At 62.1% G+C, this 55,434-nt stretch carries 55 protein-coding genes; 23 read left to right on the top strand and 32 right to left on the bottom strand.

Features of this window, described 5'->3' with window-relative positions; translation table 11 throughout:
• Window positions 1-312: 312 nt before the first annotated feature.
• The gene (locus tag AC0IYH_RS24790; RefSeq protein ID WP_471836687.1) at window positions 313-1,725 is read left to right on the top strand and encodes a diaminobutyrate--2-oxoglutarate transaminase; all 1,413 of its coding nucleotides are present in this window, start codon (window positions 313-315) and stop codon (window positions 1,723-1,725) included.
• 82 nt (window positions 1,726-1,807) lie between these two features.
• Window positions 1,808-2,029: an MbtH family protein gene (locus AC0IYH_RS24795; RefSeq protein ID WP_017527671.1), complete on the top strand. Its 222-nt coding sequence runs from the start codon at window positions 1,808-1,810 to the stop codon at window positions 2,027-2,029.
• Window positions 2,030-2,087: 58 nt separating this feature from the next.
• Here AC0IYH_RS24795 and AC0IYH_RS24800 read toward each other — a convergent pair whose 3' ends face one another.
• The 7 genes from AC0IYH_RS24800 to minC form a co-directional block, all read right to left on the bottom strand.
• Window positions 2,088-4,256 carry a mechanosensitive ion channel family protein gene (locus tag AC0IYH_RS24800; RefSeq protein WP_471836689.1) on the bottom strand — a complete coding sequence of 723 codons (2,169 nt, stop codon included), beginning with the start codon at window positions 4,254-4,256 and terminating at the stop codon, window positions 2,088-2,090.
• A gap of 52 nt (window positions 4,257-4,308) precedes the next feature.
• Window positions 4,309-4,476 carry a hypothetical protein gene (locus AC0IYH_RS24805; RefSeq protein WP_163821401.1) on the bottom strand — a complete coding sequence of 56 codons (168 nt, stop codon included), beginning with the start codon at window positions 4,474-4,476 and terminating at the stop codon, window positions 4,309-4,311.
• A 155-nt stretch (window positions 4,477-4,631) separates the two neighbouring features.
• Window positions 4,632-5,921 carry a M18 family aminopeptidase gene (locus AC0IYH_RS24810; protein WP_145158799.1) on the bottom strand — a complete coding sequence of 430 codons (1,290 nt, stop codon included), beginning with the start codon at window positions 5,919-5,921 and terminating at the stop codon, window positions 4,632-4,634.
• A 75-nt stretch (window positions 5,922-5,996) separates the two neighbouring features.
• The gene (locus AC0IYH_RS24815; protein ID WP_471836691.1) at window positions 5,997-6,632 is read right to left on the bottom strand and encodes an RluA family pseudouridine synthase; all 636 of its coding nucleotides are present in this window, start codon (window positions 6,630-6,632) and stop codon (window positions 5,997-5,999) included.
• Between the two features lie 96 nt (window positions 6,633-6,728).
• Window positions 6,729-6,983, bottom strand: coding sequence for a cell division topological specificity factor MinE (minE, locus tag AC0IYH_RS24820; protein ID WP_003175252.1), 255 nt, complete (start codon window positions 6,981-6,983; stop codon window positions 6,729-6,731).
• Between the two features lie 3 nt (window positions 6,984-6,986).
• Window positions 6,987-7,799 carry a septum site-determining protein MinD gene (gene minD, locus AC0IYH_RS24825; protein WP_116626247.1) on the bottom strand — a complete coding sequence of 271 codons (813 nt, stop codon included), beginning with the start codon at window positions 7,797-7,799 and terminating at the stop codon, window positions 6,987-6,989.
• 200 nt (window positions 7,800-7,999) lie between these two features.
• Window positions 8,000-8,737: a septum site-determining protein MinC gene (gene minC, locus AC0IYH_RS24830; protein WP_116626248.1), complete on the bottom strand. Its 738-nt coding sequence runs from the start codon at window positions 8,735-8,737 to the stop codon at window positions 8,000-8,002.
• Between the two features lie 118 nt (window positions 8,738-8,855).
• Between minC and AC0IYH_RS24835 the strand changes: the two genes are divergently transcribed.
• On the top strand, window positions 8,856-9,788 hold the full coding sequence (locus AC0IYH_RS24835; protein ID WP_116626249.1) for a lipid A biosynthesis lauroyl acyltransferase: 933 nt from the start codon (window positions 8,856-8,858) through the stop codon (window positions 9,786-9,788).
• A gap of 33 nt (window positions 9,789-9,821) precedes the next feature.
• The gene (locus AC0IYH_RS24840; protein WP_122773469.1) at window positions 9,822-10,952 is read left to right on the top strand and encodes a patatin-like phospholipase family protein; all 1,131 of its coding nucleotides are present in this window, start codon (window positions 9,822-9,824) and stop codon (window positions 10,950-10,952) included.
• 48 nt (window positions 10,953-11,000) lie between these two features.
• Here the strand turns inward: AC0IYH_RS24840 and AC0IYH_RS24845 are convergent, their stop codons facing one another.
• The 8 genes from AC0IYH_RS24845 to puuE form a co-directional block, all read right to left on the bottom strand.
• On the bottom strand, window positions 11,001-11,786 hold the full coding sequence (locus tag AC0IYH_RS24845; protein WP_116626251.1) for an outer membrane protein OmpK: 786 nt from the start codon (window positions 11,784-11,786) through the stop codon (window positions 11,001-11,003).
• The gene (locus tag AC0IYH_RS24850; RefSeq protein ID WP_133250577.1) at window positions 11,783-12,178 is read right to left on the bottom strand and encodes a hypothetical protein; all 396 of its coding nucleotides are present in this window, start codon (window positions 12,176-12,178) and stop codon (window positions 11,783-11,785) included. The genes AC0IYH_RS24845 and AC0IYH_RS24850 overlap by 4 nt, the downstream gene beginning before the upstream one ends.
• Before the next feature lie 44 nt (window positions 12,179-12,222).
• Complete coding sequence (locus tag AC0IYH_RS24855; protein WP_116626252.1) at window positions 12,223-13,569, bottom strand: nucleobase:cation symporter-2 family protein; 1,347 nt, start codon at window positions 13,567-13,569, stop codon at window positions 12,223-12,225.
• A gap of 134 nt (window positions 13,570-13,703) precedes the next feature.
• Entirely contained in the window at window positions 13,704-14,990 is a 1,287-nt protein-coding gene (locus AC0IYH_RS24860) for a urate hydroxylase PuuD (protein WP_122773468.1), read from the bottom strand.
• 51 nt (window positions 14,991-15,041) lie between these two features.
• A complete protein-coding gene (locus AC0IYH_RS24865; RefSeq protein ID WP_065873378.1) occupies window positions 15,042-15,545 on the bottom strand; it encodes an ureidoglycolate lyase in 504 nt (167 codons plus the stop codon).
• A gap of 124 nt (window positions 15,546-15,669) precedes the next feature.
• On the bottom strand, window positions 15,670-16,665 hold the full coding sequence (gene alc / locus AC0IYH_RS24870; protein WP_116626254.1) for an allantoicase: 996 nt from the start codon (window positions 16,663-16,665) through the stop codon (window positions 15,670-15,672).
• Window positions 16,666-16,744: 79 nt separating this feature from the next.
• Window positions 16,745-17,260 carry a 2-oxo-4-hydroxy-4-carboxy-5-ureidoimidazoline decarboxylase gene (uraD, locus tag AC0IYH_RS24875; protein ID WP_471836697.1) on the bottom strand — a complete coding sequence of 172 codons (516 nt, stop codon included), beginning with the start codon at window positions 17,258-17,260 and terminating at the stop codon, window positions 16,745-16,747.
• Complete coding sequence (puuE, locus tag AC0IYH_RS24880; RefSeq protein ID WP_471836699.1) at window positions 17,257-18,183, bottom strand: allantoinase PuuE; 927 nt, start codon at window positions 18,181-18,183, stop codon at window positions 17,257-17,259. Before puuE ends, uraD begins: the two co-directional genes overlap by 4 nt.
• Window positions 18,184-18,563: 380 nt before the next feature.
• Between puuE and uraH the strand changes: the two genes are divergently transcribed.
• Both uraH and AC0IYH_RS24890 read left to right on the top strand, forming a co-directional pair.
• The gene (gene uraH, locus AC0IYH_RS24885; protein ID WP_116626257.1) at window positions 18,564-18,917 is read left to right on the top strand and encodes a hydroxyisourate hydrolase; all 354 of its coding nucleotides are present in this window, start codon (window positions 18,564-18,566) and stop codon (window positions 18,915-18,917) included.
• Between the two features lie 156 nt (window positions 18,918-19,073).
• Window positions 19,074-24,269, top strand: coding sequence for a dermonecrotic toxin domain-containing protein (locus AC0IYH_RS24890; protein ID WP_471836701.1), 5,196 nt, complete (start codon window positions 19,074-19,076; stop codon window positions 24,267-24,269).
• Here the strand turns inward: AC0IYH_RS24890 and AC0IYH_RS24895 are convergent.
• From AC0IYH_RS24895 to AC0IYH_RS24905, 3 genes are all read right to left on the bottom strand, one after another.
• Complete coding sequence (locus AC0IYH_RS24895; protein WP_471836703.1) at window positions 24,250-24,885, bottom strand: LysE family translocator; 636 nt, start codon at window positions 24,883-24,885, stop codon at window positions 24,250-24,252. The two genes, AC0IYH_RS24890 and AC0IYH_RS24895, sit on opposite strands and share 20 nt — an antisense overlap.
• Window positions 24,886-24,900: 15 nt before the next feature.
• A complete protein-coding gene (locus AC0IYH_RS24900; RefSeq protein ID WP_471836705.1) occupies window positions 24,901-26,247 on the bottom strand; it encodes an NCS2 family permease in 1,347 nt (448 codons plus the stop codon).
• Window positions 26,248-26,434: 187 nt separating this feature from the next.
• A complete protein-coding gene (locus AC0IYH_RS24905) occupies window positions 26,435-26,869 on the bottom strand; it encodes a MarR family winged helix-turn-helix transcriptional regulator (protein WP_471836707.1) in 435 nt (144 codons plus the stop codon).
• 82 nt (window positions 26,870-26,951) lie between these two features.
• On the opposite strand from AC0IYH_RS24905, the gene AC0IYH_RS24910 reads away from it, so the two are divergent.
• Together AC0IYH_RS24910 and AC0IYH_RS24915 are read left to right on the top strand one after the other, a co-directional pair.
• Complete coding sequence (locus AC0IYH_RS24910; RefSeq protein WP_471836709.1) at window positions 26,952-28,118, top strand: aminotransferase-like domain-containing protein; 1,167 nt, start codon at window positions 26,952-26,954, stop codon at window positions 28,116-28,118.
• A 10-nt stretch (window positions 28,119-28,128) separates the two neighbouring features.
• Window positions 28,129-28,731, top strand: coding sequence for a glutathione S-transferase family protein (locus AC0IYH_RS24915; RefSeq protein WP_116626262.1), 603 nt, complete (start codon window positions 28,129-28,131; stop codon window positions 28,729-28,731).
• Between the two features lie 40 nt (window positions 28,732-28,771).
• On the opposite strand, the gene AC0IYH_RS24920 is transcribed toward AC0IYH_RS24915, so the two are convergent.
• Complete coding sequence (locus tag AC0IYH_RS24920) at window positions 28,772-29,662, bottom strand: LysR family transcriptional regulator (protein WP_471836712.1); 891 nt, start codon at window positions 29,660-29,662, stop codon at window positions 28,772-28,774.
• A gap of 111 nt (window positions 29,663-29,773) precedes the next feature.
• Between AC0IYH_RS24920 and AC0IYH_RS24925 the strand changes: the two genes are divergently transcribed.
• From AC0IYH_RS24925 to AC0IYH_RS24935, 3 genes are read left to right on the top strand one after another with little or no spacing between them, the layout of a single operon-like run.
• Entirely contained in the window at window positions 29,774-31,066 is a 1,293-nt protein-coding gene (locus AC0IYH_RS24925; protein ID WP_471836714.1) for a CitMHS family transporter, read from the top strand.
• A 1-nt stretch (window position 31,067) separates the two neighbouring features.
• Window positions 31,068-32,390 (top strand): acyclic terpene utilization AtuA family protein, encoded by a 1,323-nt coding sequence (locus AC0IYH_RS24930; protein WP_471836716.1) that lies wholly within the window; start codon window positions 31,068-31,070, stop codon window positions 32,388-32,390.
• The gene (locus AC0IYH_RS24935) at window positions 32,387-32,701 is read left to right on the top strand and encodes an AtuA-related protein (protein WP_122773460.1); all 315 of its coding nucleotides are present in this window, start codon (window positions 32,387-32,389) and stop codon (window positions 32,699-32,701) included. The genes AC0IYH_RS24930 and AC0IYH_RS24935 overlap by 4 nt, the downstream gene beginning before the upstream one ends.
• Before the next feature lie 54 nt (window positions 32,702-32,755).
• Here AC0IYH_RS24935 and AC0IYH_RS24940 read toward each other — a convergent pair whose 3' ends face one another.
• The 5 genes from AC0IYH_RS24940 to AC0IYH_RS24960 form a co-directional block, all read right to left on the bottom strand.
• The gene (locus AC0IYH_RS24940) at window positions 32,756-33,127 is read right to left on the bottom strand and encodes a glutathione S-transferase N-terminal domain-containing protein (RefSeq protein WP_122773459.1); all 372 of its coding nucleotides are present in this window, start codon (window positions 33,125-33,127) and stop codon (window positions 32,756-32,758) included.
• 102 nt (window positions 33,128-33,229) lie between these two features.
• Window positions 33,230-33,775, bottom strand: coding sequence for a GTP cyclohydrolase I FolE (folE, locus tag AC0IYH_RS24945; RefSeq protein ID WP_083357562.1), 546 nt, complete (start codon window positions 33,773-33,775; stop codon window positions 33,230-33,232).
• 78 nt (window positions 33,776-33,853) lie between these two features.
• The gene (locus AC0IYH_RS24950; protein ID WP_032888029.1) at window positions 33,854-34,411 is read right to left on the bottom strand and encodes a Smr/MutS family protein; all 558 of its coding nucleotides are present in this window, start codon (window positions 34,409-34,411) and stop codon (window positions 33,854-33,856) included.
• Window positions 34,412-34,486: 75 nt separating this feature from the next.
• Complete coding sequence (locus tag AC0IYH_RS24955) at window positions 34,487-34,807, bottom strand: hypothetical protein (RefSeq protein ID WP_116626267.1); 321 nt, start codon at window positions 34,805-34,807, stop codon at window positions 34,487-34,489.
• 142 nt (window positions 34,808-34,949) lie between these two features.
• Window positions 34,950-35,540 carry a cysteine hydrolase family protein gene (locus AC0IYH_RS24960; RefSeq protein WP_116626268.1) on the bottom strand — a complete coding sequence of 197 codons (591 nt, stop codon included), beginning with the start codon at window positions 35,538-35,540 and terminating at the stop codon, window positions 34,950-34,952.
• A 240-nt stretch (window positions 35,541-35,780) separates the two neighbouring features.
• On the opposite strand from AC0IYH_RS24960, the gene prmB reads away from it, so the two are divergent.
• Window positions 35,781-36,689 carry a 50S ribosomal protein L3 N(5)-glutamine methyltransferase gene (prmB, locus tag AC0IYH_RS24965; RefSeq protein ID WP_471836720.1) on the top strand — a complete coding sequence of 303 codons (909 nt, stop codon included), beginning with the start codon at window positions 35,781-35,783 and terminating at the stop codon, window positions 36,687-36,689.
• A 131-nt stretch (window positions 36,690-36,820) separates the two neighbouring features.
• Here prmB and AC0IYH_RS24970 read toward each other — a convergent pair whose 3' ends face one another.
• Both AC0IYH_RS24970 and AC0IYH_RS24975 read right to left on the bottom strand, forming a co-directional pair.
• Entirely contained in the window at window positions 36,821-37,627 is an 807-nt protein-coding gene (locus AC0IYH_RS24970; RefSeq protein WP_116626270.1) for a hypothetical protein, read from the bottom strand.
• A 99-nt stretch (window positions 37,628-37,726) separates the two neighbouring features.
• A complete protein-coding gene (locus tag AC0IYH_RS24975; RefSeq protein ID WP_122773456.1) occupies window positions 37,727-38,689 on the bottom strand; it encodes an alpha/beta fold hydrolase in 963 nt (320 codons plus the stop codon).
• A gap of 143 nt (window positions 38,690-38,832) precedes the next feature.
• On the opposite strand from AC0IYH_RS24975, the gene aroC reads away from it, so the two are divergent.
• The 4 genes from aroC (at window position 38,833) to AC0IYH_RS24995 (ending at window position 42,167) form a co-directional block, all read left to right on the top strand.
• Entirely contained in the window at window positions 38,833-39,924 is a 1,092-nt protein-coding gene (gene aroC, locus AC0IYH_RS24980) for a chorismate synthase (RefSeq protein WP_116626272.1), read from the top strand.
• Between the two features lie 73 nt (window positions 39,925-39,997).
• A complete protein-coding gene (locus tag AC0IYH_RS24985; protein ID WP_471836723.1) occupies window positions 39,998-41,161 on the top strand; it encodes an MFS transporter in 1,164 nt (387 codons plus the stop codon).
• Window positions 41,158-41,688, top strand: coding sequence for a 1,2-dihydroxy-3-keto-5-methylthiopentene dioxygenase (locus AC0IYH_RS24990; RefSeq protein ID WP_471836725.1), 531 nt, complete (start codon window positions 41,158-41,160; stop codon window positions 41,686-41,688). Before AC0IYH_RS24985 ends, AC0IYH_RS24990 begins: the two co-directional genes overlap by 4 nt.
• A gap of 209 nt (window positions 41,689-41,897) precedes the next feature.
• Window positions 41,898-42,167: a helix-turn-helix domain-containing protein gene (locus tag AC0IYH_RS24995; RefSeq protein WP_116626274.1), complete on the top strand. Its 270-nt coding sequence runs from the start codon at window positions 41,898-41,900 to the stop codon at window positions 42,165-42,167.
• A 72-nt stretch (window positions 42,168-42,239) separates the two neighbouring features.
• Here the strand turns inward: AC0IYH_RS24995 and AC0IYH_RS25000 are convergent, their stop codons facing one another.
• Window positions 42,240-42,518, bottom strand: coding sequence for a DUF3509 domain-containing protein (locus AC0IYH_RS25000; RefSeq protein WP_016970113.1), 279 nt, complete (start codon window positions 42,516-42,518; stop codon window positions 42,240-42,242).
• A gap of 355 nt (window positions 42,519-42,873) precedes the next feature.
• Between AC0IYH_RS25000 and AC0IYH_RS25005 the strand changes: the two genes are divergently transcribed.
• The 5 genes from AC0IYH_RS25005 to AC0IYH_RS25025 all read left to right on the top strand — a co-directional run bounded on the left by AC0IYH_RS25005 (window position 42,874) and on the right by AC0IYH_RS25025 (window position 48,561).
• The gene (locus AC0IYH_RS25005; protein ID WP_471836728.1) at window positions 42,874-44,700 is read left to right on the top strand and encodes a long-chain-acyl-CoA synthetase; all 1,827 of its coding nucleotides are present in this window, start codon (window positions 42,874-42,876) and stop codon (window positions 44,698-44,700) included.
• 94 nt (window positions 44,701-44,794) lie between these two features.
• Window positions 44,795-45,310, top strand: a complete 516-nt coding sequence (locus AC0IYH_RS25010; RefSeq protein WP_116626276.1) for an ankyrin repeat domain-containing protein — start codon at window positions 44,795-44,797, stop codon at window positions 45,308-45,310.
• A gap of 41 nt (window positions 45,311-45,351) precedes the next feature.
• A complete protein-coding gene (locus tag AC0IYH_RS25015) occupies window positions 45,352-45,882 on the top strand; it encodes a hypothetical protein (protein ID WP_122773452.1) in 531 nt (176 codons plus the stop codon).
• A gap of 67 nt (window positions 45,883-45,949) precedes the next feature.
• On the top strand, window positions 45,950-46,141 hold the full coding sequence (locus AC0IYH_RS25020; protein ID WP_003172956.1) for a PLDc N-terminal domain-containing protein: 192 nt from the start codon (window positions 45,950-45,952) through the stop codon (window positions 46,139-46,141).
• Between the two features lie 332 nt (window positions 46,142-46,473).
• The gene (locus tag AC0IYH_RS25025) at window positions 46,474-48,561 is read left to right on the top strand and encodes an LTA synthase family protein (protein ID WP_471836729.1); all 2,088 of its coding nucleotides are present in this window, start codon (window positions 46,474-46,476) and stop codon (window positions 48,559-48,561) included.
• A gap of 51 nt (window positions 48,562-48,612) precedes the next feature.
• Here the strand turns inward: AC0IYH_RS25025 and AC0IYH_RS25030 are convergent, their stop codons facing one another.
• A complete protein-coding gene (locus tag AC0IYH_RS25030; protein WP_015885095.1) occupies window positions 48,613-48,765 on the bottom strand; it encodes a DUF3309 family protein in 153 nt (50 codons plus the stop codon).
• A gap of 330 nt (window positions 48,766-49,095) precedes the next feature.
• On the opposite strand from AC0IYH_RS25030, the gene AC0IYH_RS25035 reads away from it, so the two are divergent.
• Together AC0IYH_RS25035 and csrA are read left to right on the top strand one after the other, a co-directional pair.
• Window positions 49,096-49,911: an SDR family oxidoreductase gene (locus AC0IYH_RS25035; RefSeq protein WP_122773450.1), complete on the top strand. Its 816-nt coding sequence runs from the start codon at window positions 49,096-49,098 to the stop codon at window positions 49,909-49,911.
• A 121-nt stretch (window positions 49,912-50,032) separates the two neighbouring features.
• Window positions 50,033-50,236, top strand: a complete 204-nt coding sequence (gene csrA, locus AC0IYH_RS25040) for a carbon storage regulator CsrA (RefSeq protein ID WP_122773449.1) — start codon at window positions 50,033-50,035, stop codon at window positions 50,234-50,236.
• Between the two features lie 9 nt (window positions 50,237-50,245).
• Here csrA and AC0IYH_RS25045 read toward each other — a convergent pair whose 3' ends face one another.
• From AC0IYH_RS25045 to AC0IYH_RS25060, 4 genes are all read right to left on the bottom strand, one after another.
• Complete coding sequence (locus tag AC0IYH_RS25045) at window positions 50,246-50,473, bottom strand: YheU family protein (protein ID WP_003192759.1); 228 nt, start codon at window positions 50,471-50,473, stop codon at window positions 50,246-50,248.
• Between the two features lie 59 nt (window positions 50,474-50,532).
• Window positions 50,533-51,717, bottom strand: coding sequence for an osmoprotectant NAGGN system M42 family peptidase (locus AC0IYH_RS25050; RefSeq protein WP_471836732.1), 1,185 nt, complete (start codon window positions 51,715-51,717; stop codon window positions 50,533-50,535).
• Between the two features lie 151 nt (window positions 51,718-51,868).
• The gene (ngg, locus tag AC0IYH_RS25055; protein ID WP_471836734.1) at window positions 51,869-53,614 is read right to left on the bottom strand and encodes an N-acetylglutaminylglutamine synthetase; all 1,746 of its coding nucleotides are present in this window, start codon (window positions 53,612-53,614) and stop codon (window positions 51,869-51,871) included.
• 3 nt (window positions 53,615-53,617) lie between these two features.
• Window positions 53,618-55,390, bottom strand: a complete 1,773-nt coding sequence (locus AC0IYH_RS25060) for an N-acetylglutaminylglutamine amidotransferase (RefSeq protein WP_471836736.1) — start codon at window positions 55,388-55,390, stop codon at window positions 53,618-53,620.
• Between the last annotated feature and the right edge of the window lie 44 nt (window positions 55,391-55,434).

Raw genomic sequence — 55,434 nt, forward strand, 5'->3', positions numbered from 1 at the left:
GGCCCATCGCGGCGGCCCACGGATTCAAGCCTGCGTGCGGGCACACCGAGCCTAGGCGAGGTGCCGAGTGTTGGGGCAAGAGCCCTTTGCTTACTTTGGGGCTTTTCCAAAGTGAGTCGCCGTAAGGGCGAAACCATAGGCGGCCATCACCCAAATAACGGATATACCCCCAATCAAAAAACCACCCAAGCCCTAAATCCCCCCCCCGCTGGTGCGTTTCCAGAACAGGAAATCCGTGCGCATGCCCCTGGGGCCAGACGCCAACGGATCGGCAGTTTGGTCACCATCATCAGCGTATTGAGGGATCGAGAGATGTCAGTCGCTACCAGCCGTATCGAAGACGCCCCGGTGCACGCAAGCCCTGCACCCGTGGAAATGCTCTACCAGTTCGACGAAACCCCGCTGCTGGCCCGCCAGCGCCAGCAGGAGTCCAACGCCCGCAGTTACCCACGGCGCATCCCCCTGGCGCTCAAGCGTGCCAAGGGTATTTACGTGGAAGACGTGGAAGGCCGTCAGTTCATCGACTGCCTGGCCGGCGCCGGCACTCTGGCGCTGGGGCACAACCACCCGGTGGTGATCGAAGCCATCCAGCAAGTGCTGGCGGACGAATTGCCGCTGCACACCCTGGACCTGACCACGCCGGTCAAGGACCAATTCGTGCAAGACCTGTTCGGCCTGCTCCCACCGGAGCTGGCGCGGGAAGCCAAGATCCAGTTCTGCGGCCCCACCGGCACCGATGCGGTGGAAGCCGCGTTGAAGCTGGTGCGCACCGCCACCGGCCGCAGCACCGTGCTGTCGTTCCAGGGCGGCTATCACGGCATGAGCCAGGGTGCGTTGAGCCTGATGGGCAGCCTGGGGCCGAAAAAACCCTTGGGTGCCTTGCTCGGCAATGGCGTGCAGTTCCTGCCATTCCCTTATGACTACCGTTGCCCGTTCGGCCTGGGCGGCGCGGAAGGTGTGCGGGTCAACCTGCATTACCTGGAAAACCTGCTCAATGACCCGGAAGCCGGGGTGTTGCTGCCGGCGGCGGTGATCGTCGAAGTGGTCCAGGGCGAAGGCGGCGTGATCCCGGCCGATCTCGACTGGCTGCGTGGCCTGCGGCGTATCACCGAGCACGCGGGTGTGGCGTTGATCGTGGATGAAATCCAGAGCGGCTTCGGTCGCACCGGCAAGATGTTTGCCTTCGAACACGCCGGCATCATCCCGGACGTGGTGGTGATGTCCAAGGCCATCGGCGGCAGCCTGCCGCTGGCGGTGGTGGTGTACCGCGACTGGCTCGATACCTGGTTGCCGGGCGCGCATGCCGGGACCTTCCGTGGCAATCAGATGGCCATGGCGGCGGGTTCAGCGGTGATGCGCTACCTCAAGGAACACGACCTGCCCGGCCATGCGGCGGCGATGGGCGAGCGCCTGGGCGAACACCTGCGCATCCTGCAGCGCGACTTCCCGCACCTGGGGGATATTCGTGGCCGTGGGCTGATGCTGGGCGTGGAACTGGTCGACCCGGCTGGCACGCCGGATATCCAGGGCCACCCACCTGTGCATCGCCAATTGGCGCCGCTGGTGCAGCGTGAATGCCTCAAGCGCGGCCTGATCCTGGAGCTGGGCGGCCGGCATGGCAGCGTGGTGCGCTTCCTGCCGCCGCTGGTGATCACCGCCGTTGAAGTCGATCGCGTGGCCGAGATCTTCGGGCGCGCGCTGGCGGCAGCAATCGCCAGCCTCTAATTTTTCGCACGCTTGGTACGTTTCTACAGATATCAGCGCTGCGCGTGGTGCGCAGCCAGCCTTTGAGCGATGGAGAACAGCAATGACCTCAGTATTTGACCGCGACGACATCCTGTTTCAGGTAGTGGTCAACCATGAAGAACAGTATTCCATCTGGCCCGACTACAAGGCCGTGCCGGAAGGCTGGCGCACCGTTGGCAAAAGCGGCCTGAAGAAAGAATGCCTGGCCTACATCGAGGAAACCTGGACCGACATGCGCCCGTTGAGCCTGCGCCAGAAGATGGACGGCGCTGCGCTGGCCTGACGCATCCGCTGTGGCGAGGGAGCTTGCTCCCTGGCCACAACACACTCACGCCTATGGCTCAGGCGTTTTCCTCTTTCGCCAACCCGCCCGACGTCCCCGTCACCACCTGCACACTCAAGCGCGGTGTAGCCAGGTCCAGCCCGGCCTCGTCCAGATGGCGTTTGAGCGACAAGTTGAACGCCCGCGACACTTCCCATTGCTTGATCGGCGCCGTCTTGAACCGCGCCCGCAGGATCGCGCTGCCGGACTCGAAACTTTCCACACCCTGAATCTCCAATGGCGACCAGATATTGCGGCGTTGCAGCGCGTCGTTGCGGATTTTCTGGCCGACCTCGCGGATCAGCTTGATCGCGGCATCAATCTCCATGTTGTAGGGGATCGCAATCCGGAAAATCGCGTAGCCGAACTCCCGGGAGTAGTTCTTGATGCTCTTGATTTCACTGAACGGGATGGTGTGCACGATGCCGTCGATATCGCGCAGGCGCACGGTGCGGATGGTCAGGCCTTCGACAGTGCCGAGGTGGCCGCCGACGTCCACGTAATCATCGATGGCCAGTGAGTCTTCGATGATGATGAACAGGCCGGTGATCAGGTCTGCCACCAGCGACTGCGCACCAAAACCGATGGCCAGGCCGATCACACCGGCACCGGCCAGCAGTGGCGTGACGTTCATGCCCATGTTCGCCAGGGCGACGATCGCGGCGATGATAAAGATGGTCACGAACAGCACGTTGCGGATCAGCGGCATCATGGTCTGCGCACGCGCGTTGGCCAGGCCTTTGCGCGAGCGGGTGAGGGCGTGGTGGATCGCGGTGTCGCTGAGAATCCAGATCAACCAGGCAAACAGCAGCGTGCCACCGAGGCCGAACAGCTTGACGCTGACTTCATGGCCGTCGCCTTCGGTAAAGCGGATCAGCGACAGGCCCCACACCCGCAGGCCCAACTCGATAAACACCAGCCACACCACCAGGTGGGCCAGGGTGTAGACGAAGCTTTTCAGGCGTTCGGAGTACAGCGCGTGGCGCTTGTGCCCGCGTTGCGGCTTGAGGGCGTGGCGGCGCACCAGGCCGTTGATCACCATGCACAACACCAGCAACACCGTGCACAACAGTGACTGGCGCAGGGCGGTGCTGGTGTCGCCGGCGGACAGGAAGGTGGCGAACAGCGAAATGCCCACCAGCAGCAACGCCGGGATGTACCAGAAGGAACCGATGATCGACAGCGTGTCGGTGAGGGCGCGGCGGGTGAGGCGACGCGACAGCGGCTGGTTGCGGATCAGGTGCGCGATCGGGCGGCGGAATCGCAGGATAAACACGCCGGTGGACAGCGCCGCCATCACATTGGCTACCGTCGCGGCGGTGTGGGCCAGGTGCTGGCCGAGCGCGGCGACCAATCGTGGATCACTCAAGGCTTCACCGAAGGCGGCAAAGCTGCCGATCCACCACAGCGGGCGGAACGCCTGGTGACGCAGGATATACAGCGCGCGGTGACGGTGCGGGCCGTCGAGCAATGAAAACGCAATCACGCAAATGGCCGAGAAACAGGTGCCGACCACCAGCGCATAGGCCAGCACCATCGCCAGGGATTTGCCCAGTGACGACGGCAGCGCGTAGCTCAGGTACACGGTGATCACCAGCGCGATCAGCCATGGCCCCAGTTTGCGCAGGGCAAAACGCAGCATGTCCCAGGTGCGTGGGTGTTGCGGCAGCTCCTCGGGCAGGCCGAAGCGTTCGCGCACGCGGTGGCTGAGCCAGATCAGCGCGGCCGCCAGCAGGCTCCACACCGCCAGGATCAAGGCAAAACCGAAGATGATCGGCAGCCATTCGTTGGCCGGCAGCATCAGCGCGCTGAGTTCATCCTTGGCCATGTCGACTTCATTGGACCAGCGCCCCAGCGGGCTGTCGGCCCCGGAAAACTGCTGCTCCAGGCCCGACAGCGTGCTGCCGATTAACCCGAGCACGCCTTGCTCTGCGGCGGGCTGGGCCTTTTGCGTGGCTTCGCGCAGCTTCTTCAGGTCGCTCAACAGCTGGGTGCGTTGCTGGTCGTTTTCCAGGGTCTTGATCACCTCGTCCAGCGACTGGCCGAGGGGCACGTCTGCCTGGGGTTGGCTCTTGTTGGTGCTGCCCAGCAGGCCGGGCAGGCTCACCGCCTGGGCAGGCGTGAGCGGCAGCAGGGTGAGCAGGGCGATAAGGAGGTAGCAGGGCAGGGCGAACAGACGGGAAAGCACGAGGCGGTCAACCTTGAAAACGGCAGGTTGAGCGAGTGTACGAGTGCACGCGTCATTCGGCCAGTTTGGCGAGGATCTTGTACACCACGGTGCCCAGGATCAGCAGCATGCCGAGCCACATGCCGAACACGCCGAGAGGCTTGTCGCGAAAGTTGAAACCGACGGCGAGCATGATCATGCCGATCAGGATTGGGATCAGCATGGCGTGGAAAGAGGACATGGAGATCATCGGACGACGGCCTTGTCAGAGTGGGAATAATGACAAGTCTAGGTCGGATTGCGAAAAATGCAGATGATGCAGATCAGGCATACACAAAACTAAATGTGGGAGGGGGCAAGCCCCCTCCCACATTTTGATTGCGTTCAGCTCTGGTATCAGGGCAGGTCGTGGCTCGCGTAGAACGCGCCCAGCACCTTCACCAGATGCGCCAGGTCATGGCTGCCGCACAGCTCACGAATCGAGTGCATGGCAAACGTCGGCAAGCCAATGTCCACGGTGCGTACGCCCAGGTGGCTGGCGGTGATCGGGCCGATCGTCGACCCGCAGCCCATGTCGCTGCGCACCACAAAGCTTTGCACCGGTACTTCCTGGGCCATGCACAAGTGGCGGAAGAACCCGGCGGTTTCGCTGTTGGTGGCGTAGCGCTGGTTGCTGTTGACCTTGATCACCGGGCCCGCGTTGAGCTTGGGGCCGTGGTTGGCGTCGTGCTTCTCGGCGTAGTTGGGGTGCACGCCGTGGGCGTTGTCTGCAGACACCAACAGTGATTTCTGAATGGTGCGTACGAATTCATCACCTTCCGGCAACAGGCGGCGCAGGGTCTGTTCCAGCATCGGGCCATCGGCACCGCAGGCCGAGCAGGAGCCGACTTCTTCGTGGTCGTTGCACACCAGCACGCAGGTTTCGTCGGTTTCGCTGGTGAGCAAGGCTTGCAGGCCGGCGTAGCAGGACAGCAGGTTGTCCAGGCGCGCGCCGGCGATGAAGTCGCCGTTGAGGCCGATCACCGCAGCGCTCTGGGTGTCGTAGAAACTCAGCTCGTAGTCGAGCACCACGTCGGCGTTCAGCCCATGCTCGCGCGCCAGCTGCTCGGTGAGCACGGCGCGAAAATCCACACGCTCGTCACCGGCAAATTGCGCGAGGATCGGCGGCAGCTCGGTCTGGGCATTGATCGCCCATCCCTGGTTGGCTTCACGGTTCAGGTGGATGGCCAGGTTGGGGATGATCGCGATGGGCAGCTTGAAGTCGATCAGTTGGCTCTCGACCTTGCCGTCGCGGCGGAAGGTCACGCGGCCGGCCAGCGACAGGTCGCGGTCGAACCACGGCGCCAGCAGCGCGCCGCCGTAGACTTCCACGCCCAACTGCCAGAAACCCTGGCGCTGTAGCTCGGGCTGGGGCTTGACGCGCAGGCACGGGCTGTCGGTATGCGCGCCGACCAGGCGGATGCCGCCCTGCAGCGGCGAGTGACGGCCGAGCTTGAAGGCGATGATCGAGGAGTCGTTGCGGGTGACGTAGTAGCGACCGTTGGCTTCGGTGGTCCAGGTCTCGCGTTCGTCGAGGCGCTGGTAGCCGGCCGCTTCCAGGCGCTGGGCCAGGGCCGCGGTGGCATGAAAAGGAGTAGGGGAGGCCTTGAGGAAGTCGATCAGGCCTTGATTCAACGCTTCACGCATAAATAGCTCCAGACAGCAGTGCCGCGAGTTTACCGTTCGATGGCGAGAAGTGCACATTTGACTGTGTTTGCAGATTTAGAAAGGGGCCGGGCACTCGAAGCGCAGGCGCTCGCCGCTTTGCGGGTGGGTGAAGCTCAACATGCTCGCGTGCAGACACAGGCGCGGCCACGCAGCCAGCGCTTGCTCATGGGCATACAGGCCGTCACCGAGCAGCGGGTGACCGATGGACAGCATGTGCACACGCAGCTGGTGCGAGCGCCCGGTGATCGGCGTGAGTTCGACACGGCACCAGTCGCCGCAACGCTCCAGCACCTTCCAGAAGGTCAGCGCGTGCTTGCCGAATTCGTGGTCCACCACGTGGCGTGGCTTGGTCGGCGGGTCGTAGCGCAGGGGCAGGTCGACGCTGCCGCTGTCCAGTTCCGGTTGGCCCCAGGCCAGGGCGGTGTAGGCCTTTTCGGTTTCACGGTCGTGAAACTGGCGCGACAGTTCGCGATGGGTGTCGGCGTCGCGGGCCAGCAGGATGATCCCTGAGGTTTCCCAGTCCAGGCGATGCACGATGCGGGCTTCGGGGTAGCCGTTTTCCTGCAGGCGGGTGATCAGGCAGTCCTTGTTGTCGTCGGCGCGGCCAGGCACCGAAAGCAGCAGGGTCGGTTTGTTCACCACCAGGACAGCGTCGTCCTGATGCAAGATGTGGATATTGGACAGCGGCATTAAACAGCCTCGTAACAAACGCCAACGGCGGCTCGACCACCCTGGCCCCGCAAAGGGATCAAGGTGACCGAGCCGCCGTGGCAGCCGCCTGTTCGATCAACGATCAGGCAGGGTGATATTGAGTTCCAGAATCGAGCAGCTGCCGTCGTTTTCCAGGGCGACATGTACGTCATCGTTGCCGATATTGACGTACTTGCGGATCACCTCCACCAGTTCCTTCTGCAAGGCTGGCAGGTAGTCCGGGGTACTGCGTTGGCCGCGTTCGTGCGCCACGATGATCTGTAGACGCTCTTTCGCTACCGACGCGGTACTTGGCTTTTTGTTGGCCCGAAAGAAGTCGAGAAATTTCATTGTTTAGTTGCCTCCAAAGATACGCTCGAAGAATCCCTTCTTCTTAACATCGAGGAAGCGATGTTCCACGGTCTTGCCCAGCAAGCGATCAACTGCATCGCTGTACGCCTGGCCGGCGTCGCTCTGGTCGTCAAGAATCACTGGCACGCCCTGGTTGGAAGCCTTCAGCACGGCCTGGGATTCCGGGATCACACCCAGCAGGGTCACGGCGAGGATTTCCTTCACGTCTTCAACGCCGAGCATTTCGCCGTTGCTGACGCGCTCAGGGTTGTAGCGGGTGAGCAGCAGGTGTTCCTTGATCGGGTCCTGGCCTTCCTCGGCGCGCTTGGACTTGCTGGCCAGCAGGCCGAGCATGCGGTCGGAGTCACGTACCGAGGACACTTCCGGGTTGGTTACCACGATGGCTTCATCGGCGAAGTACATCGCCAGGTGAGCACCGGTTTCGATACCGGCCGGAGAATCGCAGACCACGTATTCGAAGTTTTCTTTCAGCTCGGCGAGGACTTTGCCTACGCCTTCTTTGGTCAGCGCGTCTTTGTCACGGGTCTGGCTGGCGGCCAGCACGTACAGGTTCTCAAGGCGCTTGTCCTTGATCAGGGCCTGTTGCAGGTTGGCTTCGCCGTTTACCACGTTGACGAAGTCGTACACCACGCGGCGTTCGCAGCCCATGATCAGGTCGAGGTTACGCAAACCGACGTCGAAGTCGACGATGACTGTCTTGTGGCCGCGCAGAGCGAGGCCGGTACCGATAGCGGCGCTGGTGGTGGTCTTACCCACACCACCCTTGCCGGATGTAACCACGAGAATCTTGGCCAAGGTGTTTCACCCCTAAGGAAAAAGGACTTTTCGGTCCCTGAAAAACATCTCTTGAAACTCGCTGCAGGCGGACAACGTGTGTAGGCAAAAGTGGCGTTGGCGTAAAGCAAACGCCAACTTTCAATTGTTCCTACGCAAGTATTGCCGGTTTCGCTGTGCTATCAGAGTCTAGAGATGCTTGGAAAATGCGGCAGTATCCGTTAAAGACGGGTGATGTTCAACACATCGCCCGACAGGCTGATCTGCACCCCGGCCCCCCACAGCGGATCACGGCGCAAATCTTCTGCAACCTTGTACTGGCCTGCGATGGACACTAGTTCAGCGGTCAACTGCTGGCAAAAAATTCGGGCTTTGGTATCACCCTTGATGCCGGCGAGGGCACGTCCGCGCATCGGGCCGTATACATGGATGTTGCCATCGGCGAGAAGTTCCGCGCCGGGGCTGACCGAGGCGATCACCACCAGGTCGCCGCCCTGGGCGTAAATCTGCTGCCCGCCGCGTACGGGCGTGGTGATGATCTTTGTAGGCTTGATCATCGGCTCGGGTGGTTTTTCCGGTTTTTTCTTCACTTCGCCGACCGGTGGTTCGAGCGGACGCTCGCGCGCGCCGGACGGCGGCAGTACTGGCAGTTCAATGGCGATGGCGGCGGCAATGTCTTCGATGCGGCTGGCACGAATTGCCAGGGTGCGCAGGCCATGGGAGCGGCACACGCGCATCAGGCCGGGCAGGTCAATCAAACCTTGGCCGGCGGGCAGCTTGTCCAGCGCCAGCACCAGCGGGGCATTGTTGAAGAAGTTCGGCGCCAGGGCGACCTTGGCGGCGAGCTGGCGGTCCAGGGCGTCGAGGTCGTTGCGGGCCAGTTCCAGCACGGTGATGGCGAGCATGCTGCCTTTCAGCTGGAACACGGGATCTTGGTCTAGCGGTTCGGTTTGGCTCATGGTCGGCAAAAGCGGCTTGTCACGAAAAGTGTCGAGACTTATAACGAGAACACTCACTGGCCGCAAGCCGAGTCGAACCGTTGTAGAATGCGCGGCCCTGTCTTTACCGGAATCTGTAATGGATCGCCCGCGTTTTCGAGCTGTATTTTTTCACCCGCGTTTTTGGCTGTTATGGCTGGGACTCGGCCTGCTGTGGCTGGTCACCCAACTGCCGTACCGCGCGCTGTTGACCATTGGTCGCCTGCTGGGCGCCGGCATGTACCGCGTGGCCGGTGAGCGTCGGCGCATCGCCGCGCGCAACCTGGAACTGTGCTTCCCGGAAAAATCCGCCAAAGAGCGCAAGCAGCTGCTCAAGGAAAACTTCGCCTCCACCGGCATCGCCTTCTTTGAGATGGCCATGAGCTGGTGGTGGTCGCGCCAGCGCCTGGCGCGCCTGGCCCATGTCGAAGGCCTGGAACACCTCAAGCAGGCCCAACTGGATGGCAAGGGCGTGATCCTGATGGCGCTGCACTTCACCACCCTGGAAATCGGTGCGGCCCTGCTGGGGCAGAAGCACACCATCGATGGCATGTACCGCGAGCACGGCAACCCGCTGTTCGACTACATCCAGCGCCGTGGTCGTGAGCGCCACAACCTCGATTCCCTGGCGATCGAGCGCGAAGACGTGCGCGGCATGCTCAAGCTGCTGCGCGCCGGCCGTGCGATCTGGTACGCACCGGACCAGGACTACGGCGCCAAGCAAAGCATTTTTGTGCCGCTGTTCGGCATCCAGGCCGCCACGGTGCCCGCCACCAGCAAGTTCGCCAAGCTGGGCAAGGCGCTGGTGGTGCCGTTCACCCAGCAACGTCTGGCGGACGGCAGCGGTTACCGTCTGGTCATCCACCCGGCGTTGACCGACTTCCCCGGCGAAAGCGATGAAGCCGACTGCCTGCGCATCAACCAATGGGTCGAGGTGTCGGTGCGCGAGTGCCCCGAGCAGTACCTGTGGACCCATCGCCGCTTCAAGAGCCGTCCACCGGGTGAGCCCAAGCTGTACGAAAAACGCCGTTGATCAGTAGTCCCAATTTCTACATGGAGTGACGCGATGCGCCCAGCTGAACCGGTTACAGGTTTGATTCTTTCCGGCGGCGGGGCGCGAGCGGCGTATCAGGTGGGGGTGTTGGCGGCGATTGCCGAGCTGCTGCCGCCGGGGGCGCCGAACCCCTTTCCGGTGATCGTCGGCACCTCGGCGGGTGCGATCAATGCGGTGAGCCTGGCCAGTGGCGCCATGGATTTCACCGCTGCGATCCAACGTCTCACCGCTTTCTGGCAGGGCTTTCGCAGCCACCTGGTGCTGCGCAGCGACTGGCCGGGCGTGGTGCGCCAGGCGGGGCGCTTCTTTATCCATAGCCTGCTGGGCCTGGGCCGGCAGTTTCCGGTGGCGTTGCTCAACAGCTCGCCGCTGCGCGAGCTGTTGCAGGACAAGCTGCACCTGGAAGGCATCGACGAGGCCATCCGGCAAAAGCACCTGCATGCGGTGGCAGTCACCGCCTTCGGCTACGAGTCCGGGCAGGCGGTGACCTTCTACCAGGGCGGCGGCACCATCGGCGCGTGGCTGCGTCACCGGCGTATCGGCGTGCCCACGCAGCTCACGGTTGAACACCTGCTGGCCAGCTCGGCGATCCCCTTGCTGTTCGCGCCGGTGAAACTCGACCAGGAGTATTTTGGCGATGGCGCCGTGCGCCAATCCGCACCGATCAGCCCGGCCTTGCACCTGGGCGCCACGCGCGTGTTGGTGGTGGGCGTCAGCGGCAACCCGCGGGGCAATGAGCCGGCGGTGCAACGCACCTACACCGGCCAGGAACCGACCCTGGCGCAGATCGGCGGGCATATGCTCAACAGCACGTTCATTGACAGCCTGGAAAGCGATATCGAACTGCTGGAGCGCCTCAACCAGTTCAGCCATGCCGCGCCCGAGTTGGCCGCAGTCGAAGTGCTGGTGATTGCGCCGAGCCAGCCGATCGATGAAATCGCGGCACGGCATCGCCAGGAATTGCCGGCGGCGTTGAGGTTGTTTTTACGCGGGCCGGGGGCGACCAAGACGAGCGGGGCGGGGGTGTTGAGTTACTTGCTGTTCGAGGCGGGGTATTGCAGCGAGTTGATTGAGTTGGGGCGCAAAGATGCGCTGGCAAAGCGCGATGAGATCACGCGGTTCCTGGGACTTAAATCAATCTGAATGTGGGAGGGGGCAAGCCCCCTCCCACATTTGTCCTGCGGTGTTTGATCAGAAGTGGTACTTGACCAGGAAGCTCGCCGTGTCCTGAGTCGTCTTGAACGCGCCGGTATCTTCGATCCCGTACTTGTTCTTCCAGTAGTCGTACTCAAAGCCCACATACAACTGCTTGTCGCCCCAATGCAGCGCCTTGCCCAGGTCGTATTTGACCTGCGGGTTGAAGTGCAGGTTGGCGTGGTAGGTGCCACGGGCGTTCTTGTCGTTGTCCGTCACCCAATCCATGAAGCCGTCGATCAGGATGTCGGAGCTGCCCACAGGAATGGTGTAGGACCATACCGGGGTGATCTGCCACACACCGTCTCCCGGGCGATTGCCTTCGGTCTGGCGCTGGTAGAAGTTCAGCTGGAAGTAATCGAAACCGGGGATGTTCAAATCGAATGCCGGGCCAAGCAGGTAGGACTCGTTATCGCCTTCGCCGAACTCATAGGTGAAGGCCAGCAATACATCCTTGATCGGGCCGAACGACAGGTCCTTGTCGAAAATCTTGCCGAACGATAAACGCGGGCTGATCTCGCCGTAGTAAGTATTCGGGCCGACGTTGCCGTCTTCCTTGCCGTTGTAAAAGATGCGGTCGACGAACACAAAGTTGTCGCCGTACTTCCAGGCGTCGGCATGTTCGAACGTGACGGTTTGCTGGATCTGCGGGTTAACGGTAAAGCTCTTGCCCCACAGATACGTCAGGCTGTTGTTCTGCCACTGCAACAGGTCACCGGCCACGGCTTGGCCACCGGCCAGCAGGGATCCCGCCAGCATCAGGCCTTTGAACATAGGTTTCATTCGGTTGCTCCCGAGTTAAAGTTTTGTGGTTTTTCTTCTACGCAGGCGCTCTGGTGTGGCGCCTTTTGGTTCGCTGCAAAAATCGTCTGTTCGGTCAGCTTTAATGCTTTTAGCAAGAGCTGCGCCAAGGTGTTTAAAAAGCCAAAAAATCCCCGTCGGCTGCATCGGATGCAGTCGAATTCAGAGGACTTTTGCGCACTTTGGCCGCAGACCGCAGGCCGGGATAAGTTGGCCTTGCAGTCAGCTTTTACATTCGCTGTTTTTTTTTGAGTCGATTCGAGCGGGCGCGGAGAATACTGGCTCCAAAGCCTTGGCTCAAGTGCGCTGTTACAGAGCGCGTGGGGCGAGAATGGGGCACGGCGCGTAGCCGGCCCCAGGTGAAGGGTGTGCATGTGGATGTTCCCTGTCTGTTGTTATTTTTGTACTAACGAAGGAATCAATGCGTATGAGCGACGGCGGGGCGTTCGGCACCGCCGAGAATGTTGAACAGGATGTTCAGCGACAACGCGCTGATTGTGGCCATGGCAATCCCGCTATGGGTAATCGGGCTCATCCACAACGGCAGTTGCGCGAAGAACTCCGGGCGCACCACCGGGATCAGGCCCATGCCGATGCTGACGGCCACCAGCAACTGGTTGCGACGGTCGGCAATGTCGGCTTCCTGGAGGATCTTGATACCCGTGGCCGCGACCATGCCGAACATGGCAATCGCCGCGCCGCCGAGCACCGCCGGTGGAATCGACGCCACCAGGTACGCGGCTTTGGGCAACAGGCTGAGCACGATCAGGAAGGCGCCGGCCATGATCGTCACCGAGCGGCAACGCACGCCGGTCATCTGTACCAGGCCGATATTCTGTGCGAACGAAGAGTGGGTAAAGGTGTTGAAGAACCCGGCGAAAAACGACGCGCCGGCATCGCATAACAGGCCACGGCGCAGCATCTTCGGCGAGACGTCCTGGCCGGTGATCTTGCCCAGGGCGAGGAACATGCCGGTGGACTCGACAAAGATGATCACCACCACCAGGCACATCGACAGGATCGGCGCCAATTCGAATTTGGGCATGCCGAAATGCAGCGGCGTCACCACCTGCACCCACGGCGCCTGGGCCAGGCCGCCGAGGTCGACCATGCCGAGCACGCCGCACAAGGCGTAACCCAGGCCCATGCCGATCAGCACCGAGATATTCACCCAGAAGCCGCGCATGAAGCGGTTGATCAGCAGGATGGTGGCCAGCACCAGGGCGGCAATCGCCAGGTAAATCGGCGAACCGAAGGTGGCCGCCGCGCTGCCGCCACCGGCCCAGTTCACAGCCACGGGGAACAGCGACAGGCCGATGGCGGTGATCACCGTGCCGGTCACCAATGGCGGAAAGAAGCGCACCACCTTGGACATGAACGGCGCGATCAGCATGCCGAAGAACCCGGCGGCGATGGTCGCGCCGAAGATGCCCTGCAGGCCGATACCGGGCATGCCGGCCATGGCGACCATGCTGCCGACGGCGGCGAAACTGGCGCCCATCATCACCGGCATGCGAATGCCCACCGGGCCGATGCCGAATGACTGGACCATGGTGGCGATACCGGCCACCAGCAGGTCGGCGTTAATCAGAAAGGCGATTTCTTCACGGCTCAGACCTGCGGCCTGGCCAATGATCAGGGGCACGGCGACGGCGCCGCCGTACATCAGCAAGACGTGTTGCAGGCCTACCAGAATCAGTTGCAAGAGGGGCAGCCGCTCCATGGCAGGGGCGGCAGGAATCTGCGGTTCGACTAACTCGGTCATGCAACACCTCGAATCTTTTTTATTGTTGTGTTGTTTGGCATTCAATTGCCGGGTGTAACTCGATCTTCAAAACACTGCAGGTCCACATGTGGGAGGGGGCAAGCCCCTTCCCACATTGGATCTCTGTGAATCAGTTAATTGGTACGCGCCCCCTGATTGATCCAGGTGCCAATCAAATCCCGCTCCTGCTGGGTCATCTGGGTAATGTTGCCCAGCGGCATGATCTGGCTCGCCACGGCCTGCGCCTGAATGCGCGCGGCCTGCTGCTGGATCTGCGCCGGGGTGTCGAACATCACCCCCGCCGGGGCGGTGCTGAACAGCGGGCTGGTGGGCTTGGCCGAGTGGCACACGGCGCAGCGTTCCTGGATCACGCCATGCACCTTGTCGAAATCAATCGTCGCCTGGGCCGGTGCTGCAGCAGGTTCTGCCGGTGCGGCCGGGGCTGCGGGTTTCAAGCCGCCGCCCAGCGCGGTTTCCGGCAACGGCTGGTACTCGATGGCCGCCGGTGTCTTGGCGATCGGCTCGGCGGGTTTTGGCCCGGTCACGTACGCCAGGCTGATCATCGCCAAGGCGCCTACCGGCAAGGTCCACGCGTACTTCTGGCTGTTGTGGCGGGTGTTGAAGTAGTGCCGCACCAACACTGCCGCCACCGCGATACCTGCCAGGATCAGCCAGTTGTATTGGCTGCCGTAGGTGCTCGGGAAGTGGTTGCTGATCATGATGAACAGCACCGGCAAGGTGAAGTAGTTGTTGTGACGTGAACGCAGCAGGCCCTTGGCCGGCAGCGCCGGGTCGGGCGTGCGGTTTTCGGCGATGGCCGCTACCAGCGCACGCTGCGCGGGCATGATGATGCGGAACACGTTGCCGACCATGATGGTGCCGATCACCGCACCCACGTGCAGGTAGGCGCCACGGCCGCTGAACACCTTGCTGAAGCCGTAGGCTGCCGCAATCAACAACACGAACAGGATGAAGCCGAGCAGGGCAGGGCGTTTGCCCAGAGCCGAGTCGCAGAGGAAGGAGTAGATGAACCAGCCGGCGAACAGTGAGCCGATGCCCAGCAACACGCCTTCGGTGCCGCTGAGTGTGCTGCCGGGGGCCAGCAGGTACAGCGTCGGGTTGAGGTAGAACACCACGCACAGCAGCGCGACGCCCGACATCCAGGTGAAATAGGCTTCCCATTTGAACCAGTGCAGGTTGTCCGGCATGGTCGGTGGGGCCAGTTTGTATTTTTCCAGGTGGTAGATACCGCCACCGTGGATCGCCCACAAGTCACCGGCCAGGCCGCTCTTGGGGTTGACGCGATTGAGGTTGTTTTCCAGCCAGACAAAATAGAAGGAAGCGCCGATCCACGCGACGCCAGTGATCATGTGAACCCAGCGCACGCTAAGGTTCAGCCATTCCAACAGATGTGCTTCCACAGTCTTTACCTCTCGCCTGTCACCCTTGTTGTCGGGTGATCAAGCCTTCTCTTATTGGTGGGGGGCGAGGATCAACCGCTCATCCTCTTCAAAAAAATGCTCATCGCAGTTATTGCCTGTGCCACTGCGATCAACCACCAGGAAGTCATCCCGCTTTTCGATCGTCAGCACCGGGTGGTGCCAGACGCCGCGATGGTAATTAATGCCCTGCCTGCCGTTGGTAACGAAGGCGCGGACCAAGCCTGATACAGGTGCATCGCCAAGTGGCGCGACCACGATCAGAAAGGGGTTGCCGAGCAGCGGAATGAAAGCCTGGCTGCCCAGCGGGTGTCTCTCCAGCATGCACACGGTCAGCGGCATGTCCTGCGCGTCGGCGCGGAAAATGCTGATGATCGCGTTGTCTTCAGGCTGTGCGGTTTCTACCGTTGCCAGCTTGTGAAAGCGCATGGTCGACCCGTTGTTGATCATGAAGTGATCGCTGCCATCGGTTTCGATAACGTCTCCGAAAGGGGCGAAGGCTTCTTTGGTCAGGGGTTCGATCATCAGTGTGCGCATGGCTGTCTTCTTAAGTTTTCGAATTTGATGTTGTCTGGTCTACCGCTGTCGTGGGCAAGCCCGGCTTCCACATTTGACCGCGTACCCCTGTGGGAGTCGGGCTTGCCCGCGATTGGGCGCACCCTTATTTTGCGACCTTGCCCAGGACACGCAGGCGGCTCACACCACCGTCCGGGAACACGTTAAGGCGGATGTGGGTGATCGGCCCCAGTGCCTTGATCTGCTCGGCGAAACTGTGTTCGGCGTGCATTTCCAGCTTCTGCGCCGGCAGCAGTTCGCGCCAGAACAGCGATTGGGTTTCGATCTGGCTGTCGGTGCCGCCCTTGACGAACGCGCCCTGGATCGAGCAGGTGTCCGGGTAGTTGCCCTTGAAGTGCAGGGTGTCGACGATGATTTTTTCGATCTCGCCCGGGTGGCCGAGGGCGACGATCACCCAGTCATTGCCTGGCGTACGACGACGTGCGGTTTCCCAGCCGTCGCCCATGTTGATGCCACGGCCCGGGTTGAGGATGTTGCTCATGCGGCCGAAGTGTTCATCGGAGCAGGCCAGCGCGCGGCCACCGTTGAGGGCCGACGCCAGGTCGACTTGTTCGTTGTCGCCTACCGAGGACCAGTCGCGGAACGGCACGCCGTACACACGCAGGCGGGCTACGCCGCCATCCGGGTAGATGTTGAAACGCAGGTGGCTGTACGCCTGGTCGTTGCTGATCTCGTGGTAGTGGTGGCTGTTGCCTTGCAGCTCGACGGCCGACAGCACTTCCACCCACTGGGTGTTTTCATCAGGGTCGCCGGAGGCCAGGAAGCAGGCTTCCAGGGAGGCCGACGGCGGGAAGTTGCCGGTGAAGAATGAAGTGTCGATGTCCACGCCCTTGATTGAGCCGGGTACGCCCAGGCGGATCACTGCGCTGTCGTAGCCTTCGAAGCGCTTGCGGCGCGACTCCCAGCCGTCCATCCACTTGCCGTTGTCATCGAAAACGCCCTCCTTCCACACGGCCGGGGTCGGCTGGAACAGGCGGTTGGCGTCAGCGAACCAGTCATCGGTCACCGAAAGGATCTTGGTGCCCAGACGCGCGTCGGCCAGGTTGACGAACTTCTCGAAAGGTACGGCGTAAGCTTTCATTCTTCTTGTCTGCCTTAAATAGAGTGGCTTGGGATGCTCGCCAGGCCCTGGGCGTCATGAGCGCTCGGGCCAGGTTCGCTTAAAGAGTCAGTAAACGGAACAACGCGATCTTGTTGATCTCGGCCAGGGCGCATTTGAACTCGGCGTCTACCGAGTTGTGAATACGCGTTTCAAACGCGGCGAGGATCTGATGCCGGTTGCTGCCTTTTACCGCCATGATGAAGGGAAACTTGAACTTGGCCTTGTAGGCATCGTTCAGCTCGGTGAAGCGCGAGAACTCCTCACTCGTGCATTGGTGAATCCCCGCGCCAGCTTGCTCATCGGTGCTGGCTTGGGTCAGTTGGCCCTGGACGGCCGCACGGCCTGCCAGGTCCGGGTGGGCATTGATCAGGGCCAGTTGGCTTTGATGATCAGCGCTCAACAGGATGTCGCTCATGCGCTGGTGCAGGGTTTCGATCTGATCGATCGACGCGTCCTGGCCCAGGTCGAAGGCCTTTTCGGCCACCCATGGCGAATGTTCGTAGATGTCGGCGAAGGCGGCGACGAATTCGTCGCGGCTCAGGGTCGACGGCTTCAGGGTTTGGAACGCAGTCATTTCGCTGCTCCCTTGAAGGGGTGGGTTTCGTGCCAGTGGCGGGCAATGTCCACGCGGCGGGTGAACCACACCTGCTCGTGACCTTTGGCGTATTCGATAAAGCGCTTCAAGGCCGCGAGGCGGGCAGGGCGGCCGATCAGGCGGCAGTGCAGGCCGATGGAGAGCATCTTCGGTGCGTCGGCGCCTTCGGCATACAGCACGTCGAACGCGTCCTTGAGGTATTCGAAAAAGTCGTCGCCCTTGTTGAAACCCTGCACCTGGGTGAAGCGCATGTCATTGGTGTCCAGGGTGTAGGGGATCACCAGGTGCGGCTTGCCGGTGGGGGTGTTGGGTTCCCAGTAGGGCAGGTCGTCGTCGTAGGTGTCGCAGTCGTAGAGGAAACCGCCTTCCTCCATTACCAGCCGCCGGGTGTTGGGACCGGTGCGGCCGGTGTACCAGCCCAGTGGGCGTTCGCCGGTGAGTTCGGTGAGGATGCGGATGGCTTCGAGCATGTGCTCGCGTTCCTGGGCCTCGTCCATGTACTGGTAGTCGATCCAGCGGTAGCCGTGGCTGCAGATCTCATGGCCGGCCTCGACCATCGCACGGATCACATCCGGGTGGCGCTGGGCGGCCATGGCCACGGCGAAGATGGTCAGCGGAATATCGAATTCCTTGAACAGCTTGAGGATGCGCCACACACCGGCACGGCTGCCGTATTCGTACAGCGATTCCATGCTCATGTTGCGCGCGCCTTGCAGCGGCTGGGCCGAGACCATTTCCGAGAGAAAGGCTTCGGACTCTTTGTCGCCATGCAGGATATTGCGTTCGCCGCCTTCTTCGTAGTTGAGTACGAATGACAAGGCGATACGTGCCTTGCCTGGCCAATGGGGGTGAGGAGGGTTACTGCCGTAACCGATCAGGTCGCGTGGGTAGTCAGCGCTCACTGCAGTCTTCCTTCTTGTGCGTGGTAGCAAGTGTGTGGCGGCCAGCGCAAAGACTGGGTGGCGTCACAGCGATGGGCTGATTGTATACAACTTGATAGTCACTTTGTAAGCCTGTATTTCTGCATTTTTTCCAGGCGGTTGCTACAGCTTAGCACTGCAAGAAACTTGCCCAGTTGGTCAGTAAATGGATAAAAGGTCTTTTAAAAGCAAGGCCTGCCGAGTTATCAGCATCAGGGCCCATGCTGAAAGAGGCAGGCAAAACTTTGTGATTTTTATTGTGTACAATTTTTATTGAAAGTGTCTTAATCATCCCATCGCCGACTTTTTCATGCCCCGTAAAGGTGCGGCCACTTTCAATTCACGCTAGGGAGCCCCGCCCCATGGGACGACTGACCACACACGTACTGGACGCCGCCCACGGCTGCCCCGGCAGCGCCATCCAGGTTGAGCTGTACCGCGTCGACGGCGCGCAGCTGGAGCTGGTCGCCACGGCCGTGACCAACAGCGACGGCCGCTGCGACGCGCCGCTGCTGCAAGGCGATGATTACCGCAGCGGCGTCTACCAGCTGCAGTTCAGTGCCGGCGACTACTACCGGGCCCGGGGCGTGCAACTGCCCGAGCCGGCTTTTCTGGATGTGGTGGTATTGCGCTTCGGCATCAGCGCCGAGCAGGACCACTACCATGTGCCGCTGCTGATTTCGCCTTACAGCTACTCCACCTATCGCGGTAGCTGAGTCGTCACCTCGCTTCATGCCCCCAAGGCTCTTCGTTGGTTTTTCGCCCGCTCACACTGCGGGCTTTTTTTTGCCTGGCGCGCCGTTTAATTATCTAGTGCCAGGTGAGGGCGGGCGCCGCATAGGCTCGGTGTTTTCCTCGACGAAGACACCGCCGTGACCTTACCTACCGACCCCGATGTGTCTGACGACGATGCGTTGCAGGCCATGCGTATTCAGCTGGCGCAGCGGATCGACAACAGCCCTCAGCCCAGCCTCTTGATCAATCGGCTCACGGCCGCCGATTTGCGTTGTGCCGACGCGGCCCACCATCGGTCGCGCCTGATTTCCCGCGCGCCCAGGATCCTGCGGGTGATCCGTGCCGAGTTGCGCAAGGCTTTCGAGCTGGACCCGGACAGCGTGCTCTTTACCGAACCCAAGCCGCCGGCGGTCGCACAGCAAGTCGACACCTTGACCGACCGCGCATTGCAGATACTGGTGCTGCCGTCGTTGTCGATCAATCTCAATCATTTCACGGCCGTCAGCCTCAAGGGCGACCCCTTGCGACGTTTGCCTTTCACGCCGATGGAGGCCTTGCGACGGGTGATTGCGCTCAATCTGTTCGGGCGGCTTGCCCAGGCGCGCAGGGACTATTGGCAGGCACTGGTGACGGCGGGATGGCTGACACGCACCGAGCGCTGGGTGCAATTGCACGCGCAGCTGTTCGCCGACCAGGCCCTGGTGGCGTCGCAATTGGGCGAGCTGTCGAGTGCGGGCATGGAAATGGTTCAGGAGCTGGTGGACGCTCCGACGGCGCAAGCCCGCCAGCACGCCGGCGCGCAATGGGCCAGCCTGCGGGTGTGCAAGTTGTTCTGGCCGGGTGTGGGGCCGCGATTGATGCCGATGCCCGGCGCCCTGCATCTTTATCGTGAGGGTGACCCGCCAGGTGCGCCGCATGTGATCTACCTGCCGGGTACACAGCGCAATTACTACGAATACCCATCCTTCGACCAGTTGCAGTGTGGGCTTGCGGGGCTGATTAATGGCGCCTTGTTCGAGGACCTGTGGCAGTGCCTGCCGCTGCGCCGTCGGCATGAGGTGTGCCGGCCCGAGGTCGCGACTGTCGGCGCCAACAGGGCGGTGGGGCGTGGTTGCGCCCTGCGCGGCGATGCGTTGGAGCAGAGTGCGCTGGCGGTGCTGGAGGGGCAATGGGACAACGAGTTGGCCTGCGCGGTGTCGATCAATCTTGCGCAGGTCTATTCCGGCAGGAGCGCGCGCACTGTGGAGAACCCCACGCGTTTTCTGGCTTATATCGAACGCGCCAGGCACCACTGGGCAGGCAAGGCGCGCCTGGGGAGCCTTCGTCATGAACTGCACGAGTGGGATCAGCAGCGGCGTCATCAGGAAATAATGTTCGCCAGTTGCGCCCCGGAACTGCCCGTGCAAGCGGCGCTGCAACAGGTCAAACGCTATGAAAAAGGCCTGCTGACGCTGCTGGACCCCCAGGACCCGGGTGCGGACACGCCAGGCTGGCAGGATTTCATCACCCTTGAGGGCCAGCTCGAGGACCAGGCAAACACCTTGCGCAGGCTGCTGCAGGGCGCGCCCCTGCAACTGTTCGAGACGGCGTTCTGGAATGCGCGCCCCACAGGTGAGCATAACCGCCAGGCTGCGCTGATCTACAGATGGACCGACCTGCTGCGCAGCGAAACCCAGTTGCAGCACCGGCTCAAGCTGATCTCGGCAGCCCATCGGGACCTGCTGGTCGAGGTATTGGACACGCCGCTGGCGAGCAAGCGCGGCGCCAGTGAAACCTGCGTGCTGTCGGTGCTGGTGGGGGGCGAAGGCAGTGCCATGCGCCCTTTGCACAGCCTGTTTGCGATCACCCGCACCGCCGCGCTGGGCGAACCGGAACGGCGCGTGCCGGTGGTGCTGTGTGCGTTCGGGCGGGAGGGCGGGGTGGTCGAGTTTGCCCGGCTGGGGGCGCTATCGCGTGGCATTCAGGCCAGCCTCGGCAGCCGCGATGGCTCGGTATTGTGGCGCTATGTCGAGCGGCGACACCGCGCGGGGGTGGCGGAGCAGGTGGCAGGCCAAACCCTGGCAGTGCGGTATGAACCCATTGAGGGCAACCCGCTGGCGTTGGCATTCAAGCGGCTGCTCAAGGGCTACCTGGCCCAGGAGCAGGGGCTTGCCGGCCCTACACGTATTTTCAGTGAAACCCAGGATGCTCAGTTGAGCCGCCTGCTCCTCGCAGTGGAGTTGGATGAACACCTGAATGCGCCCGCCAGCAGCGCTCGGGCTCAGGCACGCGCGCATGTCGAACTGGTGCGCAAAGCCGCGAGCGCGAAACACCAGTTGCCGCTCTGGTTGGCCGAGGCCGACGCGGCCCGGCACAGCCGCTTCAAACACTTGCAGGGCCGCAACCTGGGCAGCGTGTTTGCCTTTGAAGAGCACCTGAAGCAACGTCTGCCTGATCTGCACTCCTACGCACGCCGTGTGTTGGTTGCCCGCTTGCGCGAGGACGGCCTGGAGCTGGACATTGACACCCCTTTTATCGAATTGCCTGACCGTGTCGATGGTCGGTTCTGTGGCTGGGAAAGCGTGTGTGTGGTGGGCGAGCGTGGTGAAATCCTCACACCAAGCCCGGCGCGTACGTGCTTGAGCCTGCTGCAAATGGCGTTGCAGAACCTGGACCCGCAGATGACGCCCACCTGGTGGCGTTTCAAGTACGCCCGTTACCTGATCCCGGCGTGGCAACCGCAACTGACACCAGATTATTTGATCAGCATGGTGTCTTCGCTGGATATCGGCGCAGGTTATGAGGCATTGATCGACGGCGTTTTTTACCCGCCCGCGCGCGCTGACGATGCGCGTGTCCCGCAACTGTTGCGGCGCGCTTTGCAGGCGGGTGCCGAGGCCGATCTGTATTCGGCGGTTCAACAAGGGCTCTCGGCAGATGGGCAACGCCTGTTCAGCAAGGCAATGGCAGGGCTGCACGAGCAGACTCATCAAGTGCAACTGCTGGTGGTGCATCTGGTGGGCCACACCCTGCAGCATGATCGCTATATCGCCGGCGTCCTGGTGTTTCACGACCTGCTGTCCCAGCGCTGCGTGGTCTACTGGCCCACCGCTTCGGGTACCGCCAACCTTAGTGAGCACGCCAGCCTGCAACTGGCCCGTGAGCACGTGAACCGCAACTGGGCGTTACCCGGCACGGTGAAGGCACTGGCCCGGCACGTCGCGCCGGGGTGGGCATTCGAAGCCATCACCCATCACCCAGGTGAAGCGCGCAGTGAGCCGCGCTTCAATGCGTTTTCATTGCTTCCCGGGTATGCATTGGTGCAGGGGCTCTGGCGCGACGTTGCGTTCGTTCGTTCATTTGCGATCAAGCACTTGGTGCCCACGGCGCTTGTCGACAGCATTGAACAGCAGATCCATGAGCAGGTTGCCCATGACGCGCTGAACTGGCTGGCCCTGGTGCCCACTTCCCACGACGATGCCATGGCCCTGTTGTATCAGGCGCGGGTCCTGGGTCTGCAGCATTACGCGCAGGCCGGCAGCACCTCTGGCAAGTCTCTGGAGAAGTACCGGGAGCAACGCCTCGAAGAAGAGAGGAGTACCCGCCGACGCGAGATTCTGTCGATGATCGTGCCGTTTTTCGACTTGGGTAATCAGGTGTATGAATTGCTGCTCGCCGCGCGGCGCTATCACCGTTATGGCGACCCTCGCGATGCGGTGGGTGTGGCCTTTGGGGTGATATATCTGGCGGTAGACCTTTTGCTGAGTTTTGCGCCTGGCCCCAAACTCAAGGCGCCAGCGTTGCCGCGCCCGAGGGTGGGCTCAATGGCGAGAGGTTTGAATCGTATTCATCATGCAACCGTTGCGCAGGTTGGCCGGGTTTCTTTGCTGGCCCCGTCGCCTTCGCCGGTTGCCCGGCTCACACCGCTGGAGCGGTTCAAGGTTCAGGGGCTGCCTCAAGACGCCGTGGCGTTGAAGGGGCCGGGCGAAAGAGGGCTGTACGTGAAAAACGGTGAACGCTTGCTTGTGGACGACACCCACCATTACCCGGTTTATCGGCGAGGCGACGAAGGTTTTTTCCGCTTGAAGAACAAAGAGGCGCCGGGTACGGACGAGTTGGTCCTCACCATCCATGAGCCCCGGGACTGGCAGCTGGGGGCGGATGCGCCGGTGGCCGGCCCGAGTTCACGCGCAATTCAGCCGGCGCCCTTGCAGCCAGCGGGTGGGCAGCCACTCGTCGAGCGTGCGGCGACGCGAAGCCGGATCGTGCAGTCATCCGTGCAAGGCACGCACTGGTTCAATTGGCGCACGCGGGTGCCTGAAAACCACGCGTCTGGCCCCTCGGCTGCGGGAATATTCCATGTGCATCAGGAGCCGCCGGGTTTTCCCTACGATGTTATCTGCGTGGGCCTCAGGTATGACACTCCCAGGCTATCGGGCGCGGGCTACTACCGGTTGCTCCATCAGGGCGATCATGTGCCTGTGGGCGATGTCGTTTTCATCGCGCCGGACCGGCCGCTGGTGTCAAAAGCCCAAGTGGATATCGCGCGTTGGACAACCACCGATCTTCACGAACAACCGATACCGGCCTCTCGCACTGCATCGGGTGCCTGGCAGCTCCATGCCCCGTTGTTCGACGGGCCGTTGGAGCCGCTGGTGGGCCGGGCTTTCCCTGGCATGACGCGAAAAAGCCGCGAGTTTGCCGTCGCAAGGTTGATCGAACTGTCCGACTCTTCCCGCGCGGTAACCGCCAGCCATCTGCTGAACCTGCGAGCGACCCTGGATCGATGGCTCACCCCCGACCCGGTCAGGCTGGGTCAGACCGATGATTTACTGGCGATGCTGCGGCCCACGGAGAGGGATATCCATAGCATCTACATCGGTTTTGAAGGCAAGGCACCCGGCTTCACGCGTGTTGACTTCAGCCTGCCTGTTGCCTTGGACCCAAGGCTGCGATCCGGCGGCGCAAGTGTTTCGGCAGAGCGAAACACTGCGCTGCGTGGGGCAATCAGGACGGTGCTGGAACAGCAGGGCTTCACTGTCCAGGACAGGCCCATGCAGCGTGGCAGGAAAGCCACGCGGGAATGGGTGGTGACCCACCCCCATTCCAACACGCTGTACTACATGGTCTATCAGTGGGTCGGGCGCGGGACCGTCCAGTTGCAAAAGCGGCTCACCGATAACTGGCTGAATGCAGGTTTCCAATCAGATCGTACGTCGGCACTGTCCACGCAGATCAGACGTGCGATGGATGAACAGCGCCTGGTGCCGATCGCCGCCGGTATCCAATGGCCGATCCAGGGCACCGTCCCACCCAGCGTTTATTTTGCCAGGGTCAACCGAGTCTCACCTTGAGCAGCGAGACCGCGCCGGCGCAGCCGAACAGGGCGGCGCTGAGGCGGTTGAACCAGCTTTGCCCGCTGCCGCTGCGCAGGTACCGCGCAGCGCCATGGGCCCCCAGGCCGTAGGCCAACTTGCACAGCAGGTCGAGCACGGTCCAGGTGGCGATCATGATCAGCAATTGCGGCAGAAACGCTTGCTGGCTGCTAAGGAACTGCGGCAGGAAGGCGGCAAAAAATAGTATGTCCTTGGGGTTGCTGGCGCCCAGCACAAAGGCGCGGCCGAACAGTGCGCGAAAGCGTGGCACCGCTGCAGCCTGCGGCACGGTTGCACCGTGGGCCGGTTGCCGCGACTGTTGCCAGCTTTGCCAGGCAAGGTAGAACAGGTACAGCGCGCCGACGATCTTCAGCGCGCTGAACAGTTGTTCGGAAGCGAGCAGCAATGCGCCCAGGCCCAGGGCCGATGCGCTCAACAGGCAGATCGAGGCGATCACCCCACCGAGAAACGCCGGGTACGAGCGGCGTAGTCCGTAATTCAGGCTGTTGCTGATCATCAGCAACGACAGCGGCCCCGGGATCAGGATCACCACCAGCGCAGCGCCGCTGAACAGCAGCCAGGTTTCCAGACTCATTGCTTGCTCCTTGTTTTATAGAAAGATGAACTTGGCGATAAAGATCACGCACAGCACCCACAGGCTCACAGAGATTTCGCGGTACTTGCCGGTGCCGGCCTTGAGCGCCACGTAGGTGATAAAACCCAGCGCGATGCCGTCGGCGACCGAGAAGGTCAACGGCATCATGATCGCCGTGACGATCGCCGGAATGCTGTCGGTGGCCTCATCCCAATTGATGTGGGCCATGCTTGCCATCATCAGCATCGCCACGTAGATCAACGCGCCGGCGGTGGCATAGGCCGGAATCATGCCGGCCAGCGGGGCAAAAAACATCGCCGCCACAAACAGGATACCCACGGTCACGGCGGTAAGGCCGGTGCGACCACCTGCGGCAACCCCGGCGGCGCTTTCCACGTAGCTGGTCACCGGCGGCACGCCGACCATGGCGCCAAACACGCTGGAAGCACTGTCGGCCTTCAATGCACGGGACAGGTTATCGATCTTGCCATCGGCATTCACCAGCCCGGCGCGCTGCGCAACGCCCATGAGTGTACCGGCGGTATCGAACATGTGCACAAAAAGAAACGCAAATACCACGCTGATCATGCTGACATTGAATACACCTTTTACGTCCATCGCCATCCAGGTCGGTGCCAGGCTCGGCGGCGTGGAGAGAATGCCGTTGTAGTGCACCAGGCCCAGGCCCCAACCGGCCAGCGTCACGGCGATGATGCTGATGAGGATCGCGCCGAACACGCGGTGGTAGCTGAGAATCGCGATCAGCAAAAAGCACACCGCTGCCAGCAGCGGCGCCGGCTCATGCAGCGAACCGAGTTTGATCAGCGTGGCCGGGCTGTCGACGATGATGCCGGCGGTTTTCAGGCCGATCACCCCGAGAAACAGGCCGACCCCGGCGCCCATGGCATGGCGCAGGCTCACCGGAATGCTGTTGAGCAGCCACTCTCGCACCCGCGACAGCGTAAGGCCCATGAACAGCACCCCGGAAATGAACACCGCACCCAGCGCGGTTTCCCAGTGGTAGCCCATGGTGCCGACCACGGTGTAGGTGAAAAACGCGTTCAGGCCCATGCCCGGCGCCAGGCCCACCGGCCAGTTGGCGTACAGGCCCATCAACAGGCAACCCAGCGCGGCGGCGATGCAGGTGGCGACGAACGCCGCGCCGTGATCGATGCCGGCGTCGGCCATGATGTTGGGGTTGACGAAGATGATGTAGGCCATGGTGATAAAGGTGGTGAGGCCGGCGATCAGCTCGGTCTTCACTGTGGTGCCATGCAGGCGCAGTTTGAACAGGCGTTCCAGCCAGCCACCCTGCGAGGGGGAGAGATCCAGCGTTGGTGCTTCGGATTTGCGGCTATCCACAGCGAGTACTCCTCAAGAGTTTTATTGTTATTTCCAGCGCCGGTCACATGAGTGGGCAACAGCGCTTTGAGGTACTGGCGGGTTTTGTTGACCAATAGGTCAGGAACTCGCACGAAGCGAATTATGCTTTTGTATACAAAGAAAGCAAATAATGTTTTCGATTAAGTGTGCGAAAGGGGATGAAAGGCTAATTCCCGGCACTGAGTGCCTGGTTGATCGCCAGCCAGCCCATCACTGCTTCTTCCCCGGATTCACTGAACGCGCGCTGCAACAGCTTCACCTGCTCGCGGCGCAGCGACTGCTCGAAACGCAGGCCTTCTTCGGTCAGTTGCAGCAGGCGTTTGCGCTTGTCGGCCGCGGACGCCACGCTGTCCACCAGGTGCATTTCCTGCAATTGGCGCAGCGGCATGTTCAGCGCCTGCTTGCTCACGCCGAGCAATTCCAGCAACTCCTTCACGCTCAGGGTCGGGTAGCGCGCGATAAAAAACACGATGCGTTGATGCACGCGGCTCAGGCCCCGGCGTTCGAGCATTTCGTCGGCCTTGGCGGTGAAGGCCTGGTAGCCGAAGAAAAACGCCTCCATGGCCTGTTGCTGGCTGCTTTGGTTTTTAAGGTCAAGCATGTTGACGTATCCACTCAAGCTATCGTAATTTCGGTCAACCAGTTTGACGTATTTCCCACAGCCTTCGCTAGCGGTGACCTCCATGGCCTTCTCTGAACGTGTTACGCGCCTCAAAAGCTCCTTGATCCGTGAAATTCTCGCGGCCGCCCAGCGCCCCGAGGTGATGTCGTTCGCCGGTGGCCTGCCAGCCGAAGCCATGCTGCCCGCGCTGAACTGGGACGACATGCCACTGAACATTGGCCAATACGGTATGAGCGAAGGCGAACCGCAGCTGCGCGAATTGCTCGCCGCCGAGGCGCGTGCCCTGGGCGTGCCGTGCCAGGCCAGCCAGGTGCTGGTGGTCAGCGGCTCCCAGCAAACCCTCGACCTGGCGGCCAAGCTGTATATCGACAAAGGCACCAAAATCCTGCTGGAAGGCCCGACCTACCTGGCCGCGTTGCAGATTTTCCAATTGTTCGGCGCTGACTGCCTCACCGTGCAACTGGAAGCCGACGGCCCCGACCTGGCCAGCCTGCGCAGCAACCTCGAACGTCATCGCCCGGCGTTCATCTACCTGATCCCGACTTTCCAGAACCCGTCGGCCGTGCGCTACAGCGAGGCCAAGCGCGCGGCCGTCGCCGCCTTGCTTGATGAGTTCGGCGTGAGCCTGATCGAAGACGAACCCTACCGCGAGCTGACCTTCGACGGCGGCAGTGCCAAACCCATCGTCGGGCGCCTGAAAAAAGCCAGCTGGATCTACACCGGCACGGTCTCCAAGACCCTGCTGCCCGGCCTGCGCGTGGGTTACCTGATCGCCAGCCCGGACCTGTTCCCGCACCTGCTCAAGCTCAAGCAGTCGGCGGACCTGCACACCAACCGGGTCGGCCAGTGGCAGGCGATGCAATGGATCGGCACCGACAAATACCAGCAACACCTGGTGGAGTTGCGCAGTTTTTACCGCGAGCGCCGCGATGCCTTTCAGGCTGCGCTGGAGAAACATTTCGGCGACCTGGCCGACTGGCAAGTGCCCCAGGGTGGATTATTCTTCTGGCTGACCTTGAAACAGCCGCTCGACACCCGCACCTTGTTGGCTGCTGCGCTCGATCAGGACGTCGCGTTCATGCCCGGTGAACCGTTCTTTTCCGAGCCGGACCAGCATCTTGGCTCACTGCGTCTAAATTTCAGCCATATCGACCCGTCCCGTCTGGACGAAGGTCTCAAGCGCCTGGCCGCAGTGGTCCGTCAAGCACAGCACGCGCAAGCGGCATAAGGGGAGCCCCATGTACAAGGTTTATGGCGATTACAAGTCGGGCAACTGCTACAAGGTCAAATTGATGCTCAACCTGCTGGGCATCCCGTACCAGTGGGTGGATATCGACATCCTCAAGGGCGATACCGAAACGCCCGAATTCCTGGCCAAGAACCCCAACGGCAAGATCCCGGTACTGGAACTCGAAGACGGCACCTGCCTGTGGGAATCCAACGCGATCCTCAACTTCCTCGCCGACGGCAGCGAGTTCCTGCCTACCGAACCGCGACTGCGCACGCAGGTGCTGCAATGGCAGTTCTTCGAGCAGTACAGCCACGAGCCGTATATTGCGGTGGCGCGGTTTATCCAGTTTTACCTGGGCCTGCCGCAAGAGCGCCAGGAGGAATACAAGAAGTTGCACAAGGGCGGCTACAAGGCCCTCAAGGTCATGGAGCGCCAGCTGCAATTGACGCCGTATTTGGTGGGTGACCAGTTCTCCATTGCGGATGTGGCGTTGTATGCCTACACCCATGTGGCCCATGAGGGTGGGTTTGAGCTGGAGGCCTACCCGGGTGTGCAGGCGTGGTTGGCGCGGGTGGCGAGCCATCCCAAGCATGTGCCGATGCTGGACTGACACACCGCCATCGGGGGCAAGCCCCCTCCCACATTTAGCTCTATGGTGTGTCAGATAACTCATCATTGAGCAGATCAAAGCAACGCTGTGCCGCCGGGCTCAGCCCAATCCCGCTACGACTGATCAACCCGATCTCCCGGTTCACCCCGGGATGGTCGATGTTGATGCGCTTCAAGCCTTCCAGGCTGTCCGCCGCCGACTCCGGCAGCACACTGATCCCCAACCCCTGGCGCACCAGCGCGAGCACCGTCGACATGTAGTTGGCCTCCATGCCCGCGTTCATTCGCAGTCGCGTCTGGTCAAACAGCGCATCCACTTGCTCGCGCACACTGCTGTCGCGCCCGGTGAGGATGATCGGCTGGTCGGCCAGTTGCTCCAGGGTCAGTTGGCGATGGCGGGCGAGGGGATGCTCCAGCGGCACAAAAGCGCACAGCCGGTCATTCAGTACCGGCACAAAGTCCAGGCCATGGCTGAGCCGCGCGCGTACGCCAATACCAAAATCCACCTCGCCGGCGCGTACCTGGGCATGAATGCGGTGGGCCACCAGGTCATGCAGGCGCACTTCGATGCCGGCAAAGCGCTCGCGAAACAGGCGCAAGGCCGGCGGCAAGGTGCCGGCGCACACCGAGGGCAAGGCGGCGATGGTCACCACGCCCCGGCGCAAGGCGGCCAGGTCGCGGGAGCCGGTGACGATGTTGTCCAGGTCCAGCAGCAGTTTTTCCATGGGACCGCGCGCGTCCTGGCCGGCAGCGGTGATGCTCACGTGGCGCGGGCTGCGATCAAGCAGGGCGACGCCAAGCCAGTCTTCGAGTTGCTGCACCTGCACCGTCAGGGCCGAGGGCGACAAATGCAGCTCGTTGGCGGCCTTGGTAAAGCTGCCGGTACGCGCCACGGCAAGAAAGGCTTGAATGTGTTGGATGCTGTTCTTCATTTTGTTTTTCCGAACGTGCCACGCCGAATATTCCAATTTACAAAGACTAACGCGATTCCAATACTCCGGGTAAAACAATAACCGGCCGCAAAGGCCGCTCTGGAGTAACCCATGCTCGCTACCCTGGGTGTCATTACCATCCTGTGCCTGCTCGCTGCCGTCATGAGCAAACGCCTCTCGCCACTGGTGGCCCTGATCGCCTTGCCGATCATCGCCGCGCTGCTCGGCGGGTTCGGCCTGCAAACCAGCGCCTTCATCATTACCGGTATCAAGAACGTCGCCCCTGTGGTCGGCATGTTTGTGTTCGCGATCCTGTTTTTCGGGATCATGACCGATGCCGGCATGCTGGACCCCATCATTGATCGCATCCTGCGCACGGTCGGGACGCGTCCTACACGCATTGTCGTCGGTACTGCGACTCTCGCTCTGCTGGTGCACCTGGACGGCTCCGGCGCGGTGACGTTCCTGGTGACGGTGCCGGCGATGCTGCCGCTGTATACGCGGCTGGGCATCGACAAACGCATCCTCGCGTGTGTGTGCGCCATGGCGGCCGGGGTCAACTTCCTGCCCTGGACTGGCCCGGTGCTGCGCTCCTCGGCGGCTTTGCATGTGCCGGTGGCAGACCTGTTCCAACCGCTGATTCCGGTGCAGATCGTCGGGCTGATCTTCGTGTTCGCCTGCGCATGGTGGCTGGGCCGGCGTGAAGAAAAACGCCTCGGCCTGGGCGCCGGTTCCACCGTGGACGCGGTGCCGCAGCGGGTACTCAGCGACGACGACATCAAGCTGCGCCGCCCGCGGCTGTTCTGGGTCAACCTGCTGCTCACCGTGCTGGTGATGGTGGTGATGATCGCCGGTTGGGTCGACCCGGTGGTGATGTTTATGCTCGGCACCGTGGTGGCGTTGTGCATCAATTACCCGAACGTGGACGCCCAGCGCGCGCGCATCGACGCCCATGCCAAAACCGCCCTGACCATGGCCAGCATCTTGCTCGCCGCCGGGGTGTTCACCGGCATCATGCAAGGCACCGGCATGCTCAAGGCGATTGCCGAAGTGGCGGTGGCGCAGATTCCGGCCGGTCACGGCAAGCTGATCCCGGCCGTGGTGGGCTTTATCTCCATGCCGCTGAGCATGCTGTTTGACCCCGACTCCTACTATTTCGGCGTAATGCCGGTGATCGCCGAAGTCGGCAAGGCCCTCGGTGTCGACCCGCTGCAAGTGGCTCAGGCCTCGCTGCTGGGCGTGCACACCACTGGCTTCCCGGTCAGCCCGCTGACCCCCGCAACCTTCCTGTTGGTGGGCCTGTGCAAGATCGAATTGGCCGATCACCAGCGCTTCACCATCCCTTTTCTGTTTGCCGCGTCGGTGTTGATGACCCTGACCGCGTTGCTCCTGGGAGTGATTTGAAATGAAAACCTTGCGCATCGGTTCCGGCGCCGGCTACTCCGGCGACCGTATCGAACCTGCCGTGGAACTGGCCGAGAGGGGCGACCTGGATTACCTGGTCTTCGAATGCCTGGCTGAACGCACCATCGCCCTCGCGCAACAGGCGCGTATCAGCGATCCACAGGGCGGTTATGACCCGTTGCTGAGCGAGCGCATGCGCCGGGTGTTGCCGTTTGTTGGCGTGAAGGGCGGGCGTCGCCTGCGGGTGATCACCAATATGGGCGCGGCCAATCCGGTGGCGGCGGCCATTGAAGTGCGGCGGGTTGCCAGTGACTTGGGCTTGAATCTCAAGGTCGTGGCGGTCGTAGGCGACGATGTTCTATCTGTGTTGCAACCCGATCAAACGCTCGATAACGGCCAGACGGTGGGTTCCTTGGGCAAACGCCTGGTTTCCGCCAATGCCTACCTGGGCGTGGACGGCATCCTTGAAGCCTTGCGCGCCGACGCCGACGTGGTGATCACCGGGCGAGTGGCCGACCCGTCGTTGTTCCTCGCGCCGCAGATGTTCGAGTTTGGCTGGGCTGCGGACGACTGGCAGCGCCTGGGCCGTGGCACCTTGGTCGGGCATTTGCTCGAGTGTGCCGGGCAGGTCAGCGGCGGCTATTTTGCCGACCCCGGTTTCAAGGATGTGGACGACCTGGCGCGCCTGGGCTTCCCCTTGGCCGAGATCGATGCAGACGGCGCAGCCTTGATCACCAAGGTTTCGGGCTCCGGCGGCCGGGTCAGCCGCGCCACCTGCACCGAACAGCTGATCTATGAAGTGCACGACCCGGCGGCTTACCTGACGCCGGACGTGACCGCCGATTTTTCCCAGGTGGGGTTTGTCGAAGAGGGCATTGATCGCGTGCGCGCCCACGGTGCCGCCGGACGTGCAAGGCCTGAGCAGTTGAAGGTCAGCGTCGGCTATCTGGACGGTTGGATCGGCGAAGGGCAGATGTCCTACGGCGGCCCGGGTGCGGTCGCACGGGCGCAGTTGGCGCGGGATGTCGTACTCAAGCGCCTTGAGTTGATGGGCGTAGAGATGCAGGACGTGCGCGCCGAACTGATCGGCATGGACTCGCTCCACGGCCCGCGCAGCAGCGTCGAACCCTGGGAAGTGCGCCTGCGCGTGGCCGCCCGCTGTGAAGAACGCAGCGACGCGGTGCGGGTCGGCAATGAGGTGGAAACCCTCTACACCAACGGCCCGTCGGGCGGCGGCGGTGCGAGCAAAAGTGTGCGCCAGGTGGTGGCGGTGGCGTCGTTGCTGCTGCCGCGCAGTGCGGTCAACCCGAGGATCGAAGCATGAAACTGCAGACGCTGGCCCATTCCCGTACCGGGGACAAGGGCGACACCTCGAACATCTCGATCATTGCCTATCGCGCCGAGGACTACACGTTGCTGTGTGAGCAACTCACCGCCGAACGCGTGGCCGAGTTCTTCGCCGGCCTGCTGGAGCCGGGCGCGGCGCCGGTGCGGCGGTATGCGTTGCCCAACGTGCAGGCGCTGAATTTTGTGCTGCCGGGGATTTTGCGCGGCGGCGTGACCCGCTCGCTGGCGCTGGATGCGCATGGCAAGTGCCTGGGCTCGGCGTTGCTGGATCTGGATTTGGCAATATAAAACTAAATGTGGGAGGGGGCTTGCCCCCTCCCACATTAGATTTGCACAAGTCTGTCAGATCGCAGCAAACCGCTTGTCCAGATAATCAATGATCACCTTGGAGTCATACATCCAGGTGGTCTGGCCGTTCTCTTCGATGCGCAGGCACGGCACCTTGATCTTGCCGCCTTGCTCCAGCAGGGTCTGGCGGTCCTGCTCGTTGTTCTTCGCGTCCTTCAATGCCACCGGCACGTTCAGGCGGTGCAGGGTACGGCGGGTCTTCACGCAGAACGGGCACGCGTGGAACTGGTACAGGGTCAGCTCTCTGGCCGCCGCGTTCACTTGCGCCTGTTGCTCGGCCGGGCGTTGCTTTTTGCGTGGGCGCGTGAGGAAGTCGCCCGCGATGATGATGTGGCCGAGACCCACTCGAAGTGCTTTGACGAACATGGCTGAAACCTCTTGCCCAATACAGAAGGGGCCGCAGCTTACCTGATTTTCTGCGGGCGAAAAAAAACCGGCGATGAACGCCGGTTTTTCCTGTGCAGCCTGTTACTTGATCAGGCTGAGAAACTCGCTGCGGGTGGCCGCGTTTTCGCGGAACTCACCCAGCATCACCGAGGTGATCATCGACGAATTCTGTTTCTCCACACCGCGCATCATCATGCACATGTGCTTGGCCTCGATCACCACGGCCACGCCCAGCGCGCCAGTCACTTGCATCACTGCATCGGCGATCTGGCGGCTGAGGTTTTCCTGGATCTGCAGGCGGCGCGCGTACATGTCGACAATCCGCGCGACCTTCGACAGGCCCAGCACTTTGCCGCTCGGGATGTAGGCAACATGCGCCTTGCCGATGAACGGCAGCAGGTGGTGTTCGCACAGCGAGTACAACTCGATGTCCTTGACCAGCACCATTTCGCTGTTGTCGGAGCTGAACAAGGCACCGTTGGTGACTTCTTCCAGTGTCTGTTCATAGCCGCGGCAAAGGTACTGCATCGCCTTGGCGGCACGCTTTGGCGTGTCGAGCAGGCCCTCGCGGGAGACGTCCTCGCCGAGTTGGCCGAGAATCTCTGTGTAATTCTGTTCCAGGGACATGAAACTACCTGTGGGATTTTCGCAAAGCGCAAGGTTACGGTGGCCGACACATCGCTGCAAGCCTGACGATGGCACTTGTTACTCGTCGCGCCCTTCCATCATGGTGCGCTTGAGCATCACATACACCGCGCCCGCGCCGCCGTGGCGGGCCTGGCAGGAAGTAAAACCGAGTACCTGGGCGTGCTGGCGCAACCAGGTGTTGACGTGGCTCTTGATCATCGGCCGCTTGCCGTCCAGCCGCACGGCCTTGCCATGGGTGACGCGCACGCAGCGGATTTCGAATTTGGTCGCTTCGGCGAGGAACGCCCACAGGGTTTCGCGGGCTTTTTCCACGGTCATGCCGTGCAGGTCGAGGCTGCCTTCGAACGGGATCTGACCAACCTTGAGCTTGCGCATCTGGCTTTCCTGCACGCCGTCGCGGGCCCACATCAGCTCGTCTTCGGGGCCGACGTCGATCACGAACTGGTCCGACAGGCCATCCACGGTGGTGGCGTCGGTGCGCACGGTCGCAGCCTGGCGCAGCTTGGCGATCTGCGCCCGGTCGGCCTTGGGTTTGCCGGTATCGGCGCGGTCGTGCTTGATCGGCTTGACGCCGCGCAGCTCGTTTTTGAACAGGGAAAAATCGTCGTCTTGCATGTCAGCCTCCGCGAAGGGCGGGCAGTTTACCTAAATCGCGGCGGCCAGGGCGCAGGAAACGCTATCCAAGCGCCATCAGTCGTGCTTTTTCATCAGGTGTGAAGCGATGTTCAGCGACAACGGCTGACGCATCTTCCTGCGGCTACGCCGCCATAACCACACGCCCAGCCACAGCACCAGCAGGCCGATGCCCAGCAGCAGGGCCGAACCGCCAGGGCTGGCATTCAGTTCGCCGAGGGCCGGCGAGTGACCAAACAGACCGGCGCCACCAGCGCCCGCCAACAACAGACCTACAACTGCCAGCAACGCGGCAAAGCCGGCCACCAGGCGCAGACGCCAGTTGCTCGGGCCCTTGGGGCGCAAGCGACGAGCATCAAAACCATCGGATATCTTCATTCCGACCTTTCCTCCAGGGTATCGGCCCTTCGACCGGACAATACACAGGTTGTTCCGGGGCGAGGGGTAAATGCGCCAAATGAAAGGGCTTCACGGATGAGCGGGGCAATAAACATTGCCGCGCCGCTCATCGGACGGTCGATCAGATCAGATCTTTGGTCAACGCCAGGGTGGCGAAGTTGTCGGCCATGATGGCCATTTCGGTCTGTTGCACATGCTCGGCACTCAGGATGCCGCCCTTGTACGGCAGGTCGCGGGTGGCGCAGGCGTCTTCGACCAGGGTGCAGCGAAAGCCCAGGTTCTTGGCGGCGCGCACGGTGGTGCTGACGCTGGAGTGGCTCATGAAGCCGCAGACGATCAGGTCCAGGGAGCCGAGGTCCTGCAGGTGTTTTTCCAGGCCGGTACCGTGGAAGGCGCTGGGCAGCAGCTTGCCGATGATGGTTTCGTCGCCGGCAGGCTCCAGGCCGGGGATGAATTCGCCGCGCTCGCCCTGCGGGTCAAACAGGCCGCCGACGGTGCCGAGGTGGCGCACGTGCACGATCGGGCGCCCGGCGTTGCGCGCCGCTGCGGTGAGTTGCTTGATGTTGTCGACCGCCGCGTCCATGCCCGAGAGGGCGAGTGGGCCGCTGAGGTATTCCTTCTGGGCGTCGATGATCACGAGGGTCGCATGGCCAAGGTTGGCTGCCGCGTAACCGCGACCGCTGAGTTGAAACATCGTCTTTGGAACGGACATTCTGGGGCTCCTGTGAGGGGGGCTTTTGTGACATTGTCCACTGGCTGAGCGGTTCTGTGAATCGCTACCATCGTAAGGTACGCCGTTGTTGACGTGCAGCCCTGTCAAGTGGGCGGCTTGTTTAACCGAATGATGGCAATTTGGATGAAATCCGACGTGTGGCGAGGGCATTTCGTACATCGTCGGTACAGGCGAAGGCTGTTAGAATCGCCAGTCGTTTTTTCCAGGAGTCTGCCCCCCGTGATCACTTCCCGCCTGCGCACCTTGCGCGACCATATCCGTTGGGCTGTCAGCCGTTTCCATGGGGAAGACCTGTTTTTCGGCCATGGTACCGACAACGCCTGGGACGAAGCCCGGCAGTTGGTGCTCGGCGCCTTGCACCTGCCGTGGGAAATCAATGACAGCTACCTGGATTGCAACCTGGAAGAAGAAGAGATTTCCCACGTGCAGCGCTTGCTGCATCGCCGAATCCACGAGCGTGTGCCCACCGCCTACCTGTTGAAGGAAGCCTGGTTCTGCGGCATGTCGTTTATTGTCGACGAGCGCGTGCTGATTCCGCGTTCGCCGATTGGCGAGATGATCGAAAACCGCTTCGAACCCTGGCTGGCCCAGCCGCCGGCGCGCATCCTCGACCTGTGCACCGGCTCCGGTTGCATCGGCATCGCCTGTGCCTACGAGTTCCAGGACGCCGAAGTGGTGCTGGGCGACCTGTCCTTCGAAGCCCTGGAAGTGGCGAATCAGAATATCGAACGCCATGGCGTCGACGAGCGCGTGTACACCGTGCAGGGCGACGGCTTCGACGGCCTGCCGGGCCAGCGCTTTGATCTGATCGTGTCGAACCCGCCGTATGTGGACGCCGAAGACTTCGCCGACATGCCCGACGAATACCAGCACGAACCCGAGCTGGGCCTGGCCTGTGGCGACGATGGCTTGAACCTGGTACGGCGGATGCTGGCCGAGGCCGCCGACCACCTGACCGAGAAGGGCTTGCTGATCGTTGAAGTGGGCAACAGCCAGGTGCACGTCGAGGCGCTGTACCCGGAGGTGGACTTCGCCTGGCTGGAGTTCCAGCGCGGTGGGCATGGGGTGTTTATGTTGACGGCTGAACAGTGCCGCCAACATCAGGCAGTTTTTGCTGCGCGGGTCTAACTGAAGAAACATGGTCAATGTGAGAGGGGGCTTGCCCCCGATAGCGGTGGTTCAGTTACACATCCAGTGACTGACACATTGCCATCGGGGGCAAGCCCCCTCCCACATTTTTACTGCATTTCAGCCCGCTGCTAGCGGTGCGTCGCAATCCAGATCAACAACCCCGCCTGAAACACCGTAAACGCCACTAGACACGTGATGGTAAAGCGCAAACCGCTGTCCTCGCGCTTGAACTTGGTGACTTTTTCCTCTTCCTTGCGCAGCTTCACTTCCTGCTCCGCCAGGTTGTGCTCGGCCTGTTGCAGCATCTGCGCGGCTTCGAGCATTTCCACAAACTGCACTTTCTCGGTGTTCCAGCTGTCCAGCACGTCGCTGACCTTGCCCGGCTGCACGTTGCCTTTAAGGTGCTGCACATCGGCGTAGGCCACGTCAAAACCCTGGATCCGCAGGAAGTGATCACGGCGCAGGCGCGTGGCTTCGTTGAGTGCATCCTTGTTGGCCAGGTCCACACCGTCGACGCGGTAGTGCGACCACTTCTTCTTGGCCCATGCGGCGGCCTGGGCTACCAGGAAACGGCCGATGCCACGGTTGGCGGGTTCGATTTCCAGGCTGTTGCCAGGGCCGAAGTGCACGCGTTGCTTGTCGTGGTCGACCCAGATATCCAGATGGTTCTGTTCGCGACGCACGCGCTGGCCCGGCAACTGGATCACCATGCGCAGCAGGCTGTGGTGTTTGTCATTGCGCTCGGCGTAACCGAACTGCACGAACCGCAACGGCCGCACGCCCGTGGCGCGGTCGGTGGCGAGGGGGGCCAGGCGCAGCATCTTGAAATGCTCGGCCTGAACATCCGCCCACGGCAGGGACGCCGCGTCGACGGCCTCGGTAGTGTCAGCCGGGGTGTCGGCGGTAGGTTCCGGTATTGCTTCAGTGGTTGTCATGCGGCGCGATCCTGTCCAAGCCCAGCAAGCCGACAGTCTTTTTGCTGTCGACTCTGGGCTTATCGGCCGTTATCCGCAGGACTAGAGGCAAATTGTCGCTTAACGGGGTTGAAGTCCGGCGATAAAGCGCACGATGCGCTGGCCCAGCTCGGCGGCGAGGGGCAATTGCGGGTCGTTGTAGGAAGCCAATTGCTGCTTCACGTCATTGGGCACGATGCGCATCACGTGGTTCATGCCCTCGATCACCACCAACTCCGCGTCGGGCTTGGCCTTTTTCAGTTGGCGGGCATCGCCCACGCCGACCTGGATGTCGTTGCTGCCCTGGATGATCAGCGCCGGCATGTTCAGTTTGGCGAAGGCTGCCGACGGATCGGCGCGGAACAAGCTGATCAGATAAGGCTGCACGCTCGGTCGGAAAATGCCCTCCAGCGGGCCAGGCACGTCAGCATCCACCTGGCCGGCCTTGAGGTGATCGAGGATTTCATTGCTGCGCAGCAGCAGGGCAGGGGGCAAATGGTCGGCCAGTTGCTGGCGGATCACCTGGTCTACCGGGCGCGCGCTGCCAGACAGTGAAACCACCCCGGCCGGTTCGAGCTGCGGCGCAGCCAGGGCCGCCACCAGTGCGCCTTCACTGTGACCCAGCACAACCAGCGGGCCCAGGCGTTTGTCGGCCTTGAGCTGCTTGCCCCAGGCCACGGCGTCGGCCACGTAGGCGTCGAGGGTCAGGTTGCGTTCGTCGGGGGTGGCGGCCAGGCTGGCGGCGACCCCGCGCTTGTCGTAGCGCACGCTGGCGATGTTGTGCCGGGCCAGCACCCAGGCCAGGCGCTTGAGGCTGTCATTGCGTGCGCCGTCGGCGCTGTTGCCGTTGCGGTCGGTGGGCCCGGAGCCGGCGATGATCAGTACCACCGGCACCGGTGTGTCGGACTGTGGCAGCAGCAGCGAGCCAAACAGCTCGCCGCTGCCGGTGTCCAGGCTGATGGGGCGCTGCAGCACGACAGGGGAGGCGGCGTGGGCCACGGCGGTAAACAGGGTGAGGGTAAACAGCAAAACTCGCAGCATCATCGCGCCATCATTGGGAAGGTGCCGGTTGGACAGACGTCTACCGGTAAGGTTTCGAGGATGAACTAGTCGATTACCCTGCGTATACTGGCCGCCTTAAGTTATTACGGTTGACTTGATTCAACTGATTTCGCGGAGCGCCCTGCATGTCCGGCAATACCTTCGGCAAACTGTTCACTGTCACCACCGCGGGCGAAAGCCATGGCCCGGCGTTGGTCGCCATTGTCGACGGCTGCCCGCCCGGCCTCGAGCTGTCCCTGGAAGACCTGCAGCGTGACCTCGACCGCCGCAAGCCCGGCACCAGCCGCCACACCACCCAGCGCCAGGAGCCCGATGAAGTCGAGATCCTCTCCGGCGTGTTCGAAGGCCGCACCACCGGCTGCGCCATCGGCCTGCTGATCCGCAACACCGACCAGAAGTCCAAGGACTACTCGGCGATCAAGGACCTGTTCCGCCCGGCCCACGCCGACTACACCTACCACCACAAATACGGCGAGCGCGACTACCGTGGCGGTGGCCGCAGCTCGGCCCGCGAAACCGCCATGCGCGTGGCTGCCGGCGCCATTGCCAAGAAATACCTGGCGACCCAGGGCATCGTGGTCCGTGGCTACATGAGCCAGTTGGGCCCGATTGAAATCCCGTTCAAGACCTGGGACAGCGTGGACGACAACGCTTTCTTCAGCCCCGACCCGGACAAAGTGCCGGAACTGGAAGCCTATATGGACCAGTTGCGCCGTGACCAGGATTCGGTCGGCGCCAAGATCACCGTGGTCGCCGAAGGCGTTAAGCCGGGCCTCGGCGAGCCGATCTTCGACCGCCTGGACGCCGAACTGGCCCACGCGCTGATGAGCATCAACGCGGTGAAAGGCGTAGAAATCGGCGCCGGCTTCGCTTGCGTGTCCCAGCGCGGCACCGAGCATCGCGATGAGATGACGCCCGAAGGCTTCCTCAGCAACAACGCCGGCGGCATCCTCGGCGGTATTTCCTCCGGCCAGCCGATTGTGGCGCACCTGGCACTCAAGGCCACCTCGAGCATCACCACGCCGGGCCGTTCGATCGACGTGCACGGCAACCCGGTGGACGTGATCACCAAAGGCCGCCACGACCCGTGCGTGGGCATCCGCGCCACACCGATTGCCGAGGCAATGATGGCCATCGTGCTGATGGACCACCTGCTGCGCAATCGCGGGCAAAACGCTGACGTACAGGTAAGCACCCCGGTCCTCGGCCAACTGTGACAGCTTCCTGCGGCAAGCGCGCTTGCTGTGGCGAGCGAGCTTGCTCGCGCTGGGCCGCGAAGCGGCCCCACTGATGACCCCCAATCTCCCCTACTGGCGCCTCTCCAGCTTCTACCTCTTCTACTTCGCCCTCCTGGGCGCCACCGCCCCGTTCCTGGCGCTGTACTTCGACCACCTGGGCTTCTCCAGCGCACGCATCGGCGAGCTGGTGGCCATCCCCATGCTGATGCGCTGCGTCGCGCCGAACCTGTGGGGTTGGCTCGGCGACTACACCGGTCGGCGCCTGGCCATCGTGCGCTTTGGCGCGGTGTGCACGCTGGCGAGTTTTTCGCTGATCTTCGTCAGCCACACCTACGCCTGGCTGGCGCTGGTGATGGCCTTGCATGCGTTCTTCTGGCACGCGGTGCTGCCGCAATTCGAAGTGATCACCCTGGCGCACCTGCAAAAACAGACCTCGCGCTACAGCCAGATCCGCCTGTGGGGCTCCATCGGTTTCATTCTCACCGTGGTGATCATGGGTCGCCTGTTCGACTGGCTGAGCCTGGACATCTACCCGGTAGTGGTCGTGGTGATCATGGCCGGCATCATCGGCGCCAGCCTGTGGGTGCCGAATGCGCAGCCCGTCAGCCATGGCAATCGCCTGGCCGGCGACGGCTTCCTCAAGCAATTGCGCAGCCCCGGCGTGTTGGCGTTTTATGCCTGCGTGGCGCTGATGCAAATGAGCCATGGCCCGTATTACACCTTCCTGACCTTGCACCTCGAACACCTGGGCTACAGCCGTGGTGTGATCGGCCTGCTGTGGGCGTTGGGGGTGGTGGCGGAGGTGTTGATGTTCCTGGGCATGAGCCGCATCCTCACGCGGTTTTCGGTGCGCCGGGTGCTGCTGGCGAGCTTCCTGCTGGCGGCGCTGCGCTGGTTGCTGCTGGGCTCGTTTGCCGAATTTTTCTGGGTGCTGTTGCTGGCGCAGATCATGCACGCCGCCACTTTCGGCAGCTTTCATGCGGCGGCCATCGCCTTTGTACAGCGCAGTTTCGGCGCTAAACAACAAGGCCAGGGCCAGGCGCTCTATGCCGCTTTGGCCGGCACCGGTGGCGCGTTGGGCGCGCTGTATTCCGGCTACAGCTGGAACCTGCTGGGGCCGACCTTCACCTTTAGTATTGCCAGCGTCGCGGCCCTGGCCGCAGCCGTTATCATCGGTCTTCGATTGCACGAGCAGAACCAAGGAATCCCTCAATGAGTTACGTCGCCGTCTATCCCGTTGCTGCACCGGACACTCCGAACAAAGTCCTGACCCACTACGAGGACATCACCGCCACCCTGGCCGAGCACGGCGTGCGGTTCGAGCGTTGGTTGCCCGCGTCGATCGAGCAGGGCGCCAGCGACGCGCAACTGATCGCGGCTTACCAGGCGCAGATCGATGCCCTTGGCTACGCTGGCGTGGAAGTGCTCCGCGTGACCGGCGACCACCCGCAGAAGGATGAATTGCGTGCGCAGTTCCTGGATGAGCGTCGCTATAGCGAAGACGACGCGCGCTTCTTCATCGCCGGCCAGGGCCTGTTCACGCTGCACATCGGCGACTACGTGTACGCCGTACGCTGTGAGAAAAACGACCTGCTGGTGATCCCGGCCGGTATGGCGCATTGGTTTGATATGGGCGAGAACCCGCACGTTGTTGCGCTGCGGTTATTCAATACGGCTCAGGGCAGCGTGCCTGCACTGACGGGCGACGATATCGCCCGGCATTTTCCTGGCTTGGACGATTAATCGCGGCGTACTAAAAACTTCAAGCCGGATGCGTTGGAAGTTGTTGTGGGAAGAAGCCCAAACTCTCGTAGGGCCCGGCTGATTATTCGGAGGGCGGGGCCTTAATGCCATTCGTTATGTAACTCTCTTTTGGTCAACGTTTATATCACCTGTCAATAGGAGGAATCCGAAGGGTGGTAGGTCGTCAGCCATTAAAAGGAGAGAAACTGATGAGAGGCCCAAAGGAATCTTTTGCGACAGCGTATTCCGTACCCAACACGCTCAGAAGACGCCTGAGTTTGTGCGGCAAACCCCTGACTCCCTCGGAGCTGGAAATACTGCACTGGGTTTCGGAGGGCAAGACGGTTTGGGAGATCAGCCAGATACGAGCCACCTCAGAGGCCACGGTGAAATTCCACTTGCGTAACATCTACGGCAAGCTGGAAGTCAACAACCGCGTACAGGCCCTGAACGAGGCGGCACGTCTAGGGTTGTGCTAAGCACATAAACCGAGCCCATTAAAAAGGGCCGCGACGCTCAACGGCGTCGCGGCCCTTTTCTATTGGGTTAATTCAAGCCGAGTGGTAGGTCGGCAACGCAAAGCGGTTCTGGCTTTGCAGCATGGAAATCTGCGGCAACTCGCTGGCTTGTTCGGCCAGGTCGCGGCGAATGGCGCTGATCACCCAAGTAAGCTGATCGGCAGTGTGCAGTTGTTGGTACGAAATCGAACGCTTGACCTGCTTGCCTTCGCTGTTGCGCAGGGTCAACAGGATGCCGCCGTCCGGGCGTGGCTGAGTGGTGACGTCGTATTGGGAGAATACTGAAGCGAATTTATCTTGGATCAGGCTCATGTCTATCAGCTCCGTTGGCTCAAGTTGGCAAGCATGGAGTGATAGGTGCAGTGATTGTGCCAGCTATTGATTTATAAAAAATACCTTATAAATCAATGTCTTGAAAAATTACCTGATTTTCGATTTCGTGCAATTTGCATGAATGGCCATCATGCATCCTGCATTTTGCGCTGCTCGGCCTGGCAAAAGCGGCATGCCGTTACTGCTAGAGACTGCCGGCATAGCGTGAAATTCCCTTTTTCAGCGGATCACCAGCCGGGATACAAAACATTTCAAATCCCGCGTGTACAGCCCAAGAAGGGCTGGCGTACTTTCCTGCCAGGCATACGAAGAATAAGAAAAAGGACGTTCCTCCATGAGCCACTCCCAAGACGACATGATCACCTGGGGCAAGGTGCTGCGTAAGGTGCCCGCCATCGTTCGCGCGTTGCCACGGGTGTTGCGCGGCATGCGTGCCGCCAACGTCACGGACCCGGCCCAGCCTTGCGGGCTGGGCTGGCACTTTGAGCAAGCCACGCTGCGCAATCCGGACGGCGCCGCGTTGCTCTACGCCGACCAGGTGATCAGCTACCGCGAAGCCAACCAGCGCGCCAACCGCCTTGCTCATCACTTGCAGGCCCAACGCATCGGCAAGGGCGACGTGGTGGCGCTGTTTATCGAGAACCGCCCCGAATTGCTCCTGAGCGTATTGGCCGTGGCCAAGCTGGGCGGCATCTGCGCGATGCTCAATACCGCGCAAACCCAAAGCGCGCTGGTGCACAGCCTCAATCTGGTCAACCCGGTGGCCATTGTGGTGGGCGCGGAATTGGTAACCGCATACGACGCCGTGCGCGACCAGGTACGGATCCCGGCGCAGCGCAGCTGGTTTGTCGGCGACCAGCAGGCCGCTGCGGTGCCCGAGGGCTATATCGATTTGATCGCCGCCAGTGCCGAATGCTCGCTGGACAACCCCGCCAGCACCGCGCAGATCTACTTCAACGACCCGTGCTTCTATATCTACACCTCCGGCACTACCGGCCTGCCCAAGGCCGGCATCATGAAACACGGGCGCTGGACCAAGACCGCCGTGAGTTTCGGCAGCATCGCCCTGGACATGGGCCCGGACGATGTTCTGTATTGCACCTTGCCGCTGTACCACGCCACCGGCCTGTGCGTGTGTTGGGGCTCGGCGATTGTGGGGGCATCAGGCTTCGCCATTCGCCGCAAGTTCAGCGCCAGCCAGTTCTGGGACGATGCACGGACATTCAAGGCGACCACCCTCGGCTATGTCGGTGAGCTGTGCCGCTACCTGCTCGACCAGCCTGTCGCCGACAACGACCGCGATAACCGCGTGACCAAGATGGTCGGCAACGGCCTGCGCCCCGGCGTGTGGGCACAGTTCAAGGCACGTTACGGCGTGGAGCATGTCTGCGAGTTGTACGCGGCCAGTGACGGCAACATCGGGTTTACCAACGTACTGAATTTCGACAACACCATCGGCTTTTGCCTTCAGCATTGGGCACTGGTGGACTACGACCATGGCGGCGGCGAGCCGATTCGCGGCGACGATGGCTTTATGCGCAAGGTGCAAACCGGCGGGCAGGGCCTGTTGCTGGCGAGGATCGATGAGAAGTCGCCCTTCGACGGCTACACCGACCCGGAAAAGAACCGCAAGGTGATCCTCACCGACGTATTTGAAAAGGGCGACCGCTACTTCAACACCGGCGACCTGTTGCGCAGCATCGGCTTCGGCCATGCGCAATTTCTTGATCGGCTGGGCGACACCTATCGCTGGAAGGGCGAGAACGTCTCCACCACCGAGGTCGAGAATGTACTGCTGCAACATCCGCAGATCGCCGAAGTGGTGGCCTATGGCGTCGAGATCGACAACACCAACGGCCGCGCGGGCATGGTCGCGATTACCCCGACCGAGTCCCTGGCGGCCCTGGACATGCGCGAGTTGCTGCAGTTTGCCCACGGCCAGTTGCCGCACTATGCGGTGCCGCTGTTTCTGCGGGTCAAGGTGAAGATGGAAACCACCGGCACCTTCAAGTACCAGAAAGTCAAACTCAAGGAAGAGGCGTTCGACCCGGCCAAGGCCGGCAATGACCCGGTCTACGCCTGGCTACCGGGGTCGGACTGCTATGTGCCGGTCACCGGACAACTGCTGGCGCAGATCCAGGGCGGGCAGTTCCGCTATTGATTCTGCCTATAAGGGCTTTTGGCAAAAAAACCATGACAGGTGGGAACTCCCTCGCGACACTGGCGCCTATTCAGTATTCGCAAAGGAGCCCCACATGTCAGACCAGCCTAAACAAATGACCGATGACGAAGCCGCCGAATTTGCCGAGCAGGTCTTCGACGTGGCCCGTCGTGGCGACGCGGCGATGCTCGCAGCGCTGCTGGCCAAGGGCTTGCCCGCCAACTTCCGCAACCACAATGGCGACACCTTGCTGATGCTCGCGGCCTACCACGGTCATGTCGAGGCGGTAAAAGTACTGCTGGAATTCAAGGCCGACCCGTTGATCGCCAACGACAAGAACCAGTTGCCGATTGCCGGTGCGGCATTCAAGGGCAGCCTGAATGTGGTCAAGGCGTTGATCGACGGTGGTGTGCCGGTCGATGGCGCATCCTCCGACGGCCGTACCGCGTTGATGCTGGCGGCGATGTTCAACCGCGTGGAAATGGTCGAGTACCTGCTCAGCCAGGGCGCCAACCCCAAGGCTACCGATGCCCAGGGCGCGACCGCCTTGGCCGCTGCGCAGACCATGGGCGCGGCGGATACGGCGGCGCAGTTGCAGAAACTGGTGTAGGCTTTGCGCCCTCAAAAACCAGCCCGCTACAGGATCACCCCATGAAAACTGCCCTCGTCGAACTTATCAGCAAAATCAGCGCCGGGGTCATGGGCGCAGACGAGGTGGCGCGCATCGCCGAAGAAGCCGCCCAGGCCTACGCCGACCCGGCAGCGTTTCTGGCGGCCAACCCGGATATCAACTACGACGACAGCTTCCCGATCCCGCTGGGCGAGTGGGTGGTAGTCGGCAGCCTGCCGGAGACGGTGCTGTTCCAGGCCGACACCTATGGCGATCTGTTCGCGCAGATCGTCGCCTCGTTCGGCCCGGGCGTGGCGTTCAACCTCAAGCCCAAGCAACTGGCCAAGACCGAAGACCTCACCGCGCTCAATCGCATCCAGATCCAGATGAGCGCCCTGAGCCCGGAAGACGGCGGCTACGTGCTGCTCAACTTCAGCCAGTTGCTGGATGACGAGATCCAGGCCGTGCTGGTCTACGGCAACGACCTGCCGCGCGTGCTGGAACTGTGCGCCGAAGTCGGCATCAAGGCTGAACCCTCGCTGGAAGCGCTGAAGGTGGCGGTCCACGTCTGAAATAAAACGGAACCCCGGCCAGGGCTGACTATCCTACAAGGGCATGCCCTCACTTAGGAGCGACACCATGGGTTCCACCTTTAACGGCTTGATCGGCCTGATCATCCTCGCGCTGGATATCTGGGCAATCATCAATGTGTTCAAAAGTGGCGCCAGCACGGGCGCCAAGGTGTTGTGGATCCTGCTGATCCTGTTGCTGCCGGTGCTGGGCCTGATCATCTGGGCGATCGCCGGGCCGCGCGGTAACGTGCGGATCTGATCCAGCCTGGAGTAGACACAGTAAATGTGGGAGGGGGCTTGCCCCCGATAGCGGTGTATCAGCCACTCATCTGGCACTGACACACCGCTATCGGGGGCAAGCCCCCTCCCACATTTGGTTTTCAGGTGTCTGGGGGATTTGTGTATCGAAATATTCGCTGCACATAATTTTCACATCCCATCCAAGACAATTCGCCGGCTATACCTGCCTGCCATTAAAGGCGGTGCAGCGGTGCTCGTTCAGTAATTAATAGCCTTGCTGTGACTGATCGGGCACCATTCGCGCCACCGCGATTTTTCGTCACTTAAACTTCCAATGGGTCCTGAAACGACATGGCAAACCCGGACGCCCTGAGTCAGCAGCGAGCTTCTAATCGCCTGCTGCAACCGACCGTCAAATCCCATCTGGCGTACACGCTGCTCTGCGCACTGGTCATGATGGTGATGTTCTCCCTGCTGCGCCTGGCGCTGCTGGTGTACAACCGCGAGATGATCCTCGACACGCCGGCCTCGACCTTCCTGGAAGCGTTCGCCAATGGCCTGCGCCTGGATATCCGCCTGGTGGTGTACCTGCTGATCCCGCTGCTGCTGGCACTGTTCAGCGTACGGGCCATGGCCGCGCGTGGCTTCTTCCGGTTCTGGCTGACCATTGCGTCCAGCATCGCCCTGTTCCTGGGCCTGATGGAAATGGACTTCTACCGCGAGTTCCACCAGCGCCTCAACGGCCTGGTGTTCCAGTACGTGAAGGAAGACCCGAAAACCGTGATGAGCATGCTCTGGTACGGTTTCCCGGTGGTTCGCTACCTGCTGGCCTGGGCCGTGGGTACGCTGATCCTGAGCATCGCGTTCAAAGGCGCCGACCGCGCCACCCGCCCGCGTGGCCCGTTCAGCGGCGGCAGCATCGGCACGCGCCAGGTTGCGCCGTGGTACAGCCGCATCGCGGTATTCGTGGTCTGCCTGCTGATCGCCGTGGTTGCCGCGCGTGGCACCCTGCGCCAGGGCCCGCCGCTGCGTTGGGGTGACGTGTACACCACCGACTCCAACTTCGCCAACCAGCTGGGCCTCAATGGCACCTTGTCGTTGATCGGCGCGGCCAAGGCGCGCTTCGGTGAAGACCGTTCGAACGTCTGGAAAGCCACTCTCGACCAACCGCTGGCCACCCAGACCGTGCGCGACATGCTGGTGTTGCCGCAAGAGAAGCTGGTGGACACCGATATCGCCGCCGTGCGCCGTGACTACACGCCACCGGCCGAGAAGACGCTGCCGATCAAGAACGTCGTGGTCATCCTGATGGAAAGCTTCGCCGGTCACTCGGTCGGTGCATTGGGCCGCCCGGGCAACATCACGCCTTCCTTCGACAAACTGTCCAAGGAAGGCTTGCTGTTCGATCGCTTCTTCTCCAACGGCACCCACACCCACCAGGGTATGTTTGCCACCATGGCCTGCTTCCCGAACCTGCCGGGCTTCGAATACCTGATGCAGACTCCGGAAGGCAGCCACAAGCTGTCGGGCCTGCCGCAGCTGCTCAGCGCGCGTGATTTCAACGACGTGTATGTCTACAACGGCGACTTCGCCTGGGACAACCAGTCGGGCTTCTTCAGCAACCAGGGCATGACCAACTTCATCGGCCGTAACGATTTCGTCGACCCGGTGTTCTCCGACCCGACGTGGGGCGTGTCCGACCAGGACATGTTCAACCGTGGCCTGGAAGAGTTGAAAGCCCGCGAAGGCGGCAAGCCGTTCTACGCCCTGCTGCAAACCCTGTCCAACCACACGCCGTATGCGTTGCCGACGCCATTGCCGGTCGAGAAAGTCACCGACCGTGGCAGCCTCAACGAGCATTTGACGGCCATGCGCTACTCCGACTGGGCCTTGGGCCAGTTCTTTGAAAAGGCCCGCAAGGAACCGTACTTCAAGGAAACCCTGTTCGTGATCGTGGGCGACCACGGCTTCGGCAACGAACAGCAGATCACCGAGATGGACCTGGGCCGCTTCAACGTGCCGATGCTGATGATTGCGCCGGGCATGCAGGAGAAGTTCGGCGAGCGGGACCACACCGTGGGTACGCAGATCGACATCGTGCCGACCATCATGGGCCGCCTCGGTGGCGATACCCTCCACCAGTGCTGGGGCCGCGACCTGCTGAACCTGCCGGAAGGCGACAAAGGCTTTGGCGTAATCAAGCCGTCGGGCAGCGACCAGACCGTTGCGCTGGTTACCGCAGACCGCATCCTGGTATTGCCCAAGGAAATGCCACCGAAGTTGTGGGAATACGAACTGGGCGCCAACCCGACCGGTAAAGTGATTCCAGAATCGCCGGACGAAGCCGCGTTGAAGCAGAAACTCGAGTCGTTCCTGCAGACGGCTACCAAGAGCCTGTTGGATAACACCGCCGGCGTTGTAAACGGCAAGCCGGACTAATTAACCGGCAATAAAAAAGAGGCCTATAAGGCCTCTTTTTTTATGCGTCGGTTATATCCGACCGAGCAACAACAGGACCAGCAGTACCACCAGTACAACACCGAGGATACCCGACGGGCCGTAACCCCAGTTGCGCGAGTGCGGGAACACTGGAAGACCGCCGACCAGCAGCAGGATCAGGATGATAATCAGAATGAGGCTCATGGTTTTATTTCCTTATAGGCCTTGTGCAAGGACTGATGGTTTAACGTTAGCGGCCGCTCATTAATTGCGCACGCCTTAACAACTCCGACTGTACGGCCGGGTAAAAAATTCCGTGTTTTTTTAAAGCATTTCGCAAACAGGCTTATTTCTTTTAATGCGTTCGCAAACCCTTCAACTTAGTTGAAAAAGATTGAACTTAGGCTATAGGCGCGCATCCGACCCGGCCTGCGGTTTGCCTGGGGCATTCATCACTCTGATGGTGCGTGGGTGCAGGAAAAACCTTCGCTACACTGCCGGTCACTTCTTCTGTGAACCACAAGGCTACCTCTTATGCAAAATCGCATGATGATCACTGGCGCCGGGTCCGGCCTGGGTCGTGAAATCGCTCTGCGCTGGGCCCGTGAGGGTTGGCAGTTGGCCTTGTCGGACGTCAGCGAGCCGGGCTTGCAGGAAACCCTGAGGTTGGTGCGCGAAGCTGGCGGCGATGGTTTCACCCAGCGCTGTGACGTACGCGACTACAGCCAGCTCACCGCGTTTGCCCAGGCCTGCGAGGTCAAGCTGGGCGGCATCGATGTGATCGTCAACAACGCCGGCGTGGCCTCGGGCGGGTTCTTCGCCGAGCTGTCCCTGGAGGATTGGGACTGGCAGATCGCGATCAACCTCATGGGTGTGGTCAAGGGCTGCAAGGCGTTCCTGCCGCTGTTGGAACAGAGCAAGGGGCGCATCATCAACATCGCCTCCATGGCGGCGCTGATGCAGGGCCCGGCCATGAGCAACTACAACGTGGCCAAGGCTGGCGTGGTGGCGTTGTCGGAGAGTTTGCTGGTGGAGCTCAAGCAGCAGGAAGTCGGGGTGCACGTGGTCTGCCCGTCGTTCTTCCAGACCAACCTGCTGGATTCATTCCGTGGGCCGACCCCGGCGATGAAGGCGCAAGTCGGCAAGTTGCTCGAAAGCTCGCCGATTTCGGCGGCGGACATCGCCGATTACATCTATCAGCGCGTGGCGGAAGGGGAATTCATGATCCTGCCCCATGAGCAAGGGCGCATGGCCTGGGCCTTGAAGCAGAAAAATCCGCAGTTGCTGTACGACGAGATGACCAGCATGGCGGACAAGATGCGCGCCAAGGCGCAGGCCGTTAAAAACTGATCTGTCTGTAAGGCAATTTACCTATGGAAGTAGGCATTGCCTGATTTCACCGCACGGCATTGATGGGTGTCAGCCCAGCGCGCAGGGTGGAGGTCCTGTCATTGCGTAAAGGACAACTGCCATGCTGGTCTTAAGCCGCGCTATAGGCGAAATCATCTCCATAGGCGATGACATCGCCGTGCATATCCTCGAACTGAACGGCACCCAGGTGAAGTTCGGCGTAGTCGCGCCGGCCGGGGTGCACGTGCACCGTGCCGAGGTCTACCAGAAAATCCTCCAGCGCCAGGGCCCTGCCACCCATCCGGTGGCAGTTCCCAACCCCTGAGCGACACGGTCAGTCGAACAGATGCTTGGGCACGTCGTGCTTGAGCATCAACTGGCACTGCTCGCTTTCGGGGTCGAACACGATCAGCGCCTGGCCCTTGGTCAGCGCCTGGCGAACGCGCAGCACGCGGGTTTCCAGGGGCGTGTCGTCGCCGTTGTCGGTGCCGTCGCGGGTCACGAAGTCTTCGATGAGGCGGGTCAGGGTGTCGACTTCAAGTGCGTCGTAGGGAATCAGCATACAAGCCTCAAGTAGAGAATCCCGGCGATGCTACTGCGCCGGGCGCTCAGTTGCCAGTATCAGGATTTGTTGCCCACCAGGCTGTCCACCGACGGCACGCGGGTGTCGCTCTCCATCTGCGTTTCGTGCTCGATCTGATGGCTGAAGCGGTCCAGTGACCCCTGGGCCGGTTGTGCATCGCTGGCGAACACCGGCGGGCTGAGGATATAGGCGCCGAGCAGGCGACTCAGGGCAGCGAGGCTGTCGATGTGGGTGCGCTCGTAGCCGTGGGTCGCATCGCAACCAAACGCCAGCAGCGCAGTGCGGATGTCATGGCCGGCGGTCACCGCCGAGTGGGCGTCGCTGAAGTAGTAGCGGAACAGGTCGCGGCGCACCGGCAGTTCGTTATCCGCCGCCAGGCGCAGCAGGTGCCGCGACAGGTGATAGTCATACGGCCCGCCGGAATCCTGCATCGCCACGCTCACCGCATGCTCGCTGGAATGTTGGCCGGGGGCGACTGGGGCGATGTCGATGCCGACAAATTCACTCACATCCCAGGGCAGGGCGGCTGCCGCACCGCTGCCGGTTTCTTCGGTGATGGTGAACAGCGGGTGGCAGTCGATCAGCAAGGGTTCGCCGCTGTCGACAATGGCCTTGAGCGCGGCGAGCAGCGCGGCGACACCGGCCTTGTCATCCAGGTGGCGCGCGCTGATGTGCCCGCTTTCGGTGAACTCGGGCAGCGGGTCGAAGGCCACGTAGTCGCCGATGCCGATGCCGAGGGAATCACAGTCGGCGCGGGTCGCGCAGTAGGCGTCCAGGCGCAATTCCACGTGGTCCCAGCTCACCGGCATTTCATCCACGGCGGTGTTGAACGCGTGCCCGGAGGCCATCAACGGCAACACGCTGCCACGGATCACGCCGTTGTCGGTGAACAGGCTGACGCGGCTGCCTTCGGCAAACCGGCTCGACCAGCAGCCCACCGGGGCGAGGGTCAGGCGGCCGTTGTCCTTGATTGCACGCACGGCGGCGCCGATGGTATCGAGGTGCGCGGACACGGCGCGGTCGGGGCTGTTTTTCTGGCCCTTGAGGGTGGCGCGGATGGTGCCGCGCCGGGTCATTTCAAACGGGATGCCGAGTTCTTCGAGGCGCTCGGCGACGTAGCGCACGATGGTGTCGGTGAAGCCTGTAGGGCTGGGAATGGCGAGCATTTCCAGCAGGACTTTCTGCAGGTAGTTCAGATCCGGTTCGGGGATGGTTCGGCTCATAAGGACTCCTGTTGGATTGTGACTTTGTGGTGCTTTTGAGGGCCTCATCGGGGGCAAGCCCCCTCCCACAGGTTGATCGCAGTTAAATGTGGGAGGGGCGGTGCGACGATTCGACTTGCCCCCGATAGCGGCGCCTCAGGCAACACACTTCTCAAGCAGTCGGCTGACTATGGGGAAACAACAAATCCACGAATTTCTCCGCAGTCGGTTGCGGTTCATGGTTGGCCAGGCCGGCGCGTTCGTTGGCTTCGATAAACACGTACTCGGGTTGGTCGGCGGCGGGCACCATCAGGTCCAGGCCGACCATGGGGATGTCCAGGGCGCGGGCTGCACGCACGGCGGCGTCGACCAGCGTGGGGTGCAGGATCGCGGTGACGTCTTCCAGGCAACCGCCGGTGTGCAGGTTGGCGGTGCGGCGTACGGCCAGGGTTTGGCCACGCGGCAGGATGCTGCTGTAGTCGTAGCCGGCGGCGGCCAGGGTGCGCTCGGTTTCGCCGTCGACCGGGATTTTGCTTTCGCCATCCGTAGCGGCCTGGCGCCGCCGGCTCTGGGCTTCGATCAGGGCGCCGATGGAATGCTGGCCGTCGCCGGTGACTTCGGCGGGGCGGCGAATCGCAGCGGCGACCACCTCGAAACCGATCACCAGAATGCGCAGGTCCAGGCCTTCATGGAAACTTTCCAGCAGCACGCGGCTGTCGAACTGGCGCGCCGCTTCAATCGCCTGTTGCACCTCTTCGATGCTCTGCAAGTCCACCGCCACGCCCTGGCCCTGTTCACCGTCCAGCGGCTTGACGACGATGCGCTGGTGCTCGTCGAGAAACTCCAGGTTGTCATCGGCGCTGCCGGCCAATTGCTGCGACGGCAGTTTCAAGCCGGCGGCTTTCAACACCTTGTGGGTCAGGCTTTTGTCCTGGCACAGGGTCATGCTGATGGCGCTGGTCAGGTCGCTCAGCGACTCGCGGCAACGCACACGTCGCCCGCCATGGCTGAGGGTGAACAGCCCGGCGTCGGCGTCGTCCACCTGCACATCAATGCCACGGCGGTGCGCTTCTTCGACGATGATTCGCGCATACGGGTTGAACCCCGCCTGCGGCCCCGGGCCGAGGAACAGCGGCTGGTTGATGCCGTTCTTGCGCTTGATCGCAAAGGTGGTCAGCGCCCGGAAGCCGAGCTTGGCGTAGAGGCTCTTGGCCTGGCGGTTGTCGTGCAGCACCGACAGGTCGAGGTAGCTCAGGCCACGGCTCATGAAGTGCTCCACCAGGTGGCGCACCAGCACTTCGCCCACGCCTGGGCGCGTGCATTGCGGGTCGACCGCCAGGCACCACAGGCTGCAGCCGTTTTCCGGGTCGTGGAAGGCTTTCTGATGGTTGAGGCCCATCACGCTGCCGATCACCGCGCCGCTGTCTTCATCCTCGGCCAGCCAGTACACCGGGCCGCCTTGATGGCGCGGCGTGAGGCGTTCGGCGTCGACCGGCAACATGCCACGGCCCTGATACAACTGGTTGACCGCCAGCCAGTCGGCCTCGGTCTGCACCCGGCGAATCCGAAAACCGCGAAACACGCGGGTGGCCGGGCGGTAGTCGGTGAACCACAGGCGCAGGGTGTCGGACGGGTCCAGAAACAGCTGCTGCGGGTCGATCCCGAGGATCTGCTGGGGCGCGGCCACGTACAGCGCGATATCGCGTTCGCCGGCCTGCTCGTTGAGCAGCTCCAGGGCCAGGCTCGACGGGTCGGGGAAGGTATGCCCGATCAACAAGCGCCCCCAGCCGCAATGCACGGCAATCGGTTCGGCATTTTGCGGGCTGCCATCTTCGGCCAGTCGGGCTTGCAGGCGCTCGTAGGAGGGCGCCTGGCCCTTGAGCAAGCGTTGGTTGTAAGCCGCTGCGTGGGGTTTCATCAATCAGATTCCTTGTTCGCTGAGCCACAGGTTCAGCGCCGCCAGTTGCCACAGCTTGGAGCCGCGCAGCGGGGTCAATTGGCCTTGCGGGTCGGTGAGCAAGCGGTCGAGCATGGCGGGGTTGAACAGGCCGCGGTCCTGGCTCGGGTCCAGCAGCAGCTCGCGCACCCAGTTCAAGGTGTCGCCTTGCAAATGCTTGAGGCCGGGCACCGGGAAGTAGCCCTTTTTGCGGTCGATGACTTCGCTGGGGATGACCCGGCGCGCAGCCTCTTTAAGCACTTGCTTGCCGCCGTCGGGCAGCTTGAACTTGCCCGGCACGCGGGCCGAGAGTTCCACCAGGCGGTAGTCCAGAAACGGCGTGCGCGCTTCCAGGCCCCAGGCCATGGTCATGTTGTCGACGCGTTTGACCGGGTCGTCCACCAGCATCACCGTGCTGTCCAGGCGCAGGGCCTTGTCCACCGCCGCCTCGGCGCCGGGCATGGCGAAATGTTCGCGCACAAAGTCACCGGCGGCGTCGTTGGCGGTCAGCCATTGCGGCGCGACGGTGGCGGCGTAGTCGTCGTAGCTGCGGTCGAAAAACGCCTCGCGGTAGGCCGCATACGGGTCGCTGGCGCCGTCCACCTGCGGGTACCAGTGGTAACCGGCGAACAGTTCGTCGGCGCCCTGGCCGCTCTGCACCACCTTGCAATGCTTGGCCACTTCCCGCGACAGCAGGTAGAAGGCGATGCAGTCGTGGCTGACCATCGGCTCGCTCATGGCGCGGAACGCCGCCGGCAGTTGCTCGATGATCTCGCTTTCGGCGATGCGCAATTGATGGTGTTGCGTGCCGTAGTGCTTGGCGATCAGGTCCGAGTACTGGAACTCGTTGCCGGCTTCGCCCCCGGCGTCTTCAAAGCCGATGGAGAAGGTCGACAGGTCTTGCACGCCCACTTCGCGCAACAGGCCGACGAGCATGCTCGAATCGACGCCGCCGGACAGCAGCACGCCGACATCCACGGCGGCACGTTGGCGAATTGCCACGGCTTCGCGGGTGCTGTCGAGCACGCGGTCGGTCCAGTCTTCCAGCGTCAGGTGTTTTTCATCGTCATGCGGGCCGTAGGGCAGGGTCCACCAGGTTTTCTGCTCGGTGCTGCCGTCGGCGTCGATGCGCATCCAGGTGGCCGGCGGCAGTTTTTCAATGCCGGCCAGCAAGGTGCGCGGCGCGGGTACCACAGCATGGAAATTCAGGTAATGGTTGAGCGCCACCGGGTCGAGGATCGGGTTGATATCGCCGCCCTTGAGCAGCGCCGGCAATGCCGACGCAAAGCGCAGGCGCTGCCCGGTGCGCGACAGGTACAGAGGCTTGACGCCGAGGCGGTCACGGGCGATGAACAGGCGCTTGGCGTCACGTTCCCAGATGGCGAACGCGAACATGCCGTTGAGCTTGGGCAGCAGTGCCTCACCCCAGGCGTGATAACCCTTGAGCAGCACTTCGGTGTCACCGCCCGAATAGAAGGCGTAGCCCAGGGCTTCCAGCTCTTCACGCAATTCCGGGAAGTTGTAGATCGCGCCGTTGAACGCCAGGGACAGCCCCAGTTGGGCGTCGACCATCGGCTGGGCGGAGCCGTCCGACAGGTCCATGATTTTCAGGCGACGATGGCCCAGGGCAATTGGCCCTTGGGCGTGAAAGCCCCACGCATCAGGGCCGCGAGGGGCGAGGTGATGGGTGATTCGTTCCACGGCTGCAAGGTCTGCAGGTTGGAGATCAAAGCGTAACTCGCCAGCTAATCCGCACATAAAGTCCTTACCGGTTTTTCCGTTGGGGAGGGGGCAAAAACAGC

This window comes from Pseudomonas sp. AC463, from assembly GCF_979253585.1.

Excerpts from the sequence above, each read along its gene's own strand:
- AC0IYH_RS24790 (WP_471836687.1), top strand. The coding sequence starts at position 313 with ATGTCAGTCGCTACCAGCCGTATCGAAGACGCCCCGGTGCACGCAAGC.
- AC0IYH_RS24795 (WP_017527671.1), top strand. The coding sequence starts at position 1,808 with ATGACCTCAGTATTTGACCGCGACGACATCCTGTTTCAGGTAGTGGTC.
- AC0IYH_RS24805 (WP_163821401.1), bottom strand. The coding sequence starts at position 4,476 with ATGTCCTCTTTCCACGCCATGCTGATCCCAATCCTGATCGGCATGATC.
- AC0IYH_RS24810 (WP_145158799.1), bottom strand. The coding sequence starts at position 5,921 with ATGCGTGAAGCGTTGAATCAAGGCCTGATCGACTTCCTCAAGGCCTCC.
- AC0IYH_RS24815 (WP_471836691.1), bottom strand. The coding sequence starts at position 6,632 with ATGCCGCTGTCCAATATCCACATCTTGCATCAGGACGACGCTGTCCTG.
- minE (WP_003175252.1), bottom strand. The coding sequence starts at position 6,983 with ATGAAATTTCTCGACTTCTTTCGGGCCAACAAAAAGCCAAGTACCGCG.
- minC (WP_116626248.1), bottom strand. The coding sequence starts at position 8,737 with ATGAGCCAAACCGAACCGCTAGACCAAGATCCCGTGTTCCAGCTGAAA.
- AC0IYH_RS24835 (WP_116626249.1), top strand. The coding sequence starts at position 8,856 with ATGGATCGCCCGCGTTTTCGAGCTGTATTTTTTCACCCGCGTTTTTGG.
- AC0IYH_RS24840 (WP_122773469.1), top strand. The coding sequence starts at position 9,822 with ATGCGCCCAGCTGAACCGGTTACAGGTTTGATTCTTTCCGGCGGCGGG.
- AC0IYH_RS24845 (WP_116626251.1), bottom strand. The coding sequence starts at position 11,786 with ATGAAACCTATGTTCAAAGGCCTGATGCTGGCGGGATCCCTGCTGGCC.
- AC0IYH_RS24850 (WP_133250577.1), bottom strand. The coding sequence starts at position 12,178 with ATGCACACCCTTCACCTGGGGCCGGCTACGCGCCGTGCCCCATTCTCG.
- AC0IYH_RS24855 (WP_116626252.1), bottom strand. The coding sequence starts at position 13,569 with ATGACCGAGTTAGTCGAACCGCAGATTCCTGCCGCCCCTGCCATGGAG.
- AC0IYH_RS24865 (WP_065873378.1), bottom strand. The coding sequence starts at position 15,545 with ATGCGCACACTGATGATCGAACCCCTGACCAAAGAAGCCTTCGCCCCT.
- alc (WP_116626254.1), bottom strand. The coding sequence starts at position 16,665 with ATGAAAGCTTACGCCGTACCTTTCGAGAAGTTCGTCAACCTGGCCGAC.
- uraD (WP_471836697.1), bottom strand. The coding sequence starts at position 17,260 with ATGACTGCGTTCCAAACCCTGAAGCCGTCGACCCTGAGCCGCGACGAA.
- uraH (WP_116626257.1), top strand. The coding sequence starts at position 18,564 with ATGGGACGACTGACCACACACGTACTGGACGCCGCCCACGGCTGCCCC.
- AC0IYH_RS24895 (WP_471836703.1), bottom strand. The coding sequence starts at position 24,885 with ATGAGTCTGGAAACCTGGCTGCTGTTCAGCGGCGCTGCGCTGGTGGTG.
- AC0IYH_RS24905 (WP_471836707.1), bottom strand. The coding sequence starts at position 26,869 with ATGCTTGACCTTAAAAACCAAAGCAGCCAGCAACAGGCCATGGAGGCG.
- AC0IYH_RS24910 (WP_471836709.1), top strand. The coding sequence starts at position 26,952 with ATGGCCTTCTCTGAACGTGTTACGCGCCTCAAAAGCTCCTTGATCCGT.
- AC0IYH_RS24915 (WP_116626262.1), top strand. The coding sequence starts at position 28,129 with ATGTACAAGGTTTATGGCGATTACAAGTCGGGCAACTGCTACAAGGTC.
- AC0IYH_RS24920 (WP_471836712.1), bottom strand. The coding sequence starts at position 29,662 with ATGAAGAACAGCATCCAACACATTCAAGCCTTTCTTGCCGTGGCGCGT.
- AC0IYH_RS24925 (WP_471836714.1), top strand. The coding sequence starts at position 29,774 with ATGCTCGCTACCCTGGGTGTCATTACCATCCTGTGCCTGCTCGCTGCC.
- AC0IYH_RS24930 (WP_471836716.1), top strand. The coding sequence starts at position 31,068 with ATGAAAACCTTGCGCATCGGTTCCGGCGCCGGCTACTCCGGCGACCGT.
- AC0IYH_RS24935 (WP_122773460.1), top strand. The coding sequence starts at position 32,387 with ATGAAACTGCAGACGCTGGCCCATTCCCGTACCGGGGACAAGGGCGAC.
- AC0IYH_RS24940 (WP_122773459.1), bottom strand. The coding sequence starts at position 33,127 with ATGTTCGTCAAAGCACTTCGAGTGGGTCTCGGCCACATCATCATCGCG.
- folE (WP_083357562.1), bottom strand. The coding sequence starts at position 33,775 with ATGTCCCTGGAACAGAATTACACAGAGATTCTCGGCCAACTCGGCGAG.
- AC0IYH_RS24950 (WP_032888029.1), bottom strand. The coding sequence starts at position 34,411 with ATGCAAGACGACGATTTTTCCCTGTTCAAAAACGAGCTGCGCGGCGTC.
- AC0IYH_RS24955 (WP_116626267.1), bottom strand. The coding sequence starts at position 34,807 with ATGAAGATATCCGATGGTTTTGATGCTCGTCGCTTGCGCCCCAAGGGC.
- AC0IYH_RS24960 (WP_116626268.1), bottom strand. The coding sequence starts at position 35,540 with ATGTCCGTTCCAAAGACGATGTTTCAACTCAGCGGTCGCGGTTACGCG.
- AC0IYH_RS24970 (WP_116626270.1), bottom strand. The coding sequence starts at position 37,627 with ATGACAACCACTGAAGCAATACCGGAACCTACCGCCGACACCCCGGCT.
- AC0IYH_RS24975 (WP_122773456.1), bottom strand. The coding sequence starts at position 38,689 with ATGATGCTGCGAGTTTTGCTGTTTACCCTCACCCTGTTTACCGCCGTG.
- aroC (WP_116626272.1), top strand. The coding sequence starts at position 38,833 with ATGTCCGGCAATACCTTCGGCAAACTGTTCACTGTCACCACCGCGGGC.
- AC0IYH_RS24985 (WP_471836723.1), top strand. The coding sequence starts at position 39,998 with ATGACCCCCAATCTCCCCTACTGGCGCCTCTCCAGCTTCTACCTCTTC.
- AC0IYH_RS24990 (WP_471836725.1), top strand. The coding sequence starts at position 41,158 with ATGAGTTACGTCGCCGTCTATCCCGTTGCTGCACCGGACACTCCGAAC.
- AC0IYH_RS24995 (WP_116626274.1), top strand. The coding sequence starts at position 41,898 with ATGAGAGGCCCAAAGGAATCTTTTGCGACAGCGTATTCCGTACCCAAC.
- AC0IYH_RS25000 (WP_016970113.1), bottom strand. The coding sequence starts at position 42,518 with ATGAGCCTGATCCAAGATAAATTCGCTTCAGTATTCTCCCAATACGAC.
- AC0IYH_RS25005 (WP_471836728.1), top strand. The coding sequence starts at position 42,874 with ATGAGCCACTCCCAAGACGACATGATCACCTGGGGCAAGGTGCTGCGT.
- AC0IYH_RS25010 (WP_116626276.1), top strand. The coding sequence starts at position 44,795 with ATGTCAGACCAGCCTAAACAAATGACCGATGACGAAGCCGCCGAATTT.
- AC0IYH_RS25015 (WP_122773452.1), top strand. The coding sequence starts at position 45,352 with ATGAAAACTGCCCTCGTCGAACTTATCAGCAAAATCAGCGCCGGGGTC.
- AC0IYH_RS25020 (WP_003172956.1), top strand. The coding sequence starts at position 45,950 with ATGGGTTCCACCTTTAACGGCTTGATCGGCCTGATCATCCTCGCGCTG.
- AC0IYH_RS25025 (WP_471836729.1), top strand. The coding sequence starts at position 46,474 with ATGGCAAACCCGGACGCCCTGAGTCAGCAGCGAGCTTCTAATCGCCTG.
- AC0IYH_RS25030 (WP_015885095.1), bottom strand. The coding sequence starts at position 48,765 with ATGAGCCTCATTCTGATTATCATCCTGATCCTGCTGCTGGTCGGCGGT.
- AC0IYH_RS25035 (WP_122773450.1), top strand. The coding sequence starts at position 49,096 with ATGCAAAATCGCATGATGATCACTGGCGCCGGGTCCGGCCTGGGTCGT.
- csrA (WP_122773449.1), top strand. The coding sequence starts at position 50,033 with ATGCTGGTCTTAAGCCGCGCTATAGGCGAAATCATCTCCATAGGCGAT.
- AC0IYH_RS25045 (WP_003192759.1), bottom strand. The coding sequence starts at position 50,473 with ATGCTGATTCCCTACGACGCACTTGAAGTCGACACCCTGACCCGCCTC.
- AC0IYH_RS25050 (WP_471836732.1), bottom strand. The coding sequence starts at position 51,717 with ATGAGCCGAACCATCCCCGAACCGGATCTGAACTACCTGCAGAAAGTC.
- ngg (WP_471836734.1), bottom strand. The coding sequence starts at position 53,614 with ATGAAACCCCACGCAGCGGCTTACAACCAACGCTTGCTCAAGGGCCAG.
- AC0IYH_RS25060 (WP_471836736.1), bottom strand. The coding sequence starts at position 55,390 with ATGTGCGGATTAGCTGGCGAGTTACGCTTTGATCTCCAACCTGCAGAC.